The following is a 57671-nucleotide window of genomic DNA, read 5'->3' as shown; positions in this document are numbered from 1 at the left end:
GAAATAATTGGCCATGAACTTGAGGTGATGATCGCCCAGCTCATTCTGGCTGTGAATGGCCCCGATGAAGTCGGCCGGGATCAGTTGGGTACCCTGATGGATGAGCTGGTAGAAGGCGTGCTGGCCATCGGTGCCGGCCTCACCCCAGACCACCGGGCCGGTGGTATAGTCGACCGCCACACCCTCGCGGGTAACCCGCTTACCGTTGCTCTCCATATCGCCCTGTTGCAGATAGGCCGGCAGATAGCGCAGGTATTGGTCATAGGGCAGGACGGCATGGGTGCGGGCGCCGGCAAAGTTGGCATACCAGATCCCCAACAGACCCAGCAGCGCGGGGATGTTCTCGCGGATGTCGGCGGTGCTGAAGTGCTCATCCATGGCATGGGCACCTTCCAACAATTCCTTAAAGCGATCGAAACCGACCGCGAGCGCAATGGGCAGGCCGATGGCCGACCAGAGCGAATAGCGCCCGCCCACCCAATCCCAGAAGCCGAACATATTGGCGGTGTCGATGCCGAATTCGGCCACCTTCTGCCCATTGGTGGACACTGCGACAAAGTGACGGGCCACCGCGGCCGAATCCCCGAGCGAGGCCAGCGCCCAGGCACGGGCGCTCTCGGCGTTGGTCATGGTCTCCTGGGTAGTGAAGGTCTTGGAGGCAACGACGAACAGGGTGGTGGCGGGATCGAGCCCGCGGACGGTCTCCACCAGGTGGGTGCCATCCACGTTGGAGACGAAGTGTACCCGCAGCCGGTCGCTAAGGTAGGGGCCGAGCGCGGTGCAGACCATCTTGGGCCCCAGGTTGGAGCCGCCGATGCCGATGTTGACCACATCGGTGATGGGCCGTCCGGTATAGCCCTTCCAGTCGCCGGCCCGGACCTGCTCGACAAAGGTCTCCATGCGGTCCAAAACCGCATTGACTGCGGGCATCACGTCCGTGCCGTCCACCAAGATCGGCCGGTTGGAGCGGTTGCGCAGGGCCACATGCAGCACGGAGCGCTGCTCGGTGTTGTTGATCGGCTCGCCGGCGAACATGCGCCGCGTCCAGCCCGGCAGGTCGACCGCGCCGGCCAGGTCGCACAACAGGTCGAGGGTCTCCTGGGTGATCCGGTTCTTGGAATAATCCACCCGCAGCCCCGCCGCCGATAGGGTCATGCGCTCGGCGCGCTGGGGATCGGCGGCGAACAGGTCACCCATCCGGGTGTCCTTGAGTTGCTGCCAATGCCGCTCCAGGGCCTGCCATTGGGGGGTCTGAGTGACGAGCGACATCGGGTCTTCTCCTGCGGATGAGTGGGTAAGCGGGCTTGAACGAGGCCAATTCGGCTGGAGCGCCAGCACCTGCCGCGGGGCGGGCCGCCCGACCAAGGGTGCGGCACAGTCTTGCATCACGGACGCCCATCCGACCAGGGCAAAATGTGCTAACGTGGCGGCCATAAACAAAACTGTCACATCTGTGGCGATGTTAATCTAAATCAAGGGCGCCGGGGCGTCCGATCGACCTCTTTAGGACCCGCTATGGATCAATCAGTGCATCGCTACCCGAGCCCGGACGGACTGCGCGTCCTGTTGGCCAGCAGCGAGGCGCACCCGCTGATCAAGACCGGCGGGCTCGCCGATGTGGCCGGCAGCCTGCCGCTGGCGCTGCGCGAACTGGGCCAGGACGCGCGCCTGATCCTACCCGCCTATCCGCGCGCCGCCAGACAGTTGCGTGAACCCCGCACCCTGTGCGAGATCAAGGTGCCGGGCGCCCGCACCGGTGTGCGCATCCTGGGCGGCAGTCTCCCCGATCACGACCTGCCGGTCTATCTGGTCGACGCCCCGGAGCACTTCGCTCGCGAGGGTAACCCCTACACGGATCTCTCCGGGCGCGACTGGGGCGACAACGCCGAGCGCTTCCTGCTCTTCTCCCGGGTCGTGGCCCAACTCGCCCAGGGTCTGCCGGCCCTGGGTTGGCGGCCGGAGGTGTTGCACACCAACGACTGGCAGACCGGGCTCGCCCCGGCCTTGTTGCAGGGCGTGCCGGGGCGCCCGGCCACCGTCTTCACCATCCACAACCTGGCCTACCAGGGGCTCTTCGACCGCGCCACCTTCGACCGGATCGGCCTGCCGGGGTCCCTGTGGGGCATGGTCGGGCTCGAGTTCCATCAGCGCCTGTCCTTTATCAAGGGCGGCATCGTGTTCTCCGATCGGGTGAACACCGTCAGCCCAACCTATGCCGAGGAGGTGCGCACCCCGGCGCACGGTTGCGGGCTGGACGGCCTGCTGCGCCAGATCGGCACCCGCTTCAGCGGCATCTTAAACGGCATCGATTACCGCGACTGGGACCCGGCCATCGACCCCCTGATCCTCCAGCCCTACGACCAGGGCAACTTCGGGCTGAAGGCCGAGAACAAGCTGGACCTCCAGCGCGAGTTCGGGCTCACGCGCAACGAGGGCGCCTTCCTGCTCGGCTATGTCGGGCGCCTGGTGGAGCAGAAGGGGATGGACCTGATCCTCGGCATCCTGCCCGGACTGCTCCGGGACCCGGATGTGCAGTGCGTCATCCAGGCCTCGGGCGAGCGCTCGTTGGAGCTGGCGATCCAGACCCTGGCGGCCGCACACCCACGGCAGGTGGGGGTGTCCTTCGGCTATGACGAGACCCGCGCCCACCGCATCGAGGCCGGCTGCGACGCCTTCCTGATGCCCTCGCGCTTCGAGCCCTGCGGGCTCAATCAGCTCTACAGCCTGCGCTACGGTACCCCGCCGATCGTCCACCGCACCGGCGGACTGGCGGACACCGTGGTCCATGCCTCGCCCGCGGCCCTGGCCGAGGGCCGGGCGACCGGGTTCCTGTTCGATGCGCCCACCGCGGACTCGCTCTGGCATGGCGTCCAGCAGGCGCTGGGCCTGTATCGCGGGGACCCCGAGGGGTGGCGGCGGCTGGCGGTGACCGGCATGGCGCGCGACTTCAGTTGGGAGGCCAGCGCGCGCTCCTACCTGCAACTCTATGCCGACGCCATCGCCGAGCGGCGGCTGGCCGGCGCTCAGGCCACGCAGCCGGCAGCGGCGTGAGACGCCGCCCGTGGGAGCGGCTTCAGCCGCGACGCGACATCGCAAGCTGCCGTGGGCTCGTCGCGGCGCAAGCCGCTCCCACCGGGCTCCGCAGCTCGGTGGCTGCGATTCAAATGCATCGAGGTGTTGCACAACGCCTCCGGAGTGCCTAGAATCGCTCCCTCTCGCGGGTGTAGTTCAATGGTAGAACTTCAGCTTCCCAAGCTGATAGCGTGGGTTCGATTCCCATCACCCGCTCCAACTTCCCCTCGCCTCACCTCCCCCGGCCATGCAGCGTTTTTACCAGGCCGGGAATCGGATCGAGCTTGCCTACCGCCGCCTTCTCGCAAGCACTGCTCGACTGGTTCGACCGCCACGGGCGCAAAGACCTGCCCTGGCAGCGCGACCCCACGCCCTATCGGGTCTGGGTCTCCGAGATCATGCTCCAGCAGACCCAGGTGGCCGTCGTCGTCCCCTATTTCGAGCGCTTCATGGCGCGCTTCCCGACCCTCGCTGACCTCGCGGCAGCACCGGCCGATGCGGTCCTGGCACTCTGGTCGGGGCTCGGCTATTACGCCCGTGCCCGCCACCTGCACCAGGCGGCGGTGCTGATTGGGGCGCGCCACGGCGGGGACTTCCCGACGGCACTGGCGAGCGTCGAGGCCCTGCCCGGGATCGGTCGCTCCACCGCCGGGGCCGTGCTCTCACTCGCGCTGGGCCAGCGTCACCCCATCCTGGACGGCAACGTCAAGCGGGTACTGGCCCGCTGCTTCGCAGTCAGCGGCTGGCCCGGACAGACGGCGGTGCAGGCCGAGTTGTGGCGGCTCGCGGAGCGGCTCACGCCCCACGACCGGGTGGACGCCTACAACCAGGCGATGATGGACTTAGGCGCCACCCTCTGCACCCGTACCCGACCGGCCTGCGACCGCTGCCCGGTGGCGTCGTCCTGTGTTGCCGCTCGCCAGGGACGCCAGGCGCAGTTCCCGCAGCCGCGGCCGGCCAAACGCCTGCCGGAGCGTGAGACCCTGATGATCCTCGCCCGCGACCCGACCGGCGCGGTCCTGCTGGAGCGCCGTCCACCCAGCGGTATCTGGGGTGGGCTGTGGAGCCTGCCGGAGATCGCGCCCGCGCGCGACCCAGCCGATTGGTGCCTGGAGTACACGGGCGCCGCCCCCCTGCGGCTTGAAATGCACCCGGCGCGCCGCCACGCATTCAGCCACTTCGCGCTCGCCATGCGGATCGCGCAGGTCTGGGTCCCGCGCGTCGCCACCCAACGGATCGCCGAGGCGGATCGGGAACTGTGGTTCAGTCCCGGGGCCGTGGCCGACCTGGGTCTGCCGGCGCCGGTGCGCTCCATCCTCGCCGATCTGGCCCCGCCAGACCCGGACCCATCACCCTAAACCCAGAAATGACTCACGCCAAGGCGCCAAGCTCGCCAAGAAATACAATAGGCTAGGCAAAGAAACCCGATCGCCCACCGAGTCAACGACCCGCCGCCGATAACGCACCGAAAAACTTGGCGAGCTTGGCGCCTTGGCGTGAAACAAACGCTTCTTCTAGTATCCTGCTGAGGTTGAGAACCGAAATGAGCCACACCGTTCACTGCATCAAGCTCGGCCAGGAGGCCGAGGGACTGGACCGCCAGCCCTACCCGGGCGAATTGGGCAAGCGCATCTTCGAGCAGGTCTCCAAGCCGGCGTGGGCGCAGTGGCTACGCCATCAGACCATGCTGATCAACGAAAACCGCTTGAGCCCGATGGACCCAAAGGCCCGCAAGTTCCTGGAAGAGCAGATGGAGCGCTACTTTTTCGGCGACGGGGCCGACCTGCCGGAGGGCTATGTCCCGCCAGTCGGTTGAGCGCCCCCGCGCGAACACAAGGCCCCCGGTGGGCCCGCCCCTGGCCGCTCCGGCGGCCTTCGGATATGATTTAGGCCCATGTCAAAAACAGAACTCAATCCCCGTGTCCTCACCATTTCAGGCCGCATACTCGGCGGGCTTGAGGTGGTCTTTCTGGCGGTGATCGCCATCGCGACCCTGATCGCCAGCGTTCAGGAGATGTTTGCGATGGCCGGGCGGGGCGAGGTCGCCCTGGCCGATCTGCTGCTGCTCTTCATCTATCTCGAAGTACTCTCCATGGTGGCGGTCTATCTGGATTCCGGCGCCCTGCCCGTGCGCATCCCGCTCTACATTGCCATGGTGGCACTCGCCCGGCACATCATCCTGGATATGAAGGAGATGACCGAATGGGGCATCGCCTCCTCCGCCTTCGCCGTACTCATCCTCGCGGTGGCGGTGTTGGTGGTCCGCTTCGGCCATGTGCGCTTCCCCTACCCCTCACTCAACCGCAGCGGTCGCCAGGGGGAAGGCAACGACTGAGGCACACCGGCGACCGACATCCTGGCAGAGCATGGACGGTCGCAGATGGATGACTAGCCCGGCGGCGACTCCAACCCCCGCAGCAGTCGCCGCACCCACCCCGCCCCCCCATAGATGAGCCCGGTATAGACCTGCACCAGGTCGGCCCCGGCGGCAAGCTTGGCCCGCGCCCCCGCGGCGTCCATGACCCCGCCCACCCCGATCAGCACCGGCCCAGCGCCCAGCGCCTCGCGCACAGTCTTCAGCAATTGGGTACTGCGCGCGAACAACGGCCGACCCGAGAGCCCGCCGCTCAGACCCTCGGTGGGGCTTTTGAGTCCAGCAAAGCGGATCGTGGTATTGGTGAGGATGAGCCCAGCACAGCCCGCCTCCAGCGCCGCCCGGGCACAGTCGATGGCATCGCTGTCGGCGAGGTCCGGCGCCAGCTTCAACAACAGCGGCCGGGGCTGCGCCAGGCGCTGATTGGGTACCTGGATGGCGTCGACGATACGCTGCACCTCATCCACCGTCTGGAGGTCACGTAGACCCGGGGTATTCGGGCTGGAGATATTGACCACCACATAGTCCGCCAGTGCGCCCAGGCGCTCAAAGCTCGCCCGATAGTCGGCCGCCGCCGCCGCCGCCGGGGTCACCTTCGACTTACCCAGGTTCACGCCAAGCGGCACCTGCAACACCTCACGCTCACGCAGCCGTGTGAGGCGCACCTGCATGGCCGCCGCGCCACCGTTGTTGAAGCCCATACGATTGACGATGGCGCCATCGACCGGCAGGCGAAAGAGCCGCGGGCGCGGGTTCCCGGGCTGGGGCAGCGCGGTGACTGTACCCACCTCAATGAAGCCGAAGCCCAGCCGCTGCCAGACCGGGACCGCCGCCGCCTCCTTGTCGAGTCCGGCGGCCAGCCCGATGGGATTGGGAAAGGTGAGCCCCATCAACCGGCGCCCCAGGTCCGCGCGACGCGCCGGGTCCGTGGCCGGCAACCGCCCAGCGAACACGGCCGACCAACGCGCCAGCAGTGCCAGGGTGAGCCGGTGGGTCAGTTCGGCATCGAGCCGAAAGGCCAGGGGGCGGATCAGGCGCCACGCGCCTGAGGTGTCTTGCTCGTTCAATGCACAGCCTCTTCATTGTAGGGACGCCGATGACCCGGCACCATGGCGAAGGTGCAGCTTACCGTGAAAGTCGCGCCGGGAGCGCGCTCCAACTCTCCCTCCCCCCCTCGTGGGGGCGGGCGGGGTGGGGGAACGGCCAGCCGCCGCCGACACCATCAAATCAGTATCAAGACCACCCCGGCCACCATCAGCCCCCCGGCCGGCAGACGCCGCAGGAGCCCCCGTTCTTTGAACCACAGGACGCCATAGAGGATACCGAAGAGCAGACTGGTGCGCTTGACCGCGATCATGTAGGCCACCTCGACCTGCTGGATGGCGAGAAAATGGGTATAGGCCATCATGCCGCTGAGCGCCGCGACTGCCAGCACCGGCAGGGGCCGCGAGGCGAGTTTGAGCAGGAGTCGTGGGCGCGGCACGGCGAAGACCAGGATGACCGCAAGACCCAGCGCCCCGAAATAGAAGGGCCCGAACCGCTCAGGCCCCAGATAGCGCATGGCCCCTTTGCCCAGGGTGGCGGTCAGGGCATAGATGAGCGCCACCGCGAGCATCATCCGCGAGCCCCGCTCATAGAGGATGGCCCGCAATGGCCGCCCCCAAGTGCGCCAGTCAAGCGCCCGCGCCTGGTCGCCATTGAGCAGCCAGGCCCCGGCCACCACCAATAGCACCCCGACCGCGCCCCTGGCACTGACCCGCTCTCCCAGCAGCACCCAGGCAATACCGATCACGAAGACCGGGGTGAATGCGAGATAAGGCAGGGTGAGCGAGAGCGGATGGTCGCGGATCGCCGCCATATAGAGCAGTATGGCCAGGACCTCCAACGGCACCAGCACGGCCAGGGTCCACCAGAATTGCACCGGCAGGGCGGTCAGGGATGGCAAACCCGCGAGCAGCGGGGTCATGAGCAGCCCGGTCAGGCCGAACCGCACGACCGCCAATTCACGCGCGGAGAATCCTTGCAGCCATGCCTTGGTGGCAGCGTCCGCACTCGCGAGGCTCAGCGCGCAGATCAGCGACAGTGGTAGCCAGTGCATTGCCCCACCCATTGCTCAAGAGCGGTTATGATGGATAGCACAAGCCCGCGTCCGCGACACCGCTCGCCCTCGCGACACCGCTCCAGCGGTGTCACGCCGGTGTCAGGCGCTCCGCGCCGGGAGTGCCGGGGACCACAATGATGACCAAGGCCAAGGGCTTTTGGCCTGTTCATGCAGATGATGATCCTTGGCTCGCGCCAGGCAGCCTCCCCCATACGGTGCTTGGCGTGGTGACTGTAGCAATATACAAACCCTCCACTTGCGCCCTGGCCCAGGGGGTTTTTCGCAGAAATTTCAAACTGGATTTCACCGAAGGATCATTCTTGAAACAATTGATGTCGATCTTGTCCGCGAGACCCTCCCAGCCGTAATGATCGACCAGCGTCGCTAAGACAGCTTCCAGAGTCACTCCGTGCAATGGATTTTTCGGTTGTTCAGCCGTCATGAAATACCTCCCTATTGGTCGAATAGTCGTTAATATGCAAGCGGCGGCGCCGTCGCCCCAGCCATGTTAGAGATAGCGCGACGTTTCCTCAAGCCCTGCCTGGGCATGACATCCGGCCCCAAGAATGAGGTTCATTATGCAGCTTGCCCGCGGCCAACGCCTGTCCCTCGCGGAGTTGATCGGCTCGACCACCTTGCGGATCGAGATCGATCTGCGGGGCGTGGCGGTCGATGTCTCGTGTTTCGGTCTCGACGCCAACAGCCAACTCTCGGACGACCGCTACCTGGTCTTCTTCAACCAGCCAGCGACCCCCTGCGGCGGCGTGCGGATCGCCAATGCCGCGGGTGCCGCGGCTGGATTCGACCTCGCGCTCGACCGGCTACCCGACATGATCGAGCGGCTGGTGTTCGTCGCCGCCATCGACGGGCCAGGCACCATGAGTACCTTGGTGAGCGGTCAGGTGGCGCTCGCGGCCGGCGAACGGCGTGCGGTCTTTGCGTTCACCGGGGATGACTTCGCGCAGGAGCGGGCACTGATGCTGATCGAACTCTACCGCAAGGGCGGGGCCTGGCGAGTCGCGGCCACCGGCGCCGGTTTCAACGGCGGCATGGACGCACTGGTGCGGCACTTCGGCGGCGAGGTGGCCGCGGCCCCGCCCTTGCCGCCGCCCCGACTGTCTTTGGAAAAGCGCCTCGAAAAAGACGCACCGCAGCTGATCGACCTCGCTAAACAAGCGACCATCAGTCTGAAAAAGCAGGGCTTGCAGGAGACCCTGGCCCGAGTCGGTGTGGTCCTGGATGCCAGCCGCTCGATGAACCGGCAATACAAGACCGGGCGGGTCCAAGAACTGCTGGACCGCGCCCTGCCCCTGGCCCTGCACTTCGACGATGACGGCGCACTGGATGTCTGGGCCTTCGACGATACCCCCAAGACCCTGCCGCCGGCGACCGTCCACAACATTGCCGGCTATACCGAAACGGCCGGGGGCGGCTGGCGGGCCTGGTACGGTGGCGCCAACGACGAACCCAAGGTCATGCGTCTGGCGATCGACCACTACCGCGCCACGCCGGATGCACCGCCGGCCTATGTGCTGTTCGTGACCGACGGCGGGATTCATCGGAACAAAGAAATCGTCGAGCTGACGATCGAGGCCGCCCGCTACCCGATCTTCTGGCAATTCATGGGGCTTGGCGGGCGCAACTATGGCGCGCTGGAACGGCTGGACACCATGCCCGGTCGGTTGGTCGACAACTGCGGATTTTTTGCCATCGACGATCTCCACGACCTGACCGATGAGCAACTCTATGACCGTTTGCTTGCGGAGTTTCCGCAATGGCTGCGCGCCGCGCGCACCCAAGGGGTTATCCGATAAGTCGGCCCGGTTTGTCCTTGGTCGTCGCTGCGGCCCCGCGCCCTCGTGCAACCGGTCGCGGCCTGGGGGCCGCTCCTACGGCAGCGAACGATGAAAGTCCCCCCGTGGGAGCGGCTTCAGCCGCGACGAGGCCACGGCAGCTTGTGAGATCGCGTCGCGGCTGAAGCCGCTCCCACCGGGTGCCGGGCTGACTTGCAAGGTAAGACGCGCCAGTCACTCCTCGGGCAGCCAGTCTTGATCCAGCACCTCGTGCTTGTCCCAGGGACAGGTATCCGGGAAATCGGAGAGCCCGGTCTCTTCCGCTGCCTGGGCGGTGGCGTCATCCCAACATCGGATCGGCCTCATTGCAAAAGTCTCGGCCAGCGGGCCGCCCGCGACGCCGCGGGTGCCGCGGGTTATGGTAGCGCGCTTATCCGTCAGGTGCAGCAGGCCCGGGAGGGTCGAACCATGTCCAACTCAGGCCCCCGGAACAGCGCACTAACCCGCGCGCGCTGGCGCGGATGCCTCGCCTTGGTCCTGACCTTGGTCGGCGCTCAGGGGGCGTCGACACCCTGGGCCAAGGAATCGCCGGCAGACACGCCACCCCTGAGTTGCACCCTGGTGCGCGTCTTCGACGGGGACTCGCTGGAACTGCGGTGTAACGGCCGGACCCTCGAGGTCCGGCTGTATTGCATCGATGCCCCGGAGTGGGAACAGGACCCCTGGGGCAAGCGGTCGCTGCGACACCTGGAGGCGATCGCCCCGCACCGGGTCGAACTTGAGCCGCTCGACACCGACCGCTTTGGGCGAATCGTCGGGAAGGTCTACGGCACTGGCCCGGGACGCCCGCTGCTCAATCTGCAACAGGTGGCGAGCGGCCAGGCGGCAGTCTATCGTCACTATTGCAAAGACCCAGGTTTCGACCGTGCCGAGCAGGCGGCACGGCAGGCGCGATTGGGGATCTGGTCGCGGCCGGGGGAGCAGCAAACGCCTTGGGCATTCAGACACCGCAATGAACGCTGAACGAACATGGACTGGCACTGGTCGGGCAGTGCCGAACGGCACGCTGCCACGCGCAACCCGAACGATGGCGAATAAGCCGTGTTGACCCGGTCACTGAATTGACCGAATTAGGCGCCGCCTTGCACAGGGCGGGCCTATACTTGCAACTCTCAGTTTGGTCGGCGGCCTTTAGGGTGCGGCCGTCGAACTCGGGCCACAGGGCGCAACGGGCCAGGAAGGTGCCATCGGACTCGGCTGCGCACGTCGGGTAGCGATTCACCCCGGTGTCTTAGATCAACGCAAAGGAGTCTCAACATGCCCTTGATCGACCTGCCTTTCATCGCTGAACTCACGGCCCTGCGCCGCGACCTGCATGCCCATCCCGAACTGGCCTTTGCGGAAGAGCGCACCGCCGAGGTGGTGGCGCGCGAGCTGACCGCCTATGGGCTTGAAGTACACGGCGGCCTGGCGAAAACCGGTGTCGTCGCCGTGTTGCGCGCCGGCGAATCGCCGCGCGCCATCGGTCTGCGCGCCGATATGGACGCCCTGCCGATGGCAGAACTCAACACCGTGGCGCACCGCTCGCGCTACCCCGGGCGGATGCACGCCTGCGGTCATGACGGCCACACCGCCATGCTGCTCGGCGCGGCCCGCTATCTGGCGGACCATCGCGAGTTCGACGGCACGGTCGTCTTCATCTTCCAGCCGGCCGAAGAGGCCGACGGCGGCGCGCCCTTGATGATTGCGGACGGCCTGTTCGAGCGCTTTCCGGTCGACGCGGTCTATGGGCTGCACAACTGGCCCGGGGTCCCGGTGGGCTGTATGGCGGCGCTGCCGGGGCCGGTGATGGCCGGCACCTGCGCCTTCGAGATCCGGGTGCAGGGCGACGGCTGCCACGCCGCCATGCCGCAACAGGGCGTGGACGCGATCGTGACCGCCGCACAATTGGTGCAGGCGTTACAGACGGTCGTCAGCCGGCGCCTCGATCCCTGCGACCCGGCGGTGTTGAGCGTCACCCAGATCCATGCCGGCGAGGCCTGGAACATCATCCCCGAGGAGGTCATCCTGCGCGGCACCATCCGCACCTTCAAGGCCGAGGTGCAGGCCGCGGTCGAGGCGAGCATTGAGCGACTGTGCAGCGGCATCGCTGCCGCCCAGGGCGCACACATCGCCGTCACCTACGACCAGCGATTTCCGCCGACGATCAACGATCGGGCGGCCAGCGCCTTCTGCCGCGGGGTGGCCGCAGCGGTCTGTGGCGAGGAGCGACTGATGACCGACGTCGAACCCTCAATGGGCGGAGAGGATTTTGCCTACATGCTGGCGGTGAAACCTGGCTGCTATGTGTGGCTGGGCAACGGCCCGGACGGCGGCGGCCTGCACAACCCACACTACGACTTCAACGACGCGGTGTTACCGATCGGTGTCAGCTACTGGGTGACGCTGGCGCGCACCGCCTTGGCGCGGTGAGCGATGCGGGCTAGTTCAGCGGCGGCCAATCGCCCTTGATGGCCGTGGCCGCCACTGGTGAAGAGCCGGCGGCGGCCGTTGCCGGCGGCACCTGCTCGGGCGTCTCCGCTGGAAATTCGATCGGCGGTCGGCCGCAGCCCTGGCAATAGCCGGACACCGGGTCGTCCTCACACACGCCGACACAGGGATATTTTTCAAAATCGCTCATTTAGTCCTCGCAATCGCATCGAAAATCGCCCTGCCAGGGATCGTGTTCCTCGCGGCGACGGGCCACCGTGGCCAGTATCCCTAGCAGCCTGTCGGACTTGATGGCGTAACCGATTGATTAAACAGGAAAACGACTTTTTGGCGCAAAAGATGAAACTCTTTGCATTCAATCGGTTGCATCACTAAGTCCGACAGCCTGCTAGCCTAACGCCATCGCTCGCCCGCTGCCAAACGGCGATTTCGTCGCGCGTGCGAAAACAGCCGAGGCATAGGCCGAGCGCGGGGTCCAGCCGGCAGACCTTGATGCAGGGGGATTTAACCATCAGTTCGGCGACGCCCCGGCGAGCCACTGCGCAAAGACCGCCCGGACCTGCGCCGGGGCGAGCAGGGTGCCGCCGTGCGGTGCGTCCACGATGGTATAGCCATGCAGCGGGGAGCGGCCGTCATACCAGGGGTCCGGGCCGGCATAGCCAGGGCGCGGCTCACCCCGGCGCGGGCGGCCGAGGCGCCGCCGCTGCGCGGTCTCCGCCGCCTCCAGGGCCTCGCCCAGCCCGTTGAGCCAGAGCCCCAGTCCGGGCGCAACACTCAGGATGACCCGGGTCGGCGACAACTCGACCGCAGTGAAGACGAAGCCCCGGGGGTCCTCGGCACCCGCACGGTCGCCCCGCGCCCAGGCCTTGAACAACAGCGACTCGGGGGCCGCAATCCAGAGCCCCGGCACCCGCTCGCCCCCTTCGCCCGTCGCACGCGGCAAGGCGACCGTCAGGCGCTCGGCACGCGCCAGGTCACGCCGGTAGCGCCCCTGATCCGCGCGGACCAGGTCGAGCGGCGCCGCCCAGGCGGGCTCGGCCGCCAGCCGCGCGCCCAACTGGTCCAGCCCGACCCCCGCCGCCAACTGCCCGACCACCCAGGCGACGAACCGCTGGCCGGCCCGCACCGCGGCCAGGCTGGTCCCATCGGGTTGGGCCGGGTCCGGATCCGCGTCCTGCCGCGCCAGTTCCAGGCAGGCGAGAAAGACGGCATAGGGGGTAATCGGCCGGTCCGGCTCCAGGCGGGTATGCCCGCGGTCGACGGCGCAGACCGCCGCCGCCCACCGATCCGCCGCCGGGCGGGACAGGGTCCCGTGGAGCAGCGACTCCACAAAATAGGTCGCGGTGATGGCGTCCAGATCCGGCTGGCGGTGGGTGACGATCTCCAGCGGTTCACCCGCCGGCAGCGCCTGCGCCTGGGCCAGAATGGTCGCCTCCTGTTCCAGCACCAGGGCCGCCGTGCAGCGGTCTGGGCCGTCGGGCTGATGGTGATCGATCAGACCAGGGCCGAAGCGGTTGCCCACGTCGAGCCACAGCCGGCGCGGGTCCGGCGCGGCGGTCGCACCCATGGGGACGAAGCGATAGAGAAGATCGGTCATGATAGGACCATAGGCTTGCGACACCGCTTTGAGACTGGCGAGGTATTCGCAGGCACCCCACCGCCGTCAGGCGGCGCCTGGGAGCGCCGACATTCTGTCGGCCACGGCGCGCAGCGCCGTTGGGTCATCGCGCAAACAACGCCCTATGGGATTAACCTCGAAACTGCGAACCGCCTGCGGCGGTTGGCCGACAGAATGTCGGCGCTCCCAGACGCAAGCGTCTTTGCCCCCGCACCGATACCTGCCCAGCGTCTTCACGGTGTCACCGGTGCTGGGCGCACCGCACCGAGCCCGCCGATGGCCTACCATCCCCGCCGCCTCACCCAATCCGCCAATCGCCCCAGCCACCGGCTGACGCGCGGCCCGAGCACCAAATAGAGCGCGATGACCAGGACCACCAGTGCGCCAGTCCCGGCCGCCAGCCACCAGGTATCCCAGGCCCCCAGATACTTGAGGATCGGGTCTTTCTTGAGGTCCCACAGAAACCCCGCCGGATAGATCAAGGCCACCAGCAGCATGGCCTGCTGACGCCCGGCGTTGGAGCGCTGGTCCACAGAGATAGAGCGGGTAGTAACGTGACTCCGCCTGCCCCAGGATCGGCATCCGCGGATGCCAGGCGAGAAAGGCGCAGGTATCGCGCAGCGCCAGCCCCCGCCAGTGCTCCCAGATCGCCACCCCGGACTGCCCCCGCAGATACTCCAGATTCGCCTGCCAGGACGGGTCCCCGTTGAGCCCGAGCGCACTACCCTCACGCGAGATACTCGCTAGCTCGTAGAGCAACGCCTCGCCCAGGCCCGGATAGCCCAGTGACTGCGCCTGAAGGCAGGCCGACTGCTCCGGGGACCAGATGCCGGCGGCCTGCTCCCGGGCCATACGCGCGGGCGCAAGCGGCGGTTCCACCCGCGGGCAGGAGAAGCCCCCGTCGGCGGGCGGCGGGGCGATGCGCGCGACGGTCAATACCTTCACATAGTGGCTGCGGTGATCGGCCCAGACCTCATCCCCGGACTCCAGGCGCAGCACGTTTTCCGGCCCGGCGGCGACCCGAGGCCCGTCCATGGTGAGCCCGAGCCAGTGCCGCAGCACCCCGCCCCAGAAGTGCTCCTGCGGCCCACCGCCGGCGGCGTTCAACCAGGCCCCGCCCCGCTCGCTGTGGTCCAGGTCACGCAGCAGGCGATTCAACAGCGCCAGGTCGCCCACCCCATAGGACCGGGTCGCGCCGCTCAGGTCCGTGACCCGCGTCGGCACCAGCTTGCAGGCCAGGACGGCATTGCACAGCGGGTGCAGCGCGTGGCTGTCAGGGAACAGCCACAGATCCGCCCACTCCACCCGAAACCCCAGGGTCTCGGGTGGACCGTCGCCGTCCGGCACGGCCACCTGTAACTCGCTCCCCAGCCAATGCGCCCCGGTGCCCAGCGATAGCAGCAGCGGCTCCTCGTGTCGGCACCCCTGGTCCCGCGCATCCAGCCGCCGATAGACCAGGTCCGCATCAGTCGTCGGCGCGCCCGCGCGCGGAAAGCTCTTGCCGAATAGCGCCTCATGCGCGCTCGGGCAGAGCGCATGCGCGGGCGCAAAGCAGCGCCCCGGCAACGCATCGCCTGGTGGGGTGTTCAGATAAGGATGCAGGTTCCATCCGTGGTCCGTGAAGTCCCGGCACCAGTCCAGCCGCAACTTACGCAACTGCCGCCGGTAGAGCCCAGGCAGCGGGGTCGCCTGGCGCAGGTGAACGCGGTGGCGCAGCCCCGCCAGCAGGATGCTGTAACCGCCCGCATCGCCCGCGTCCGGGTCCGCCGCGAGCAGTGTGGAAAAGGGATAGATGCCGGTGTCCGACTCTGACTGCTGATCCAATTGAACCGCTCCGGTCACGCTTTGCGGGTTTACAGATGGCGTTTAACATCCATGCGCCGATGCAGCACCCGCAGGATTTCGATGCATGCACCTGACGCGCGGAAAAAGATCATGTGGCTTTGCTCAGGGTAGGCGTACATCCCGGAACGGATATCCGGGCGGTCCTGCCAGAGCGCTTGGTTACGGGTCAGCCAGGACACGCGCGCCATCAAGGCATCGATATACCGGTCTGCCTGGTCAGCATTCCAGCGATCCGCCGTAAAATCCCAGATGGACTCCAAGTCACTCGCGGCCTGCGACGAGATCCGATAATTCATTCCGGTCGGCGCCGGCGCCCCGCCGTCTTGATGCGGTCCGCGAAACCGGCCAGCTCGCCCTCATCGAGTTCGGTGTAATCGCCACGCTCGATGGCCGCGATTCCCTGGTCGACCGCGGCGCGCAGCCGCTCCAGCTTCAGTGCCTCGAACTCATCGAAGACCCCCTTGGACATAAGCACCGCCACGGGGTGCCCGTTGCGTTCGATGGCCACGGGCTCGCGGCAGGCGGCATCGAGCACCTGCCCGAAACTCGCCGCCGCATCCTGGGTGGAGAAGTGTTGCATCGTCGGTTTTCAATCTTGCAGAACGGATCAGCCGAACATAGACCGACGCGGCGGCAGGCGCAAGGGTGGCGCCATGACCGGGGCTGCCGCGATCAGCGTTCCCACCACCGGATGCCGATGCTTTTCCGAGAAAGTCAGGCTGGCGCCCGGTGGGAGCGGCTTCAGCCGCGACGCGACCTCGCAAGCCGCAGAGCGGCCTCGTCGCGGCTGAAGCCGCTCCCACGGGGGACCTTCATCGTCCTGGGTGACTGGTCTTGTGGCCACGGCTGTTAGGCGGTCCGGCGTGCAAGCGCCGCTGATTTCCCTTCGCTACCTCTGGGGCCGCCACCGGCTGAAGCCTCGACCTCCGGTTGTAGACGGACCGCCGCTGACGGGGGCGATGATCAACGCCACGGCATGCAGCGGTGCCTGGGATTGCGGGTCTATCGCGGGGCCTGAGCGATTCCCCGTCGCCGGGGGCGCGGGTAGAATCTGCCGCAATTGCAATGGGGCGATGGGGGCGGTTTGAGTGAGCGGATCATGGACATCAGCTATAACCTCGGGCAGGTGTCGAGCGCGAGTAGTTGGGGCAATCCGCTGGACCCCACTCAACGTGGCTCGGACCTTGTCGAGAAGGGCAATGCCCTCCTGGCCCAGCGGACCCCGGCCGCCCTGGCGGCTGCGGTGGCTGCCTATGACGAGGCGATCCGGCTATGGCAGGGGCTGGACATCGGCGTGGCCGAGTACCGCAAAGACCTGGGCAGTGCTCACTTCAACAAGGGCAATGCCCTTCAGTCCCAGGGCACCCCGGCCGCTCTGACGGCGGCGGTGGCGGCCTATGACGAGGCGATACGCCTGTACCAGGGGCTCGACCTCGGCGTGGTCGAGTACCGCAAACACCTGGCCAACGCCCACATGAACAAGGGCGTTGTCCTCGCGGCCCAGGGAACCCCGGCCACCTTGGCGGCGGCGGTGGCGGCCTGTGACGAGGCGATCCGGCTGCGGCAAGAGCTCGACCTCGGCGTGGCCGAGTACCGCAACGGCCTAGCAGGCTGTCGGACTTAGTGATGCAACCGATTGAATGCAAAGAGTTTCCTCTTTTGCGCCAAAAAGTCGTTTTCCTTTTTAATCAATCGGTTACGCCATCAAGTCCGACAGGCTGCTAGCCATGGCCCACTACAACAAGGGCCTTACCCTCCAGACCCAGGGCACCCCGGCCGCCCTGGCGGCGGCGGTGGGGGCCTACGACGAGGCGATCCGGCTGGGGCAGGGACTCGACCTCAGCGTGGCCCAGTACCGCAACGACCTGGCCATGGCCCACATGAACAAGGGCAATGCCCTCCAGGCCCAGGGCACCCCGGCCACCCTGGCGGCGGCGGTGGCGGCCTATGACGAGGCGATCCGGCTGCGGCAAGAGCTCGACCTCGGCGTGGCCGAGTACCGCAACGGCCTGGCCATGGCCCACATGAACAAGGGCAATGCCCTCTCGGACCAAGGCACCGCGGCCACTCTGGCGGCGGCAGTGGAGGCCTGTGACGAGGCGATCGGGCTGGCCACGGCACGACCCGGGGAGGAACTCTGGCTCGAACGCGCCGATACCGAGGCCAAGGCCTACGGCAACAAGGCCATCACACTGTCGCAGCAGGGCGACCCCATGAGCGCCGCGGATACGGCCCACGAGGGCCTGGGCCGCCTGCGCGACCTGGAGCGCGCCGGGGTCCATCTCCTGCGCGGTCTGCGCGAGCGGCTGTTCGATCTGACCCTCAAATATTACCTGGCCGCCCGCCAGCCGCAGTTCATCGCCGAGATCATCCGCGAGCACCTGGACCCGGCCGAGCCGGGGAGCGCCCCGGCCTCGACGGCAATGCATTGGGCGGCGCAGGAGGCGCTACGCGAGGCGATGGCGCTGCTTGTTGAAACCGGGCTGGCGGCCGAGGGGATCGCGGGGCTGGTGCTTATGATGCAGCGCCTGACCGACTGGCGCCTACTCTATTTCGGCGGCACCGCCGAGTCCGCCCGCCTCCAGGCCGCCGACCTGGAGACCCGCGGCGATCCGGCCCAGGCGGAAGCGATGCTGCGCGACTATGTGGCGGCCTGTCCCTCAGACCCCGCTGGCTATCTCGTCCTGGCCGAGTTCCAGGTGCGGCGCGAGGCGGCATCGGCGGCGGTGGAGAGCTATCAGCGCGCCGCGGCGGTGCTGGTCCAGCAGGCGCCGGTCGCTGCCGATCGCGCCGATATCGCCCAACGAGTCGCAAAGGTGGCGGGCCTGATGCTGAAACTGGAGCTGATCGACCTGGGCTTCGCGCCGTCCTCGGACATGGACATCGAGGCCCTCTTGCGGCGCAGCGACACGCTGCAGAGGTTGCTCGACGTCACATTTGTGAACGGGCTCTTCGAGGATGCCGCTGGCAACCCGGCCCGGGGACTTGACCTCGCGGCGACCAACGACTGGCGCAAATGGCTCGAGCCTGAACTCAAAGCCGTTTGGGAACCCTTCGCGGCGCAGCGGCTGGCGACCCTGAAGCAGTGGAACGCCGCGGCTACTGACCAGGCCCGCACGGAGGAGCGGACCAAGGCCTGGGAAGACCTCAAATCGTTGAGCCGAACCATGGCATCGCACCTGGTGCAGGGGCTCCCGATCCGCTGGCAGGGTTTTGGCGAGGCGCTGATCCACGCCTGGGTCGAGGTCCAGAGGCAATATGCCGCGGACTGGGCCAGCGCCGACGCGGGCAGGCGCGAGGACATCGAAGCGAAGATCGCCGCCGCACTCAACCGGGCGGTGGCGGATGCGAGCCAGGCGGTGTGCGACGGCGAACTGGCGGCGGCCCGGCTCCAGCTCCAGGCGCTGCTCGATCCGGTCTGGACCCAGGTGCTGGGCGCGCAGGAGCAGCGTTTCCTGGCTTGCGGGCTGCACTGTCTGGAGCATGAATGGCTGTCCCGGTATGCCGGGCTCAACCTCGGGTTGGCGCTCGAGCGGACCCTGGTGGAGCAGGTCTTCCAGCCGCTGCGCCAGGACTGGCGCACGGGAACGGACGTGGGTAAAGACCGGATGGGCGCCCAGGTAGCGGCGTTCCTCGACGGCAAGCGGGACCACCTGATGTTGGGACCCATGGCGATCACCTTGAAGCGGGCCTTACACCATGGCGCCGGGACCGTGGACCCGATCGAGCGCCTGCTGTTGAATCGCTTCGGTGCGCATCTATTGCGGAGCGCGTCCGAGGTGCGTCAACGGCGTGGCAAGGCACTGAACGCTATGCTGGACCTGCGTAACCACTGCGCCCACCGGCCGGAGGCGCCGTCCCAAGCGCAGGTCCGCGGTATGTGGGAGAACCTGGTGGAAGACCCCGCTGACGCCTTCTATCAATATTTCGGCCGCGCCTTGCTGCCTGCTGCGTGATGCGGCGTCGGCGGACCTGGGAGGCGCCACCGGCTGAAGCCTCGACCTCCAGTTTTGGCGGGCTGGCGGCGGCTGGGGCGATGAGCGAGGGCAGCGAGGTCGGTGGTCCGCGACCGGCTCTGGCCGCGAGGTTCACGGGCGACCCGTCGCGGCCTGGGGGCCGCTCCTACGAGGCAGGAGTGGCCCGCCCTTGCGCCTATCCCCGCCGCTCGAACAGGTAGTGGCTGACCCACCACTCCTGACCGTCGCGATAGCCGAAGAGCTCGGCGCAGGCCATGAAGAAGAGGCGCCAGCGCGTCCACCAGGTGGCGGCCTGGTCGGCGCCGTAGGTGGCATCCAAGATGGGCCAGACCTCGGCGCGGGCGGCGTCCATCTGCTCCAGCCAGGTGTTGAGTGTGCGCTCGTAGTGGCGGCCGTCCCAGCGCCAGCGATCCAGAATTTTCAGATGGTCCTGGAACCAGAGCGGCAGCTCGTCGCTCGGCATGATGCCGCCGGAGAAGAAATGGTGGCTCATCCAGTCGCTCGGGCCCTGATCCTCGAAGGCATAGGGGTGGGCGCGGTGACAGAAGATGTGCATCAGGAACCGGCCCTGGGGCTTGAGCCAGTCGTGGACCCGGGCGAACAGTCTGCGGTGGTTGCGCATGTGCTCGAACATCTCGATCGACACGATGCGGTCGAAGCGCCCGGGGGCGGCAAAGGCGTTCATGTCCGCGGTGATGACGCTGAGGTTGCCGATACCGCGCCGCTGCGCCTCGGCCTCGATGAAACCGCGCTGGCCGTGTGAGTTGGAGACGGCGGTGACGCGACAGGCGGGGTAGCGCTCGGCCACATAGAGGCTGAAGGCGCCCCAGCCGCAGCCCAGCTCCAGTACCTCCATGCCGTCGGCGATGCCGGCACGGTGCGCCGTCACCTGCAATGACTCGTCCTCCGCCTCGGCCAGGGTCTCCACCCCCGGGGACCACAGACAGGAACTGTACTTGCGCCGCGGCCCCAGGACCGCGACGAAGAACTCCGGGGGCAACTCATAGTGCTGGGCATTGGCCAGCTCCGGCACCTCGGCGATGGGGGCTGCGTCCATCATGGCGACGAAGTCGCTGGTGTGTGCGGCGGCGGCGGCCACGTCGTCCGTGGGCAGCGTGGCCAGGCGTTGGCGCAGCAAGGTGCGGATGCCACCGCGGATCACGGCGTCTGGCACCACCCCCTGCTCCACCCAGCGGATGGCGGTCTCGGTCAAATCGAACATGGATCATTCCCCTTGCGGCGTCGGCTTCTCTTCTCCATCTAAGATGTTGGTCCAGGCCCACGATGCCAAGTCCCGGCTTCCCCGCTTCTTACGCATTGCTTGCACCCCGGCTGCATCCGCCCGGCGTAGTCTTCGTTGCCACGGGGGTACACCGGCACGTCGGCCCCCATCGGCAGACCCATCAGCAATGAGAGACTTAACACCATGAGACTCACCACCCCCAGGACCCTGCTCGCACTCGCCATCGGCATCGCCGCCGCCACCGGCGCCACCGCGGCCTTCTGCGACCAGGGCGGGCCGCACGGCGATAACGGCGGGCGCCCCGATAAGCACCTCGCCCAGCTCACCGAGCGGCTCAACCTCACCCCGGAGCAGCAGGCCCAGATCAAGACCATCATCGAGGAGGAGCACGCCGCCGCCCAGCGTCTGCGGGCGGATAGCCGCAAGCGGATCGACGCGGTCCTCACCGATGCCCAGCGTGCAGAGCAAGCCGCGCGGATGGACAAGCGGATGGCTCGGCATCTGGAGCGCCTGACCAAGCGCCTGAACCTGACCCCCGAGCAGACCGCGCAGGTGCGCGCGATCCTGGTTGAGCGCCAGACCAACCCGGACCTGGACCGCGCCGCGGTCAAGCAGCGCATCGCCGCCGTCCTGACCCCGGAGCAACGCGAGCAGCTCCAGTCCATGCGCTCGCGCGACCAGCAGCATGGCCGCCCGGGTGGCGACCCCAAGCGTGACGGCCCGCGTGGCCAGCGTGGCGGACCCGACGGCGACCCCACCGATGGACCGGATGACGGCGGCCCGCACGACGGACCCGATCGGCGCTAGCGCAACCCGCTCGCCATGCGCCGGTGTCCCCAAGCACCGGCGCACGGCGATTGCCGCTATGTTTCCACACTTCTCAAGCGCCAGCACCGCATAATATCGGCTTAAACCTTGTCCACCCGCTCGCGCGCCGCCCCCGTCGGCACCATCAGGCAGTGATCGACCAATGAGTTCGGACCCCAAGGCCGCCCCGCGGCGCCGGTATCTGCCACTGTTGGCACTCAGCCTGGCCGGCGTCGCGGCGGTGCTCGCCTGGCTGTATTGGCCCGGCGGCGCCGAGGTGGCGAGCGGCCAGGGCGGGCCGGGCGGCGGTGGCAAGGAGCGGCCGGTGCCGGTGGTCGCCCAGCCGGTGCGCAGCGGTGACTTGCAGGTGTACTTGAGCGGCACCGGCACGGTCACGCCGCGCAATACGGTGACGATCCGCACCCGGGTGGACGGCCAACTGATGCGGATCGCCTTTGAGGAGGGTCAATACGTCCAGGCGGGCGACCTGCTGGCCGAGATCGACCCCCGACCCTCGCAAATGCAACTGCTCCTGGCGCAGGGCGCGCTGGCGCGCGATCAGGCACTGCTGGAGAATGCGCGGGTGGACCTGGAGCGCTACCGCACACTCTACCAGCAGGACTCGGGCTCCAAGCAGCAATGGGATACCCAAAAGTCTCTGGTCGGTCAGTACGAAGGGGCGATCAAGTCGGACCAGTCGCAGATCGACAGCGCCAAGCTCCAACTCACCTATTGCCGGATCACCGCGCCATTCAGCGGGCGGCTGGGCCTGCGCCAGGTCGACGCGGGCAATGTCGTGCATGCCACCGACCCGGCCGGGCTGGTGGTCATCAACCAGATGCAGCCCATCCTGGCGGTCTTCACCCTGCCCGAGGACAACCTCTCGGCCATCCTGCGCCAGGTCCGCGCGGGCGAGCGGCCCCCAGTGGATGTCTACGACCGCAACCAGACGACCAAGCTCGCCAGCGGCGAACTGGTCACCCTGGACAACCAGATCGACCCCACCACCGGCACCATCCGGCTCAAGGCGGAGTTTGCCAACGAGGACGGGGCGCTGTTTCCCAATCAGTTTGTCAATGTCCGGCTGCTGATCGACTCACTGCACGACGCCACCTTGGTCCCGACCGCGGCGGTCCAGCGCGGGGTGCAGGGCACCTTTGTCTATGTGGTCGGGGCGGACCAAAGGGTCAGCGTCCGGCCGGTCAAGCTCGGCCCGACCGAGGGCGAGTTGGCCGCGGTGGCGGACGGGCTCAAGCCCGGCGAGCTGGTGGTGGTAGACGGCACCGATAAGCTGCGCGAGGGGGCCAAGGTGGAACTGGGCAGCCGCGACGGCCCCGCCGCGGGCCAGGCCAAAGGTCCCGCCTCCGGCCCGGCGGCCGACGCGCCCCCGGGACAGGCCGCGGCCCCGGAGCGCCGTCACCGCCGATCCGCGCCTTGAGCCCGGTGCGCGGACGCGACCGATGAACCTGGAAAAAAGAGTTATCACGCCAAGGCGCCAAGCTCGCCAAGGTTTTTCAGTGTGTTCTCAATGCTGGGCCATTCACCCGCCAGGCGATCTGGATGCGTGGCCTATCTTGCTGTTTTCTTGGCGAGCTTGGCGCCTTGGCGTGAGCAATTCCCGGACTTAGGATGAACCCCTCCCGCCCATTCATCGAGCGGCCGGTGGCGACCTCGCTGCTGATGGTCGCCATCTTTCTCACCGGTCTGCTGGCCTATCACCTGCTGCCGCTCTCGGCCCTGCCCGAGGTCGATTATCCGACCATTCAGGTGGTCACGCTCTATCCAGGCGCGAGCCCGGACGTGATGACCTCGTCCGTCACCGCCCCCCTGGAGCGTCAGTTCGGGCAGATGCCGGGCCTCAATCAGATGTCGTCCACCAGCTCCGGCGGGGCCTCGGTGATCACCCTCCAGTTCGTCCTCGATCTCAGCCTCGACGTGGCCGAGCAGGAGGTGCAGGCGGGGATCAATGCGGCCGGCACCCTGCTGCCCACCGACCTGCCGAGCCCGCCGATCTACAGCAAGGTCAATCCGGCGGACACCCCGATCCTGACCCTGGCACTGACCTCGGACACGATGCCCCTGTATCAGGTCGAGGACCTGGCCGAGACCCGGCTGGCGCAGAAGATCTCCCAGCTTCCCGGGGTCGGCCAGGTCAGCCTGAGCGGCGGTCAGCGCCCGGCGGTGCGGGTGCGGGTGAACCCGGGGGTGCTCGCATCCTATGGGCTGGGGCTGGAGGACCTGCGCACGGCACTGGGCAATGCCAATGTGAATCAGCCCAAGGGCGGCTTCGACGGACCCACCCGTGCCTCCACCATCGACGCCAATGACCAGATCGGCTCGGCCGCCGACTATCGCCCGCTCATCGTCGCCTATAAGAACGGTGCGCCGATCCGTCTCTCGGCCCTGGCCACGGTGGAAGAGGGCGCGGAGAACCAGCGATTGGCGGCCTGGGCGGATGAGTCGGCCGCGGTGATCGTCAATATCCGCCGCCAGCCCGGTGCCAACGTGATCGAGGTGGTCGACCGCATCAAGGACCTGCTCCCGGAGCTGCAAGCGACCCTGCCGGCCACGGTGACGGTGCGGGCACTGACCGACCGCACGCTCACCATCCGCGCCTCGGTGCGCGATGTGCAGTTCGAGCTGATGCTCGCGGTGGCCCTGGTGGTGCTGGTGATCTTTCTGTTCCTGCGCAGCATCCCGGCGACCCTCATCCCCAGCATCGCGGTGCCGCTGTCGCTGGTGGGCACCTTCGGCGTCATCTATCTGGCCGGGTTCAGCATCAACAATCTGACCCTGATGGCGCTGACCATCGCCACCGGTTTTGTGGTGGACGACGCCATCGTAATGATCGAAAACATCTCGCGCTATATCGAGCGGGGCGACCCGCCGCTCACGGCCGCGCTCAAGGGCGCCGAGCAGATCGGCTTCACCATCATCTCGCTCACCTTGTCGCTGATCGCGGTGCTGATCCCGCTGCTCTTCATGGGCGAGGTGGTGGGGCGGCTGTTCCGCGAGTTTGCGATTACGCTGGCGGTCGCGATCCTGATCTCGGCCGTCGTCTCGCTCACCCTGACCCCGATGCTGTGCGCCAAGTGGTTACGCCAGCGGCCGACGGCCGCTCCCGGGGCCGGTAATTGCTCACGCCAAGACGCCAAGGCGCCAAGAAAGCAAACGCAATCCCTGGATTCCTCCAAGCAGCCGCCAGATACATCACCCGCCGTTGATGACACAGCAAATGCCCTTGGCGTCTTGGCGCCTTGGCGTGAAAACTCCTCCTCCCAGGACCATCCGTCCGGCGGCCGGTTCTTCGCTGCCATACTGCGCGGCTACGCCCGGATGCTCGGGTGGGTGCTGGAGCATCAGGGCGCGACCCTGGTGGTGGCAGTCGCGACCCTGGTGCTGACGGTGGTGCTCTATATCGTCATCCCGAAGGGATTCTTTCCAGTCCAGGACACCGGCCTGATCCAGGGCATCTCGGAGGCGTCGCAGTCGATCTCGTTCCAGGCGATGGCGGAGCGCCAGCAGGCGCTGGCGCGGGCGGTACTCCAAGACCCGGCGGTCGCGGGCGTATCCTCCTTCATCGGCGTGGACGGCACCAACACCACGCTCAACAGCGGCCGGCTGCTCATCGATCTGAAGCCCCGCGCACAGCGCCCGAGCGCATCCGCGGTCATCCGCCGGCTCCAGCCCAGGCTGGCCGAGGTCCCCGGCATGACGCTGTATATGCAGCCGGTGCAGGACCTGACCATCGAGAGCCGCGTGAGCCGCACCCAGTATCAGCTCTCGGTCCAGGACGCGGATGCGGCCGAACTGCGGCTGTGGGTTGGCCGGCTGGTGGAGCGGCTGAGTCGGCTACCCGACCTCACCGAGGTGACGAGCGACCTGCAAAGCGAGGGGCTGCGGGCCTCGATCGACATCGACCGCGAGGCGGCCGGGCGGCTGGGCGTCACGGTGGCAGCCATCGACAATGCGCTTTATGACGCCTTCGGTCAGCGGCTGGTATCCACCATCTTCACCCAGTCCAATCAGTATCGGGTGGTCCTGGGGGTCGAGCCGCGGTTCCAGATCGGGCCGGAGGCGCTCAAGCAGATTTATGTGCCGACCAGCGGCGGGGTCCAGGTACCGCTGGCGGTCGTCGCCCGTTTCAGCGAGCGGGCCGGGCCCTTGGTGGTCAACCACCTGAGCCAGTTCCCGGCGGCCACCATCTCATTCAACCTGGCGCCCGGTGCCTCGCTCGGCAATGCGGTCGCGGCGATCGAGGCGGCCCAGCAGGAGCTTGGGATGCCGGCCAGTGTGCAGACCGGCTTTCAGGGCGCGGCCCTGGCCTTTCGCGCCTCGCTGGGCAATCAGGTGTTCCTGCTGCTGGCGGCGGTCGCGACCATGTATATCGTGCTGGGCGTGCTCTATGAGAGCTACATCCACCCGATCACCATCCTCTCGACCCTGCCCTCGGCCGGGGTCGGCGCCTTGTTGGCGCTCATGCTCGCCGGCCAGGACCTGGGGGTGGTGGCCATCATCGGTATCGTGCTGCTGATCGGCATCGTCAAGAAGAATGCGATCATGATGATCGACTTCGCGCTGGACGCCGAACGGCGCGAGGGCAAGACGCCGCGCGAGGCGATCTACCAGGCCTGCCTGCTGCGTCTGCGACCGATCCTGATGACCACCTTTGCCGCCCTGCTGAGCGCGCTACCCCTGATGTTTGCCACCGGGATGGGGGCCGAACTGCGCCGGCCCCTGGGGCTGGCGATGGTCGGGGGCCTGCTGTTGAGCCAGGTGCTGACGCTCTTCACCACCCCGGTGATCTATCTTGCCTTCGACCGGCTGGCCCGGCGTGCCACGCGGGGCCTGAATGCGGCAGCCGAGACCTGAGCCCACCTTGGTCTTTTACCGTGGAAGTCGCGCCGGGAGCGCGCTCCAATGCGCTCTCCCCCCTCGTGGGGGAGGGCGGGGTGGGGGGCCGGCCGGCGCCCGCAACTTTCATCTTGCGGGGTGGTGCGGGCGCCATGGCCGTTAGCCGGATGGCGGTTCCGCGGACCCTCTCCCCCAGCCTCCGGCGGTGCCGACTCCAGCCGTTCAGTCGTGAGGTCCAGCGCGGCGGGGCGCTGGAGGTTTTGACGTTTGTGGACCGCTACAGCAACCGACCGCTTGAAAAGGCGGTTCTCGCCAATACCCTCAGCCACTGCCATTCGAGGCGCTGAAGACGAGACGGCCTGGACACTGGAGTAAACGCTGCCATGAGCACCTCGACCTATGCACTGTTTGAGCGCAAGGGCCATTGGCTCACCGGCGTTCTGGGCGCCTTTCGCGATAATCGCCTTGCCTTCCTCGCTGAGAGCGCGCAGCTCGCGCCCATCGTCAAGTTCCGGCTCGGCCACCGGCGCGTCTATCTGGTGTCGCATCCGGACCTGATCCGCGACCTACTGGTAACCCAGCAGCGGCATCTGGCGCGGGATCCACTCGTGCGCAAAATCCTTGAGAAGACCCTGGGGGTGGGTCTGCTGACCAGCGAGGGCGAGGAGTGGAAGCGCCATCGCCGCATGATCGCGCCCGCCCTGCACCTCCAGCAGGTGCGCGGCTATACCGACATCATGGTGCGCCAGGCGCGCGCCCTGACCGAGTGCTGGCAAGACGGACAGGAGGCCGATGTGGAACAGGAGATGGACGGGCTCACGCTGTCCATCGTCACCGCGGCGCTCTTCAGGGTCGACAGCGCCGCCCACGCGGAGACGATTGCCGCCACGGTTCCGGCCTTGCAGGCTATCGCCACGCGCCAGTTCGACCGCCTCATCCAGGTCCCGGATTGGCTCCCGACCCCGGAACATCGCCGCCAGCGGGCGCTCTGCGACGACCTCAACCGCATCGTCTTGGGCGCAATCCGCCAGCGTCGCGCGAGCGGCGCGGAGGGCGACGACCTCCTGACCATGATGGTGCATCGAACCGACCCCGAAACCGGCGCGCGCATGTCCGACGAGGAGATCCGCGCCGAGGTGCTCACACTCTATCTCGCCGGCTACGACACCACGGCCCTGACGCTCACCTATGTTTGGTATCAGCTGGCGCGCCAGCCGGAGATCGCGGCGCGTTTCCATGAGGAGATCGATACCGTCTTGGGCGGGCGCGCGCCCGGATTCGATGACCTGGAGCGCCTGCCCTATACGCGGATGGTCTTCAAGGAGGCATTACGTCTCTACCCGCCCGCCTATTTCATCGTGCGCGCCGTGGCCGAGCCGCTCGAACTCGGCGGGCACCCGATTCCGGTCAACAGCGTCCTCATGATGAGCGCCTATGCCATGCATCGTCACCCCGACCTCTGGGAGGACCCGGAGCGCTTCGATCCGGAGCGCTTTGCCAAGGATGCCGAGAGTGGCTGGCACAAGTTCAAATATTTTCCCTTCGGGGGTGGCCCGCACATCTGTATCGGGAACCAGTTCGCGCTGGTCGAAGGCCCGCTGATCCTGGCGACCATCGGGCAGCGCTACCGATTCGAGCTCCGGCATCCGAGTCAACAACTTGAACTGGAGCCTCAGATCACGCTTGGGCCCAAAGGGGGCATGCCGCTGCGATTGCACCGGCGCACGCCGCCTGGCTACCAATGCCGTTAAGTTAAGCCGTTCGTGGTGAGCTTGTCGAACGGCTCCATTCTCACCATGGCGGGGAAAGCGCCTGTCTACGTCGAGGCGCTCGCGGTAAAGGACGGGGAGATCGCGCTTGCGGGCAGTATGGATGCCGCGCTCAAGATGAAGGGTGACGCGACCAAGGTCGTGGACCTCGGCGGCAAGGCGCTGCTGCCCGGCTTTCTCGACGCGCACAGCCATTACATCAATTCGCTCCTCGTCGCCAACCAGTGCAAGCTCTATGCGCCGCCGTCCGGCGTCGGCAAGGACGTACCCAGCATCATCGCCGAGCTGAAAAAATGCGCCACCGAGCGCAACATCCAAAAGGGCGGCATGCTCTGGCGAAGGCACTCGCGTCCGTTGACGGCTTTCAGGTCACCGGCGACGAACTGACGCTGTCCAGCAAGGGAGACGTGGTCGCCAAGTTCTGACATGAATAATACTTTTTGAGAAGCATTACTAACATGAAACGAACCAGACATCTGCTCGCGCTGGCCCTCGGGCTGGCGCTCATCGGGGCGACCTCCTCACAGGCGGCGGACGCCAAGAAACCTAACATACGTCACCGCACAATTTGGCAAGAACCACCTCGGCGACCGCGACGAGATGATGCCCACGCAACACGGATTCGATGAGTTTTTCGGCAATCTCTATCACCTGAATGCCGAGGAGGAGCCTGAAAACGAGGACTATCCGAAAGACCCGGAGTTCAGAAAGAAGTTTGGTCCGCGTGGCGTGATCCACTCATGGTTGAATGCCGACGGCACGCAACAGATCGAGGATACCGGTCCGCTCACCAAGAAGCGCATGGAAACAGTGGACGAGGAAACCACGGCGGCGGCGCTGGCTTGGATGGAAAAAGCGCAGAAGAGCGGCAAGCCGTTCTTCCTGTGGTGGAACTCCACCCGCATGCATATCAACACCCATTTGAAACCCGCCTCGGCCGGTAAGACTGGCCACGGCATCTATGCCGACGGGATGGTCGAACACGATGGGATGGTCGGGCAGTTACTCGCCAAGCTCAAAGAGCTCGGCATCGAGGACAACACCATCGTCATTTACACCACCGACAACGGGGCCGAGTCCTACTCCTGGCCTGACGGCGGCACCACGATGTTTCGCGGCGAAAAGAATACCAACTGGGAGGGCGGCTATCGCGTTCCTTTTGCGATCCGCTGGCCCGGCACCATCAAACCCGGCACCATCAACAACGACATCGCCAACCTCGAAGACATGCTGCCGACGTTGCTCGCGGCTGCCGGAGAGCCGGAGGTGACGGCCAAATTGCTCGAGGGAGAGACGGTGGGCGCCAAGACCTACAAATTTGATCGCCCCTGCGGCTGCGTATATCGGGCAGTGGCTGCAAAGCTTCCGTGAGTTTCCCCCGCGCCAGAAACCCGGCAGTTTCAACCTCGACCGCGCGATGGAAGAGGTTTCCAAGCCGCAAGGCAGCGGCAATTGACGCTCTTTTGGCAACCGCGAAGGTGATGCGAACACGGTCGTCGCGCCGCGCTTCGCGCGGATGCGGCGACGCGTCGATGGGCCGTCGCCGGCCCGGCGTCGATCATAATCCCGGCCAGCGGTGTGCGTAGTCAGGGCTTCCAGCCCTGACGGGGTCAGGCCAAGATGGCCTGACTACGCACCTGGCGAGACCAAGTGGCCGGAAGAATGATCAAGGCCGCCGGCCCCGGTCGGCCCGGCCCGGCACGGCGTGACATCCTGGCCCGACCTGACGTGAACGACGCACGGACTCCATGTTCAGTCGACGATGCGAATATCAGGTTGCTTCCAAACGCCGTTCAGCACTTCAGGCTTCGGTCCGTACAGGCGGGTGATGATCGAGAATGGTCCCGGCGGCGTCGGCAGCCAGTTCGATTCTCGTTCCGGTCCCGGTGAAACGCGCTGCACGTAGATGGTCAGCGAACCGTCCGCGGCGTACTTGATGTGTGTGCTGTTGCTGCCGACCGAGTAGCGATCGATCGGATTGTCGACGACTACTCCCAGGCCGCCACGGCATCGATATCCGGCAGCACCCACGTCTTGTCGTAGTAGCCCTGCGGGGGGCCGTAGAGGCGCAGATACGTGAACCAGGCCTTGCCAGGGACGGTCGGAATCCAGTTCTTGAGCTTCGCGGTAGGTCGATCCCGCGCCGGGGTGCCGGCCCGTCGTGTCGTCCGAGGCGGTCACGGCTTCGTAGAACCACGCGGCGCGCTCGTCCAACTGGTCATAATTCTCGACGTGCTGCGATGGATCGAGGTGCATCGCGAGCTTCCAGTGGCGGCCCGGCCAGAAAGGCTCGGCGATGCGTTTGTCGAAGGTGTTGGCCTTGGCCATCGCCTCGCCTGCGACGACCGCTTCTTCAAGAACCTTCTTCTGCTCGGGCTTGGGGTCGAACGGCTTGCCCTTCTCGATGCCGATCGACTTCAACATGCCCATGAACAAGCGGTCGCGCTCGGCCACGGGTTCGCTGTCGATCGCCTCCTGGACACGCTGCCAATACTCGAGCCCACGCGGCTGCGTGCCCGACCACTTTCGCCCTGCCGGCGAAATGACTCGGGCGGCTGTCGGCGCGCCGCGCTGCGCGTACGGGAACCTCGACGACCAATGGCCCCTCCTCACCGAGATCGGCGAACGCGATGATCGCGGCGGCAATGTCGTTGAGTGCCATGAAGCTGCTCTCAAGACGTTTTCCCAGCGACCGCCCTCTGTACGATGCCGCACGGAGTGCGCCCGCCCTTGTGTTTAGTCTGTCGTGGCGGTGCTTGAAGACTGCCTCTTAGCCGCGCCGCCGCCGGCCACGCTGGCGGGGCACGGTCGCATGACTGACCATAGCAAGATCCCGGAGTTAGACGATGACACACCACATCCGTACCCTTTCACTCAGCGCGACCCTGGTCATGGCGTGTGCCGCCTGGTCCGGGGGGGTGGCGGCGCAGGCCGCACCGCCGGGCCCCATGAGCTTCTCCGATATGGACAAGAACGGCGACGGTTCCGTGACCGCGCAGGAGTTCGCCACCGCCCACAGCGAGCGGATGGCGGCCCGCGCGGCCCAGGGCGCCCCCATGCGCGGCGCGGCCAACGCCCCGAGCTTCGCCGACTTCGATCAGAATGGTGACGGCAAGATGACCCCGGCCGAGTTCGACGCCGGGCGTCAGGCACGGATGCAGGGCCGCCCGGGGATGGGTATGGGACCCGGCATGGGTATGGGACCTGGCATGGGCGGTGGTCCTGGCGCCGGTAACTAGGCTATTGTTTTGCCGCTGATGAAGATCGAGCAAGGCCCTGGCTGAGGGCCTCGGGCTCGCGGCCTGTCACACCCCGTTCGCGAACACGAAGGGCAGGCTGGTGCTTTCCCGGTAGGCCGCGCCGCCCACCACCCGCTCCGGCGCGATGCCCCGGCGGGCCTCGAGCAGGGCGTCCGCGATGCGCCGGTCGTGCAGACGGTAGCGCTCGGGCAGGGCGATGCCGCGCGCGTCCGGGCAATCGTCGCGGAAGATGTGGCGGTAGAGCTCGCTCATCATGCCATAGCGGGCCGCCATCAGGGTGTTGGTGGCCTGTTTGATCTGGCGCAAGCCGTCGCGGTCGTGGTTGAAGAAGCTGGTGACCAGCATCACGGAGATGGCATGCAGCACGTCGTACTGGACGTGGGCGATGAACACGAACAGGTGGCGCTGGGTGAGCGGCACATCATTCTTCCACGCCCAACGGATCGTGCCGCCCAACAGCAGGCTGAAGAACTCGGGCACGCCCCATTCCATGCCCAGACCCACGGACGCCAGGGATTCCACCAGCGTGAAGTCAGGATGGCCGGAGAGCAGGCGCTGGGTGAGCACGTTGTCGGCCACGCCGGGCAGCATGGGCACGTCCTGTTCCTCGAAGGGCACGGCCAGGCCCTCGAACAGTTGGCGGTACATGCCGATGTGGGTGGTGGACAGTAGCAGGTCGTGCAGGGCCGGGTAGTCGGCGATGGCATGGGTGCCGACGCCGTATTCGTCCGCCAAGAGCTGGGCCAGGACGATCTGGGCCAGTTCGGAAATGCGCTCGTTCAGGCAGCCGTAGGGCAGGGGCATCAGGCCGGAGAAGCGACCCAGGGCGAGCGACACGCACTGGCGGGTGTTCTTGATCTGGTTGAAGTAGTGCAGGGCGAAGGCGGTGAGCTGTGCCTGGTCGAAGTCGCCCTCGAACACCCGCACGAAGAAGGGATGGCGCCACACCGGGTGGTCCATGACGTGGTCGTGCAGGTCCTCGAACAGCGTCTGCAATCCCTGGGGCTGGAACAGGTCCAGCGTGGGGAAGCGGTTGCCCGGGTCCTTCGCCGCGATGGTGCGCAACTCGGTCAGCAGGGCGTTGAGTGGGTTGTCCGCGTGCTCCAACTGGCCGACGATTGCCGAGAAGTCCCGCTGCTGGCTGGTCTTGAAGCCCGCCAGCACGGCCTCGGCATCGAGGTTAAGCAGGTCCGGCATGGGATGGACGCCCGCGTTCAGCAGGGGCGTGCCACCAGGTGAGACGGTGAGCAGGTCGGTTAAGGCGGCGGCTGGGGTCATGTCGGGGTCCGTGCTTGAGTGTATGAAGAGCAGTTGTCACGCCAAGGCGCCAAGCTCGCCAAGGATCAGCGCGCCGGGGCCGCCTTGCGCTCGACCTTGGCCCGCGACTCCATGTCGTTGAGCACCGCGTCATAGGAGTGGCGGCCGAGCATTTGACCGAGCATGTACACCGCCGGGTCCGGGGTGCCGGGCTTGGCGGCAGGCTTCACCTCACCGTCCTCAATCTTGGTGACACGCACGACGGCGGCGTCACCGTCCTCCAGGGTGGCAGTACCGACGCTGGCCGAGCCGGTCGCCGGGACCGGCAGGGTGAAGGCCACGCTCAACACGGCGGCGGGGACCTTGGGGTCATTGCGGCCCACCAGCCCGGCCTCCTCCACCTTCGCGTCACCGGCGACCGCCGCCCAGTCGGCGCCGCCGCGCAGCTTGTCCGCGTCGGCGCTCGCCGCCGCCGCCGCGGCCCGCTGCGCCTGCTCCTTGCGCAACGCGGTGACGATCTCGGGGCGCACCTCATCCAGTGGCCGGGTGGACGCCTCGCGGTGGTCAACCACGCGCAGCACCACGGACTGCAAGACCTCCTTCTCGGGCTCGATCAGGTCGCTGTTGCGGTGCTCGTTCAGCACCTCGTCGCTGAAGGCGGCCGCAGTCACCTTGGGTTGTCGCAACACGCCCTCGCCGCCCGCGCGACTGATCCAGTCGCTGTGCTGGATCTCCATGCCAAGCTCCTGAGCCGCCGGCACCAGGCTGTCGGAGGACTCATAGACCAGATTGGCCAGGCGCTCACCCTGATCGTAGAAGAGTGACTCGGCCTTTTGCTTGGCCAATTCGCCGCGCAATTGCTCGCGCACCTCACCCAGTGGTTTGACCGCCGCGGGGGTGATGGACTGCACCTGGATCAGGTGATAACCGAACTTGCTGCGCACCGGCTCGCTGATTTGGCCCACCGGCAAGCTGAAGGCGGACTGCTCGAACGCGGGGTCCCAGATGCCCTTTTCGATCTCACCCAGAGACCCACCCTGGCTCGCGCTCCCGGGGTCCTTCGAGACGGCCTTGGCGACCGCGTCGAAGGCCTCGCCGCCTTCGATGCGCTTGCGGACCCCTTCAATCTCGGCCAGCGCCGCCTGGTTGGCCGCCGCATCGGCCTCCGGGGGCACGGTGATCAGTATGTGCCTGACTGAGCGCCGCTCGGGCCGACCAAAACGGGCCTGATCGGACTCATAGGCGCGGCGAATATCCTCGTCGGAGACGCTCGTCTTGGCCGCAAGACCGGCCACGTCGAGGACCAGATAGTCGAGCTTGACCTGTTCCGGGACCTGAAAGCGCTTGGGATTGGCCTCGTAATAGGCGGCGATCGCCTGATCATCGATAGGCGCGTCGCCCAAGAACCCGGCGATCGGCACCCGCAACCAACTCAATTCGCGCCGTTGGCCGGTCAGCCGCTGGTATTGTTCGCGCTCGGTCTTGGTCACCAATTCGCTGCCGGCGACCGCCCGCACCAGTTGGCTGCCGACCAGGCGCTGGCGCAGTTGCGCCTCGAACTGCGAGGGCGAGAGCCCTTGATACTTAAGGGCCTGCTCGTATGCCGCGTTGTCGAAATGCCCATCCTGCTGGAAGGCTGGCTCGGCCAGGATCTGGCCACGTAACACCGGGTCGGCGACCCGCAGACCCATACGATTGGCGGCATCGACCACCAAGGCCTCTCGGATCATCGCATCCAACGCCTCCTGGCGCAGGCGCTTGTCATCGAACTGCGCCGGATCATAGGCCGCCCCCATTTGCTCGCGCAATTGGATACGCTCGGTCTGTACCCGGTGATCGAGTTCACGCTCACTGATCTCATGTCCATTGACCAGGCCCGCCACCGGCTCACTCCCCCCGCCGATATAGGACTGAATGCCCCAGAGCGCGAACGGTATACTGATCATGATGATAATCAGCCAGGCGAACCACCCCTTAGCGCGATCGTGAATTTGCTGCAGCATGACTCGATACTCGAACGGGATTCAGTAAAAGAGGATTCTAACGCACAAACAAAAACGGGGTACCCTTAACGGATACCCCGCTTCTGCGGATTGGCGGAGCGGACGGGGCTCGAACCCGCGACCCCCGGCGTGACAGGCCGGTATTCTAACCAACTGAACTACCGCTCCAGAATGCGCACTGAATTGCGCTTCCCTGTTAATTGCCACAGGTCGCAATGACGTGGGGCAGACGCTTGGTGGGTGCTGCAGGGATCGAACCTGCGACCCTCGCCTTGTAAGGGCGATGCTCTCCCAGCTGAGCTAAGCACCCTGATTGGGCACCTGTTGCGGTCATTGACTCTAGGACCACTCGTTGTTGGGTGCCCTTTAGGGGGCGCCCTAACAACGAACCGCTATTGTATCGCGTCTTTGAGCGCTTTGCCAGCCTTGAAACCCGGAGTTTTCGATGCCCCGATCTCAATCGCCGCGCCCGTCTGGGGATTGCGCCCAGTGCGGGCCGCCCGCTCCTTGACTGAGAAGGTCCCGAAGCCGATCACGGAGACCGTGTCGCCGTTCTTCAGGGCCAGCGCGATGGCGTCGGTGAAGGCATCCAACGCCCGCCCGGCAGCCGCCTTTGGGATATCACCCGCGTCCGCCATCACCTCGATCAGATCCGATTTGTTCATTTTTCCCCCAACTATCCTGGCCACTGTTCCGCGAGTACACAATTACCGGCAGCGCCGTCGGTTACCCCGGCCGCCCTCAGGCGAGCCGGCGACCCCACCGGGCGCGATTGCCGCGACCCCGAATGCTAAAGCGGAGTGCGCGGCGGGGCAACCGGGTTTTTCCCCGTCGGGCGCACAAATCGTCAAAAAACCTCAGTGCCGGGTCCGCACCGGCTGGTCGCGCACCGGATCTGCGACCTTTTCCGGGGCATCTTCCTTGGGGCTGGCCGCGTCACCACCCTCGGCGGCGGTGTTGATCAGCTCCGGCCGGCGGGTCAGGGCAATATCCAAGACCTCGTCGATCCAACGCACCGGGCGAATATCCAGGTTCTGCTGAATGTTTTTTGGGATCTCGGTCAGGTCCCGCTCGTTGTCACGCGGGATGATGACGGTGTCGATACCGCCACGGTGGGCCGCCAGCAACTTCTCCTTGAGCCCCCCGATCGGCAAGACCTCACCACGCAGGGTAATCTCGCCGGTCATGGCAACATTCGAGCGCACCGGGATCTTGGTCAGGGCCGAGACCAGCGCGGTACACATCGCCACGCCGGCACTGGGGCCGTCTTTGGGTGTTGCGCCCTCGGGGACGTGGATGTGCATGTCAAAGATGTTGTGAAAGTCCGGCGCGATCCCCAGGGCATCGGCGCGCGAGCGCACTACCGTCATGGCGGCCTGGATCGACTCCTGCATCACGTCACCCAGTTGCCCGGTGTAGGTAAATTTCCCCTTACCGGGGACCAGGGCGGACTCGATGCGCAGCAACTCCCCGCCCACCTCGGTCCAGGCGAGCCCGGTCACCTGGCCGATCTGGTCGCGCTCATCGGCCCGACCGAAGCGGAAACGCTGGACGCCGAGATATTTTTCCAGTGATTTGGCGTTGACGGTGGTCGCGGTGTCGCGCTTCTTCAGCAGCACCTCCTTCACCACCTTGCGACAGATCTTGGAGATCTCGCGCTCCAGGTTGCGGACCCCAGCCTCGCGCGTGTAATAACGCACGATGTCGCGCAAGGCCGATTCGCGAATGACCAGTTCCCCGGACTTGAGCCCGTTGTTCTTGGTCTGCTTAGGAATCAGATAACGCTCGGCGATCGCGACCTTTTCATCTTCGGTGTAACCGGAGAGCCGGATCACCTCCATGCGGTCCAGCAACGCCGGGGGGATGTTCAGCGTATTGGCGGTGGCCACGAACATCACCTCGGACAGATCGAAGTCCACCTCCAGATAGTGATCGTTGAAGGTGTGATTCTGCTCCGGGTCCAGGACCTCCAGCAGGGCGGACGCCGGATCGCCCCGGAAATCCATCGCCATCTTGTCGATCTCATCGAGCAAAAAGAAGGCGTTGCGCGACGCCGCCTTGGACAGGTTCTGGATGATCTTGCCCGGCAGCGCGCCGATATAGGTCCGGCGATGGCCGCGGATCTCGGCCTCGTCGCGCACCCCACCCAATGACATGCGCACAAACTTGCGGTTGGTGGCACGCGCAATGGACTGGCCGAGCGAGGTCTTGCCGACGCCGGGCGGACCCACCAGACACAGGATCGGACCCTTGAGCTTGCGCACGCGCTGTTGTACCGCCAGGTATTCCAGGATGCGCTCCTTGACCCGCTCCAATCCATAGTGGTCCTTATCCAGCACCTGTTCGGCGACCCGGATATCGTTGCGGATGCGGGTGCGCGCCTTCCACGGCACATTGACCAGGGTGTCGACATAATTGCGCACCACGCTCGCCTCGGCGGACATGGGCGACATGAGCTTTAACTTGTTGAGCTCCGTCTGGGCCTTGGTCTTCACCTCCTTCGGCATCCCGGCATCTTCGATCCGCTTGGCCAGTTCCTCAAGCTCGTTGGGCACCTCATCGAGCTCGCCCAGTTCCTTCTGGATGGCCTTCATCTGTTCGTTGAGATAATACTCGCGCTGATTCTTCTCCATCTGGCGCTTGACCCGACCACGGATGCGCTTCTCCATCTGAAGCAGGTCGTTCTCGGACTCCATGAGGCCCATCAGATGCTCGATCCGCCCCTGGATATCGGTCATCTCCAGGACGCGCTGCTTCTCGTCGAGCTTGAGCGACATATGCGCCGCCATGGTATCGGCCAAGCGGCCGGCCTCGTCGATACCGGCCAGCGAGGTCAGCACCTCGGGCGGCACCTTCTTATTGAGCTTGACATACTGATCGAACAGGGTGATCGCGGAGCGGATCAACACCTCCTGCTCGCGCTCGTCGGCGTCCAGGGTCTCGGGCAGGGGCGCAATCAGGGCCGAAAAGGAGTCATCGGTGGTGACAAAGCGGGTGATGCGCGCCCGCTGATTGCCCTCCACCAGGACCTTGACCGTCCCGTCCGGGAGCTTTAAGAGCTGGAGGATGCTGGCCAGCGTGCCGATCTGGTTCAGGTCCTTGACGCCTGGGTCGTCCACGTCCGCACTCTTCTGGGCCACGAGCAGGATCTGCTTGTCGTGGGCCATGGCCCCGTCGAGCGCGCGGATCGATTTGTCGCGGCCGACGAACAAGGGGATGACCATGTGCGGATAGACCACCACGTCGCGCAGCGGCAGGACCGGGACCTCGGGGGAGCCGGTAAGTGATCGCGAAGATTCTTGCTGTGCCATTGACACTCTCTGTGCTGGAACGCTCGTGGGGGGTAGGCGACCAGACCGCGGAGTGCGCGTCAAGTCCCTGGGCAAGTTGCCGGCAGAGCGATCCGCGGCTGATTGGATCGCTAAAGAATCGGGGCTGAGCGAGCCGGATTCAATGGCTTGGCCTCAACCAGCTCACCACTGGTGCAACCGCCATGGGCTGGCCAGCCCATGGCGGTCGCCTCGGCCAGGGATAGATCAGGAATCAATCTCCGGAGGCAACTTGCTTTTCGAGGCCTTCGTAGATGAGGAAGGGCCGGTTCTCACCCATGATGACCGAGCCGTCCAAGACCACCTTGCAGACGCTCTTCATTGACGGCAGGTCATACATGGTGTCCAACAGCACCTGCTCCATGATAGTGCGCAGGCCGCGCGCCCCGGTCTTACGCTCCATGGCCTTTTTGGCGATACAGCGCATGGCGTCATCGCGCAACTCCAGTTCCACACCCTCCATCTCGAACAGGCGTGCGTACTGCTTAACCAAGGCGTTCTTGGGCTCGGTGAGGATGCGCATGAGGGCCGCCTCGTCGAGCTCCTCCAGCGTCGCCATCACCGGCAGACGGCCGACGAACTCCGGGATGAGGCCATAACGGATCAGGTCCTCGGGCTCTACCGCGGCCAGCAACTCACCAATCTGGCGCTTGTCGTCCTTGCTGTGGACATCGGCGTTGAAGCCGATCCCGCCCTTGCGGGAGCGTTGCTGGATGACCTTATCGAGCCCGGCAAAGGCGCCACCGACAATAAACAGGATGTTCGAGGTATCGACCTGCAGGAACTCCTGTTGCGGATGCTTGCGCCCACCCTGAGGCGGCACCGAGGCGACGGTCCCCTCGATCAGCTTGAGCAGGGCCTGCTGTACACCCTCACCTGAGACGTCGCGCGTGATCGACGGGTTGTCCGATTTGCGCGAGATCTTGTCGATCTCGTCGATATAGACAATCCCGCTCTGCGCCTTCTCCACATCGTAGTCGCACTTCTGGAGCAACTTCTGGATGATGTTCTCGACGTCCTCCCCGACATAACCGGCCTCGGTGAGGGTGGTGGCGTCGGCGATGGTGAAGGGGACATTCAGCAGGCGGGCCAGGGTTTCGGCCAACAGGGTCTTGCCGGAGCCGGTGGGACCGATGAGCAGGATGTTGCTCTTGGCGATCTCGATCTCTTCCTTGGCCTCCGAGACCTCCAAACGCTTGTAATGGTTATAGACTGCGACCGCAAGTACACGCTTGGCGTATTCCTGACCGATGACGAACTCGTCTAAGCTCTCCTTGATCTCGCGCGGCTTGGGCAACTTGCTGGTGGCATCGCCCACCCCTTCCTGCATCTCCTCGCGGATGATGTCGTTGCAGAGCTCGACACACTCGTCGCAGATAAACACGGAGGGGCCGGCGATGAGTTTGCGGACTTCATGCTGGCTCTTGCCGCAGAACGAGCAATAGAGGAGTTTGCCCTCGTCGCTCTTACCGTGGTTACTTCCACTCATCGGGAATGACACTCCGGGGGTCAGTTGGCGACAGGAACCAGGGGGGGCCTGTCGAAGCTGTATCAATCATAACGGTTTGCGCCGGGATGGCAAGGCGGGGAGCAGCGGCGATCGGATATCGGACCGCGCCGGGAACACGGCGCGACGCCGCCCCCCCCCGCAATCCCTCAAGCCGGGCCGGGCTGGACGCTAGGTCGAATCAGGCCTTGCCCAGCGCGGGACCCCGCTCGGTCAACACCTTGTCGATCAGACCATAGGCCTGGGCCTCGTCACCGCCCAGGAAGCGGTCACGTTCGGTGTCGTCGGCGATCTTCTCGATCGGCTGACCGGTGTGATGGGCCAGGATGCCGTTGAGTCGATCGCGCAGCAGGAGGATCTCGCGGGCATGGATATCGATATCGGTCGCCTGGCCCTGAAAACCGCCCAACGGCTGATGGATCATCATGCGCGAGTTGGGCAGGCAGTGGCGCTTGCCCGCCGTCCCGCCGGCCAACAGGAGCGCGCCCATGCTCGCCGCCTGACCGATACACAAGGTGCTGACGTCCGGACGAACGAAGCACATGGTGTCGTAGATCGCCAACCCGGCCGTGACCGAACCGCCGGGCGAGTTGATATAGAGGTGGATGTCCTTGTCCGGGTTTTCGGACTCCAGAAAAAGCATCTGGGCCACCACCAGATTGGCCATGTAGTCCTCGACCGGCCCTACCAGGAAGATGACCCGCTCTTTCAGGAGACGCGAGTAAATGTCGAAAGAGCGCTCGCCGCGCGCCGTCTGCTCAATGACGATCGGCACCAGTCCCAGCCCCTCGGGCCTCCACTGCGTGCCACTCACGGGCTTGATCATGCTATCTGCTTCTCTCATCTGCGCTGTCGATCCAACCGTGCGGGCGTCCGGGACGCCGCCACCATCGGGCTAACTCCCCGCGCCAGCCACCGACGCCGGGTCGGTCAACTGCGCGAAGCTCATCTGTTCGTCCTCGACGCTCACCTGCTCCAGGACCCACTCGACCACCCGCTCTTCCATGACCATGGACTCGAACGGGGCCAACCGCTGACGATCGGCGTAGTAGTAGTCGATGACCTCCTGGGGGTCCTCGTAGGTGGCGGCCATGGCGTCGATCGCGGCGCGGACCCGCGCCGGCTCCGCCTTGATGCTGTGGCGCTTCATGATCTCGCCGATGATCAGGCCCAGGGCGACCCGCCGCCGGGCCTGCTCCTCGAACAGGACGTCGGGCAGGTCCACGGCGCCGGCCGCACCGATGCGCTCCCGCATCTGGCCCTTGAGGCCCTGGACCTCCTCCGCCACCAGGACCGCGGGGACCGCGAGGCCGTGAACGGCGACCAGCAGGTCCATCACAGCCTCCTTTGTGCGGGCATCGATGCGCTGTTTCAATTCACGATCCATGTTCGCCCGGACCTCGGTGCGGAAGCGCTCCAGATCGCCGTCGGGTACCCCGAAGCCGCTGACGAACTCCGCGTCCACCGTCGGCAGGACCGGTTCGGCCACGACCTCGACCGTGACGTCGAAGCGCACCGGCTGCCCCGCCAGGTCGGCGCGGTGGTAACCCTCAGGGAAACTCAGGTCCAGCGCGCGCGCCTCCCCGGCGCTGGCCCCGACGAGCCCGTCCTCGAATCCCGGGAGCATGCGACCGGTGCCGAGCTCCACCGGGATCGCGGTGGCCGAGCCGCCCTCGAAGGGCACGCCATCCAAGGTGCCGACGAAGGACACCGTCAGGCGGTCGCCAGTCTGCGCCGGACGCTCGACCGGGCCCCAGGTCTTGTGTTGCTCGCGCAACCGCTCGATCACCATCTCCAGATCGGCGTCGGTGACCTCCGCCACCGGGCGCTTGACGACCTGACCGCTCAAGGAGGCGATTGCGACCTCGGGCATCACCTCGAAGGTCGCGGTAAAGCCATAGCGTTGCGCGGCCGGGTCGACGTCGGGCTCGATCTGCGGCGCACCGGCCAGATGCAGTGAACGCTCAGAGACCGCCGTGGCGAAGCTCGACTGGATCAGTTCGCCCAGGACCTCCTGCTCCACATGTCCGCCGAAGCGCTGGCGCAACAGCGCGAGCGGCACCTTGCCCGGCCGGAACCCCGGGAGCCTCACGGTGCGCACGAGCTTCTGCAGCCGCTTTTCGACCTCGCCCCGCACCTGCTCGAATGGCAGCTCGATGCGCATCCGACGCTCCAGACCTTCGCCCGTCTCCACCGATACTTGCATGCTTCTCGTCTCCCGCGTCAGCAGGGCCGGGCGCGACCCCGACGCCGTCCAAAATGGTTGTTCGATGACCGGGCAGGCACGCGCCGCCCAGCCGCCAAAAGTCGGGTAGTATAGCGCGCTGGGCACCCCAGGGCCAAGTGGGCTGCGACGTCGGCGCCGTCACACCCCGCCACCGGCCAGCGCCGGGGCAATCCGCTCGGCCAACAGTCGCTCCAGGTCGCCCAGCTCCGGGTAGCGCGTGGCGACCTCCCGGACATAGCCCAGGGTGCGCGGAATGTCGTTGAGATAATTGGGCTTGCCATCGCGATGGTGCAGGCGGGCGAAGATGCCGCACGCCTTCAGGTGCCGCTGGACCCCCATGAGGTCGAACCAGCGCAGGAAGCGCGCGGCGTCCACGGCCGGCAGCACGCCGGAGTCGATCGCCAACTGCCGGTAGCCTAGCGCCCAACCGGTGACCCGCGCGGCCGGCCATTGGATATAGCAGTCCCTGAGCAGTGAGACCAGGTCGTAGGTGACCGGGCCGACCACCGCGTCCTGGAAGTCCAGGATACCCGGGCCCGCCGGTTCGGTGATCATCAGGTTACGCGAGTGATAGTCGCGGTGGACGCAGACCTGGGGCTGCTCCAGTGCGCTGGCGATCAGGGCCTCGCCGGCGCGATCCCAACCGGCAGCCTCGGCCGCGTTGAGCGTAAGGCCCAGATGGCGGCCGAGGAACCAGTCGCGGAAAATCTCCAATTCGCGCCCCAGGAAGGGGGCGTCGTAGCGCGGCAGACCCTCCTGGGGTCCGCGCGCCTGGATGATGGCCAAGGCGGCCAGCGCATCGGCGTAGAGCCGGTCGGCGCGCGCGGCGTCGAGCTCCGCCAGATAGAGCCGGTCGCCCAGGTCGGAGAGTGCGAGGAAACCGTTGGCCAGGTCCTGCGCGTGGACCTCGGGGGTATGCAGACCGATGGCACGCAGGCGCCGCGCCAGGTCGACAAAGCGGCCGCAGTCCTCCTGCGCGGGCGGCGCATCCATGATAATCAAGGTATTGTCGCCTTGGCGCACACGCCAGTAGCGGCGAAAACTGGCATCGGATGACGCCGGTTCGAGGGTGAAAGCGTCCTTGCCAAGTACCGAAGCGACCCATTGCCTCAACAAATCGTGCCGTGTCGTCACGCGAATCCCCTGGTGGTGGTGGCCGGCGGCAATGCCCCGCATTGCCGGACCCGGCAGAATGTGACATGGTTACGCCAAAATCCCAACCCTTGAGGAGCCGGCCCATGCCGACCGCCCCCCGGAACCAGGTTCCATGGCCCACCCACCGGCACTACTGCGGGTCACGCGTTTAAGCATCGTGAGTCCAGTCGCCCTCGCCCTCATTCTGTCACTCGCAGCGCCGACTGCGGCACTCGCCGAAGGGGGCAGCGCCGACGCCGCCGCGCCCTCGCGCCCCGGCGATGCGGTGTCCGCGCTGGCGCCTGCCGTTCCTGCGGCCCCAGAGACCGCCGCGGTGTCGGCGCTCCCGGCAGTCCCCGTGCCCCCCATGGCCCCGGCGATCCCTGAGGCCCCCGCTGCCCCGGCGCCCCCCGCGGGCGCGAGCGAAGCCCCCGCCCCGGCGGGACCGCCGGCCCCGGAACGCAAGACCGAACCCGACACCGTGCCCACGGTGACGGCGGGCGACACCCCGTTGCCGCCCGCCGTGGCGCCCCCACCCGCCCCGGGAGACACCGCAACGCCCGCCCCAGGAAGCGTCCGGGCACCCGTGGCCGACCCCATCCCGCCACGCGAGCCGACACTTGCGACCCCTGCGGATCTGCCTCTCCCGCCGCCATTGCCCGCGGGTTCGCCACCCGATCGGCGGTCCCGCGCCGGCGGCCCTGCGGTCCCGGACCCGGCGCACCTCGACGCCGCTGCCGACTGGTCCTGCATGGTGCCGCCGCCGTGGGAGACGCGCCCGGCGGACGCGCGCGCCCCGCGTATCTTCGACGAATCCCGCCTCTATGTCGGGCTGCCGTGGGATCACTGCGGACCCCAAGCCCGCCGTCCTGGCCACGCCCAGCCGACCGCTGGCCTCGGGCAGATCGCCACGCCCATACTTGACCCCAAGACCCCGGTCGCGGCCGCGGCCGACTGTGCCGACTACAACCAAGGGAGCCAGATCGTGCAACTGCGCGGCGGCGTCAAGATGACCCAGGGCGACCAGCATCTGGAGGCCGACCGTTCCAGCTACGATCAAAAGACGGGCGCAACCAAGGCCAGAGGCAACGTGTATTACGCGTACCCGGGGGGACGGATGCTGGCCAAGACGGCCGATGTCAACCTGCTGACGAAACAGGGCACCCTGGACGATGTCCACTATCGCCTGGCGGGTGCCACGAACCTTCGCGGCACCGCCACCACGGCGGAACTCCTGGCCGGAGATATCTCCCGCTACCGGGACGCCATCTATACCACCTGCCCACCGGGGCGCTCCGATTGGTCACTACGTGCCAGCGAGCTGGAACTCGACCAGCAACAGGGGCTGGGCACCGCCCATCACGCCCGGCTGAATTTCGGGCCGATACCGGTGTTCTATACGCCTTACCTGCAATTTCCAATCGACAGTCGGCGTCGCAGCGGTGTGCTGACGCCACTCGTCGGCTATACCAGCAACACCGGTCTGGACGTCACCATACCCTATTATTGGAACATCGCCCCCAACCTGGACGCGACCTTCTTTCCGCGCTACATGAGCACACGGGGGGCAATGCTCGGCGCCCAGGTCCGTGGCCTCACGAGCCATCAGACGCTCGAGTTCGATGGTGCGATACTGCCACATGATGACAAGGCGCCGGAGTTGGGGACCCGCTGGGACACACATTTTACACAGAGCGGCTACTGGGGGCATTGGGCCACCAACATCAACTACAATGCGGTATCCGATAAGACCTTTCTCGTCGATTTCGGCAACAACCTGGCAGTCACCAGCCTGGTCAATCTGACCCGGAGCGCGGGCCTCGTGTATTATGGCACGAAGTATTATGCGCTCGCCTCGGTTCAGCAGTTCCAGACCGTGGACCCGACGATCCCGGCCGCCAGCCGACCCTACGGCCAAAGCCCTCACCTCCAGTTGGTCGTGCCGACGCAGCACTGGGGCCCCCTGACCTATAGCGTTGACACGCGTTACGACTATTTCGATAATTCGGCCAGGGTCAACGGCAGCCGGGAGGTGTTCGTCTCCACGGTGCAGTTGCCCGTGCGCCGTAGCTTCGGCCACTTCATCCCGCGGATGGATCTCTATGCGACCGGCTACCAACTGACGAACACCGCGGTAGGCCAGCCGTCGCACCCATCTTTTTTCATTCCCAGCGTAATCCTGGACGCCGGCTTGATCTTTGATCGCAACACCAACTGGTTCGGTAACAACGTACTACAGACCCTGGAACCCCGTCTCTACTATGTCCGCACACCATACCAAGATCAGTCCAACAACCCGCTGTTCGACACCACGGCGCTGACCTTCAGCTATAGCAGCCTGTTTCGCCCCAATCGCTTCACCGGTTACGACCGCATCAGCGATGAAAACCGGCTCAGCGTCGGGCTGACCTCCCGTACCCTGGGCGGCCGAGACGGTCGCGAATGGCTGCGGGCCAGCCTGGGTGAGGTCTTTTACTTCGACTCACGTCGGGTCCAACTCACGGGCTCGATACCGGATAATGCCTCATATTCGGCGCTGGCCGGCGAGTTGGCGACGAATCCGTTGGCGGGGCTGACCGCCCGCGCCAGCTTTCAATGGGGGCCAAACTACGGAACCGGAAACCGGTGGCAACAGCAGGTGTTACAGTTGAGCTATGCCCCGGGGGATGATCGTCTGATCAACCTGGCCTATCGCTACAGCCTGGGTACGACCGTGGCCGACAACTACAAGAATACCGACCTGTCCTTTCGCATGCCGATTACCTCCAACATCAGCGTGGTCGGGCGCTGGCTCTATTCGCTCCTGCAGAACAGTACCACCGAGGCCTTTGGCGGTATCGAGTACGGCGGGCGCTGTTGCTGGCGGCTGCGTCTCCTCGGGCGCCATCTCAACACCAGCGCCACCGGCCCTGGCACGACCAGCATCATGCTGGAACTGGAGCTGGCGGGCTTAGGCTCCATTGGCGACAAGATCGACAAACTTCTGGAACAGCAAATCTATGGCTATGGTGATGACTCAAACTGAAGGCCGCGGGCACTGGACCGGCCCCGCGCAGACGCTGCCGCGGCGCCTCGCCGCATTGCTGTGGCTGTGCTTATGCATGTACGCGCTGCGACCGGCCGCGGCCACCGAAGCACTGGACTCGATCGTCGCGGTCGTCAACGAAGACGTGATCGTACAGAGCGACTTGAACAACGAGATCAACCTGACAGTGCCCCAACTCAAACAGCAGGGCACGGCGGTGCCGCCGCCGGAGCAGTTGCGCAAGCAAGTGCTCGACCGACTCATCATGAAGCGGCTCCAGCAACAACGCGCCAAGCAGCTCGGCATCACGGTCGATGACGCCGCCCTAAACGCGGCCATCCAGACCATCGCGGGGCGCAATGGCCTGTCAGTGGAGGAACTGAAGGCCTCGCTGGAGAACGGGAATGTCCGCTTCCAGGACTTTCGCGAAGACACGCGGATGCAGATCCTCCTGGGCCGGCTGCAGAGCCAAGAGGTCATGGCCAACATCCAGGTCTCGGATCAGGAGGTGGAGCGCTTTTTGCAGCGCGAGAAAGGCAAACTGATACCCCGCGAACAGGTGCGCCTGGAGCACATCCTGATCGCCCTGCCGGATCAACCCACCCCGACCCAGGTCGCCCAGGCCGAGGCCAAGGCCAAACAACTGGTCGCCCGGCTACGCGGCGGGGAGGACTTCGCCGCGGTGGCAGCGGCCAACTCCGATGGGCGCACCGCCTTGCAGGGCGGGAGCCTGGGATGGTTTGAGATGGCCGCGGTCCCCAGCCTGGTCGCGGACCAGGCGCAAACCATGGCCAAGGGCGAAATTACCGACCCAATCCGCAACGCCAGCGGTTTCAACATCATTCGCCTGGCAGAAATCCAGGGCGGGCTACCGAGCAATGTGACCCAATACAAGGCGCGCCACATCCTGATTCGCACCAACGAGATGGTGTCCGATGGCGACGCCAAGATGCGGCTCAATCAGTTGCGGATGCGCATCCTCGGCGGCGATGACTTCGCCACCCTCGCCCGCGCCCACTCGGACGACACCGGCTCGGCGCTCAAGGGCGGCGATCTGGGCTGGGTCAGCCCGGGCGATACGGTGCCGGAATTCGAGTCAGTCATGGTCAAGCTCAATCCGAACGACGTGAGCGAGCCCTTCCACACCTCCTTCGGCTGGCATATTCTGCAGGTCCAGGAGCGCCGCACCCAGGACACCGCGGACGAACTGCTGCGCCTGCGGGCACGGGAGGCGATCCAGCGACGCAAGGGCGAGGAGGCCGCCCAGCTCTGGTCGAAGCGGCTGCGCGACGAGGCCTATATCCAGATACGCTCCAATGACGCCGACACCAAGCGCTGAGTGGCCAACGGCCGGACCCGGCCAGGCCACGCCGCGGCTCGCGGTCACCCCGGGAGAGCCGGCCGGGATCGGCCCCGACCTGCTGGTGCGACTGGTCCAAGAGCCGCTCGCAGCCCAGTTGGTCGCGGTAGCCGATCCGGGCTTACTCACCGAACGCGCGCGCGCCCTCGGGTTGCCCCTGCGGTGCCTAGAGTATGCCCCCGACCGTCCGCCAAGCCCAAACCCGCCGGGGTCTCTGATGGTGCTCCCGGTGACTTTGGGCGCACCGGTGCAGCCCGGCCGACTCGACCGTGCCAATGCGGCCTATGTACTGGAGACGCTGCGGATTGCCTGCGACGGCACCCGCGCCGGGGTCTTCGACGCACTGGTCACGGGGCCGGTGCATAAGGGCATCGTCAACGACGCCGGTCTGCCGTTCACCGGCCACACCGAATATCTGGCCGAGCGCTGCACGGCACACCCGGTGATGCTGCTCGCTACGCCGGGCCTGCGGGTGGCCCTGGTCACCACCCACCTGCCATTGAAGGAGGTCGCCGCGACGATTACTGCGCCGCTGCTTGAGCAGGTGATCGCGATCCTGCATGAGGACCTGGTGCGGCGCTTCGGTATCGCGGCCCCGCGCATCCTGGTCTGCGGACTCAACCCCCACGCCGGGGAAGGCGGACACCTGGGGCGCGAGGAGATCGAGATCATCGAACCGGTATTGGAGCGGCTGCGCGGACGCGGCTGGGACCTGCGGGGCCCATTGCCGGCGGATACCGTCTTTGTACACGAGCGTCTGGCCGCTGCGGATGCAGTGCTCGCCATGTATCACGATCAAGGTCTGCCGGTACTCAAACACCTGGGGTTCGGCCAGGCCGTCAACATCACCCTCGGGCTGCCGATCATCCGGACCTCAGTGGATCACGGCACCGCGCTCGACCTGGCCGGCACCGATCGGGCCGACCTGGGGAGCTTACGGGCTGCCATCGCGATGGCGATGGCGATGGCGATGGCGATGCAACTGCATTGAACCTAGATCAGCCAATTGCTCACGCCAAGGCGCCAAGCTCGCCAAGAAATGCAATAGGGCAGGCGAAGGCACCAGACCATCCGCCGGGGGAATGGGCTAACACCGGTAATCCACTGAAAAATCTTGGCGGCTTGGCGTCTTGGCGTGACAACTGCCCTTGTCAGGCTCAAGACCGCGGGGCCGCCGACCACCAACAAGAGACTGATTATGAAGATCCGAGTTGGCTACGAATTGGTCTATGACTGTCCCCAGCCGACGCCGATGATCCTGACGTTGCACGTGCATTTCACGCGCGTGTCCGATCTGGTCGTCCCCGACCACCTGGTCACCCAGCCATCGGTCCCCATCACCGCCTATCGCGACGGTTTCGGCAATTGGTGTAGCCGGATCGTGGCGCCCAAGGGTCAGTTCCGGCTGTCGACCGACGCGGTGGTGAATGATTCGGGGATGCCGGATGTCATCGTGCCCATGGCGATCCAGCACGCGGTGCAGGACCTGCCGGAGGAGACCCTGGTCTTCTTGCTGGGCAGCCGCTATTGCGAGACCGATCGGCTGTCACAGGTCGCCTGGGACCTGTTCGGCAAGGGGCCGACCGGCTGGGGGCGGGTACAGGCAATCTGCGACTTCGTGCATCGCCATATCACCTTCGGCTATGAGCACGCCCGCGCCACCCGCACCGCCTGGGAGGTATTCAATGAACGGCGCGGGGTGTGCCGCGATTTCGCACACCTTGCCGTCACCTTCTGCCGCTGTATGAATATCCCCGCCCGTTACTGCACCGGCTATCTGGGCGATATCGGCGTCCCGCCGGCCGACAGCCCGATGGATTTCTCGGCCTGGTTCGATGTCTATCTGGGCGGTCAATGGTATACCTTCGACGCCCGCAACAATGTGCCCCGCATCGGTCGGGTGTTGATCGCCCGCGGCCGGGATGCCGCCGATGTGGCACTCAGCAGCACCTTCGGCCCCAATACGCTGACCGGGTTCAGGGTTTGGACGGATGAAGTGAGTTGACGCGCCCTGACGTCGATCATCCTAGAAAAAGCAGTTGTCACGCCAAGGCGCCAAGCTCGCCAAGTAATTTCAGTGTGTTATCGACGCTTGGCGATTCACCCGGCGAATGATCTGGTAACTTCGCATAGCCTATTGTCTTTCTTGGCGAGCTTGGCGCCTTGGCGTGAGTAATTCCCTGGCTCAGGCTTAGGTCATTCAGCAATCCACCCCGCCGCGGTCGATCCCGGCCTCGGCCAGGGCCACGGCGCGGAAGATGGCGCGGCCCTTATTCATGGTCTCGTCCCATTCCAGACGCGGCACCGAGTCGGCCACGATCCCGGCACCGGCCTGGATGTGCAGGGTGCCGTCCTGGATGACGGCGGTACGGATGGCAATGGCCGTGTCCATATTGCCGTTCCACGAGAGATAACCCACGGCCCCGGAATAGACCCCACGCTTGACCGGCTCCAGTTCGTCGATGATCTCCATGGCGCGGATCTTGGGGGCGCCGGAGACGGTACCGGCGGGGAAGGTGGCGCGCAGTACATCGATGGCGCTCAACCCCTCCTTCAGTTCACCGACGACGTTGGAGACGATGTGCATGACGTGTGAATAGCGCTCCACGATCATGCGATCGGTGAGCCGCACGCTGCCGGTGCGGGCGATGCGCCCGGCGTCATTGCGCCCCAGATCGATCAGCATCAGGTGCTCGGCCAACTCCTTAGGGTCGGCCAACAGCTCGACCTCCAGCGCCTGGTCCTCGGCCTCGGTGGCGCCGCGGCGCCGCGTGCCAGCGATCGGACGCACCGTGACCAGGCCATCCTCCAGGCGAACCAGGATCTCGGGCGATGAGCCGACGATCTGAAAGTCGCCCAGGTCCAAAAAGTACATATAGGGCGATGGGTTGAGCCCGCGCAGCGCCCGATACAGGTCGAGCGGCGGGGCCAGGAAGGGGATGGAGAGTCGCTGCGACAGCACCACCTGCATACAGTCGCCGGCGAGGATATAGTCCTTGATCCGCTCGACCGCCGATTCAAATCCCTGCTGGGTGAAGCCGGAGACAAAGTCGTCCTCGTGGACGCGGCGCTCACCCTCCGCGGGCCGCCGCGGGGCACCCCGTTGCATGCGCCCGATCAGCTCGCGCATGCGCGTGCGGCCGGACTCCAGGGTATCGCCGGCATGGGGGTCCAGGTGCAGGATGATATACATCCGCCCACTGAGATTGTCGAATACCACCACCTCGTCCGAGACCAGGAGCAGGATGTCCGGGGTACACTGCTGATCGGGATTGGGGCAGTGGGCGAGCCGCGGCTCGATATAGCGGATGGTGTCATAGCCGAAATAGCCCACCAACCCGCCGGTGAAGCGCGGCAGGCCGGGGTGGGTGGCGACCCGGAAGCGCGCCTGGAAGGCATCGATCCAGGCGAGCGGATCGGCGCTCTCGGCGGTCTCGATCAGCGCGCCATCGCGCTCCACCTGGATGGCATGGCCGGTGACCTTCAACACGGTGCGGCAGGGCAGCCCGATAATGGAATAACGGCCCCATTTCTCGCCGCCCTGTACCGATTCAAACAGATAGGAATAGGGGCCCGCGGCGAGCTTGAGGTAAACGCTCAAGGGGGTGTCGAGGTCCGCCAGGACCTCGCAGACGAGTGGGATACGGTTGTGCCCTGCGGCGGTCAGGTCAGCAAAGACTTCAGGGGTCATGGGAGGCTCCGGCAAGAGGATTCAAACGGACGACGGTTGATTCAAGGCCAGCGTCGCCATCGCCGACCCACCATCGCCACCCTCAATTCAAAATCGAACACCACGAACCACCGCTCCATTCTGTTATCCCGCGAAAAATAGTTGTCCGCAAATGAACGCAAATGAACGCAAACAAAACGATTGATCAGGTGCATGCCAGGTGGACTGGACTGCAGTTCTGTCGATTGTTGGCCGGAATGATGATCGGCGCAGCACAATGTCGATCGCATGATAGCTGGGAAACCGCTAGCGGTCTGACCATTTGCGTTCATTTGCGTTTATTTGCGGACAAATAATCACTGAGCCGCCGGGGCGAGCAGCGCGCGCAGGTCCATGAAACTGTCGATCACCGCGTCGGGACCGGACTCGCGTATATCCTGGCCGTGGTTATAGCCGTAGCTCGTGCAGATGATGTGAAAGCCCGCCGCCCGCGCCGCGCTCACGTCGCTCACCGAATCGCCGATCATCAGCGCGTCCGCAGGCGCGACCCCAAAATACGCCGCCGCGTGCAACAGCGGCGCCGGGTGTGGCTTCTTCTCGGGCAAGGTGTCGCCGCTCACCACGAGGCCGAAATAATCCGCGAGCCCCTGGTCGCGCAGCAGCGGCAGGGTGAACTGGGCCGCCTTGTTGGTGACACAACCGAGCGGATAGCCAGCCGTGCGCAGATAGTCCAGACCCTCGCGCACCCCGGGATAGACCACCGAGCGCCCCGAGGTGTTCTGCGCATAGACCTCCATGAAAATCGGCAAGGCCAGCGCCAGGTCGGCTGCCGGCGGCGCGCCGTCGAGCGCCCCGATCAGGGCGCGCTCCACCAGCCGCTCCACCCCATTGCCGACCCAGTTGCGCACCGCCGCCTCTCCCTGCGGCGGTCGCCCGAGCCGCGCCAGCATGGCATTCAGGCTGTAGGTCAGGTCCGGGACACTGTCGATCAGGGTCCCATCCAGGTCGATCAGGATCATCTTGGGGTGCAGCATGCGGCGGCGCCTCCTGGGTAGCGGTGAGTGGGCGGAAGACTAGCGGCTGACCGCCGCCATCGCCTCACGCAGCTTGCGGATGATGCTGTCGTAGCGATGGGGGTCGGTGTCGCATGCCTGGCTGAAGATGCCGGAACCTGAGACGAAGGTGTCCGCCCCCGCGGCCTTGATCGCGGCGATGTTGTCGGCCTTCACGCCGCCGTCGATCTCGAGCCGGATGTCGCGCCCGGAGTCGTCGATGATCTCGCGCACCTCCCGCAGCTTGTCCAGCGCCGAGGGGATGAAGCCCTGGCCGCCGAAGCCCGGATTGACCGACATCAGCAGGATCATGTCCACCTTGTCCAGCACATAGTCCAGATAACTCAATGGAGTAGCCGGATTGAAGACCAGTCCGGCCTTACACCCCTCGTTGTGGATGAGTTGCAGTGTGCGGTCGATGTGCTCGCTCGCCTCCGGGTGGAAGGTGATATAGGTGGCGCCGGCGGCGGCGAAGTCAGGGATGATGCGATCCACCGGCTTGACCATCAGATGGACATCGATGGGGGCGGTAACGCCGTGCTTGCGCAGGGCCTCGCAGACCAGCGGGCCGATGGTCAGGTTGGGGACATAGTGATTGTCCATCACGTCGAAGTGGACGATGTCCGCCCCGGCGGCCAACACGTTGTCGACCTCCTCCCCGAGCCGGGCGAAGTTGGCGGAAAGGATGGAAGGTGCGATCAGGTCAAGCGCCATGGCAGTCGGTCCCCCGGGATGTCCCCGGACGGTGTCGGCCGGGTGTGTTGTTGGAAGGCCCGGAACTCTAACCGAAGCGCCGGAGATTTTCACTCACGCCTCACGTCCCGCGCGCCGCAGTCACGGTTTCGTAGGCACGGCGAATCTCGTGGGTCTTCTTGGAGGCCAGCTTGACCAGCTCCTCGGACATGCCGCGCGACATCAGCTTGTCCGGGTGGTGGCGGTTCATCAACTTGCGATAGGCGCGCTTGACCTCCTCGTCGCTCGCCTGGGGCGTGATGCCGAGCATCGCATAAGCCCCGCCCAGCGAGGGTTGAGCCGCGCGGCTACCCGGGCCGTTGCTGCGCCCGCCCCCCGCACGCGCACCAGCGGCGGCGCCCAGAATCCGGTACTGGAACACAATCAACTGCTCCAGACGGCGGAAGCTCGACAGGGAGACCTGGAGTCCGTGGCGGCACTGTTCCAAAATCAGTCGCTTGACGGGTGTCGGCGGACCATCCATGTAGGCCGCTGCCAGTTGAATCTCCAAGAACAGGTGGTGCAACTGGGTCTCGCCGGCACTCGCCTGCCGGAAGGCCACCAAGGCGGCGCCGAGATTGAAGCTGTCCGCCTTCCCCTGGTTGAAGGCCGCAATGGCCTTGCGCCGCACCGTGCGGTTGAGCGCCATGCGCGACATGACCGATTCGGCATGGGCGATCTCGCGCTCGCTCACCCGCCCGTCGGACTTGGCCAGGTAGCCCATGACCGCGAAGGTGGTCTCCAGAAAGGCCTCCTGGTTCCGCGCCCGTTCGGCGACCCGCTCCGGCGTGAAGAGGCCCGCGAAGCGCTCCGCCCCGCGATCCGCCCCGTGACCCATGGTGGCGCCAACCATCGCCCCCAGCGGGCCGCCCACCAAGAAACCTAGGGTCCCGCCGACCGCCTTGCCCCACCAACTCATGACCTCAACCCCCGTGTGGCACAGCGACGCCGGCGACCCCGGGGCTGTGCGGACTGAACGATGGCGCACATCGTAACCGTTTCGGCCCCTCTCCCGCTTGCGGCGTAGGGGCAAGCGCCGAATCGCTGCTCTCGGACCAAGTAGCGCGGAGGTCCGGGCGATCCAGCGGTAGCAGCCGAATCGGGCGCCGCCATAGGAAAATCCAGATATCGGTCTTGCCCGATGACAAGATAATCGTTCAGGTCCCGCTCCCGCTCCCGCTCGCGGGGTAGGGGCGAGAGGTTGCAATCCGGCAGTCAGCGCCACATACTTTTTCACAAAACCCATCTGTCGCACGCGGTTTCGCGTCTGGCTCCGGGTGAGAAAGCCGCCTCCGGGCGGCTTTTTTCTTTTTTGAACAATGCATTACAGATGTGAACTATCGTTCATTGCCGAGGACTGCAACCTTGCTGGCCAAGCAAGACATTCGCCCCGCTTGGTTTCCTACGCGGTTTTTTGTTCCGAGCATGACCAAGCTCACTGATTGCTGAAGAGGCACCCACTCGCTGGCCAAGAAAAAGTCCCTCGCGGCGGACCCCAGTACGCCATTTCCGGCGTCACCCAATGAGTTGCATCGCGACGGCGACCGCCTGTGGATACCGCTGCGCAACGCATGGCGGGACGTCACCAACAAACCGGAGGAGGTCGTTCGGCAGCGCTTCATTCGCATCCTAGTGGAGGAATACGGTTACTCACTGGAGCAAATGGATCAGGAGCGGCGGACCCTGCATGGGCATCGCAGTCCGCGGGCCGATATCGCAGTATGGGAATCGGTCGACGATAAGGCGGGGAATCGCACCCCAGTATTGGTTATCGAATGCAAAGCCGACGGCATCGAGATCCAGGTGGGCGATTATTACCAAGGCGAATCCTACACCCGCGCCGTGGGGTGCGAGTTCTTTATCGCGACCAATAGCCGGCATACCGCGACCTTCCGGCTGGTGCCTGGTCTACCCGGCGAATTCGTCGCCATCAACGAGATCCCGAAGGCGGCGGACTGGGGCAATGCCAAGCGGCTGCAAGAAATCCGCGACTCACTGCGCGCCTTCAACCGCAAAGAATTTCAGGACCTCCTGTTCAAGTGCCACAGTATCCTGCGGGATGTGCATAAGATGGACCCGCGACGGGCATTCGACACCATCTCCAAGGTCCTGTTCATCAAGATGTATGTCGAGCGTACCGGTCTGCATGGGACCTTCACCACCGACTATCTGGATCAGCGCGATGCCTCGCGCATGCCCAACGACGCGCTGGTGCATGACGGCCTGTTTGAGCTAACCAAGCAGCATTATCGGGCAGACGACCTGTTTTCAGAGACTGACCTGCTCGACATTTCCAAGGAAACCTTTCGCCGTATCGTCAAGGAACTGGAGCGCTTCGACCTCTCAAAGACCGGCGACGATATCAAAGGCCTGGCCTTCGAGCGTTTCCTAGGCACCACCTTTCGCGGCGAACTGGGCCAGTTTTTTACGCCACGCCCCATCGTCGACTTCATGGTTCAACTCATCGACCCGCGGGAGCGGGAGCTGATTTGTGACCCCGCCGCCGGATCGGGCGGTTTTCTCATCCGCGCATTCGAGTATGTCCGCGACTGTATCGTCGCCGATATCCAGGCGCAAAAGGACGAGGCGCGCGCGCTGATCGAGGCGGAAGCCCTGCCTGAAGAGGAAGAAGAGCGGCAGATCGAGGCCGCCTTTGCGCACCTCAATGAACAACTGCTCCCGAGCGGCGACAAAAATCAACCGATCGATAGCCGAGTCGGGCGTCTGGCCTGGCAATGCATCTATGGTACCGACGCCGAACCACGCGCTGCCCGCACCGCCAAGATGAATATGATCATGCATGGTGACGGGCATGGCGGCATCCATCACCATGACGGACTGCTCGACATCAACGGCATCTTCGGCGGGCGCTGTCTGAACCTGCTCAAGCCCGGCGGCCGGATGGGTATCGTCCTGCCCGACGGCAATCTCAATAACCCATCGCTCGCCTGGCTGCGCCGCTGGGCGGAGGGCCACGCACGGCTCATGGCCGTGGTCAGCCTGCCGCCCGAAACCTTTCGCTCCAGCGATGCGACGGTCAAGGCGTCCCTGGTCTTCCTGCGACGCTTCACCGAGGCAGACAGTGCGGCCTGGGAGGCTGCCTGGGCACAAGCTCAGGCTGAGTTGGATAACGGCTTCGACGCACAACGCAATGCCCTGCACGCCGCCAGCGCACCGGCGATCCTGACCGGCGGCGACACCGTAGCCACGCGCCTGCTGTCAGAGCTTGCGACCTTACGAGTGCGGCGGGAATTGCCGCCTTGGCAACTCGGGGAACCACCCCCCTATCCGCGCGGGATTGGCCGGACGGCCCAGGCCGCACCATACTGGACCGCCAAACCACAGCATGGAGAAAGTAAAAAGGCAGCGGAACTCAAACGCCAAGCGCAAGCGGCCCTAACTCAAGCGCAGGGGGCAACCGCAGCGGCCCTGGCTGCACTCAAGGCCGCTTACCGTCCTATTGATGATGCCCATAATACGGCACTCTGGGCGCGGGTCCGCGAGTTATTCGATTATCCCGTCTTCGTTGCCGCCCCTAAGGCGGTGGGGATCACGTCCACCGGCGAGACGGGGGAAGGGGTAACCAATGACTTCGCGACCACCCTGACCGCCTGGCGCGACTTTGTGTCTTGGATGGAGAAAGGGGCTGAACCGGAGGACATGCCAAATTTTCGGCTGCCCTCCACTGCCTGATCCGCAGATGGAGGGACATTGAGCGGTGGATCGAGACCGAGGCTCAGGCAACGCGGTTAAGCCCTTGGCCGCTGGTACCATTAAGCGGTCTGCTCCGAGAGCGTCATGAGACCATTGCGCTATCCGGCGCGCTTGAAGACTGGCAGACCATCACCATTCGTTTTTCTGGCGAGGTCATACCACGGGGGCGCGCCGAACCGTTCAAGGGTGCCATGTTCGCCGCGTACCCTGGCGACCTGGTTTTCTCTAAGATCGATGCGCGTAACGGGGCCGTGGGCATGCTGCCCGCCAGCATCCCCAAGGCGATTGTCACCAGCGAATATCCGGTGCTGATCCCAGATCCGATCCAGCTAAGTCCGGCTTATCTGGGCATTCTGCTCCGTGCCGAGCACTTCCATGCGGAATTGCAGCGCCAAGCATCCGGCACCAGCGGCCGCAAGCGGGTCACCGCGGATGGTCTACTCACGCTTGAGATTCCACTTCCAAGTCTGGCCGAGCAAGATACATTGGTCGCTGCCTATACGGATGCCATTGAGCGTGCTGCTGCGCTCGAAACAGAGGCCGGAGAGATCGAAAGCAGCGGTTTGCGTGCCTTTCAAGCGGCGTTGGGGGTGACACCTGCGCAGCCTTTGTCGGATCGGCCATTGTTCATTGCCCGCTTCAAGGATCTCGACCGCTGGAGCCATGAGGGAGTCCTACGTGCGATGCTGCCGCCGATGGCCGCTGGTGGCATTCAATCACCCATGGCCAGGCTGGGCGATCTGATAGCGGATTTGGAGAATGGCTGGAGTCCGAAATGTCACGATCAGCCCGCCCGGACGGATCGCTGGGGAGTGCTCAAGGTCGGTGCGGTTTCGTTCGGAACCTTTGAGCAAGATCAAAATAAGGAGCTGCCAGAGCAGCTTAAGCCTAGACCCGATTATGAGGTAAAGGTGGGTGACGTTCTCATCAGTCGAGCCAATGTAACCCGCTATGTTGGTGCGTGCGCCTGTGTCCGAACCACGCGCCCGAAACTTTTGCTTTGCGACAAGATTTTTCGGGTTCGTTTTCGAAAAGATAGTCTATTGCTACCGGAATTCCTCGCCGAGGCGATGCGTTTGCCGACGATACGCGAACAGATCGAGGGTTGTCTCACCGGGACATCCCCCACGATGAAAAACATCTCCAAGCCATCATTGCTCGGGCTACGCCTTCCAGTACCCTCGATTGAGTACCAGAAGCAGTTGGTCGACGACCTATAGCAGAATAATATGGCATCTGGACAAATTGAATTATAATAAATTTTTTTTATTTTTTTTCCGTTGACTGTCTATAATTTATGCAAGAGTTAAGCAAATTATCCGAGGTGGATCATGAAGCCGAGTTGGATGTCGGATGCTCGCCAGATACCGGATGAGGTGATGACCTTTTTGCGTCAAATTGCCGTGTGCGCTATCAAAGAAAAAAACTTTCATGTAGACGATGTGAGCGAGATGCTAG

The 57671-nt window shown here is 65.5% G+C and carries 48 protein-coding genes and 3 tRNA genes (1 of these 51 running past the window's edge); 23 read left to right on the top strand and 28 right to left on the bottom strand.

The genetic code is table 11. The annotated features are described in order from the left end of the window. Positions 1–1269, bottom strand: the 5' portion of a protein-coding gene (gene pgi, locus QZX93_RS01360; RefSeq protein ID WP_295388832.1) for a glucose-6-phosphate isomerase. The gene continues 375 nt to the left of window position 1, outside the view; only the first 1269 of its 1644 coding nucleotides appear in the window; the start codon lies at positions 1267–1269; its stop codon lies beyond the left edge, outside the window. Positions 1270–1515: 246 nt separating this feature from the next. Between pgi and glgA the strand changes: the two genes are divergently transcribed. From glgA to QZX93_RS01335, 5 genes are all read left to right on the top strand, one after another. Beyond that, positions 1516–3051 carry a glycogen synthase GlgA gene (gene glgA / locus QZX93_RS01355; protein WP_295388831.1) on the top strand — a complete coding sequence of 512 codons (1536 nt, stop codon included), beginning with the start codon at positions 1516–1518 and terminating at the stop codon, positions 3049–3051. A 166-nt stretch (positions 3052–3217) separates the two neighbouring features. Beyond that, positions 3218–3291, top strand: a tRNA-Gly gene (locus tag QZX93_RS01350). 65 nt (positions 3292–3356) lie between these two features. Beyond that, complete coding sequence (gene mutY, locus QZX93_RS01345) at positions 3357–4430, top strand: A/G-specific adenine glycosylase (protein ID WP_295388830.1); 1074 nt, start codon at positions 3357–3359, stop codon at positions 4428–4430. Between the two features lie 185 nt (positions 4431–4615). After that, a complete protein-coding gene (locus QZX93_RS01340) occupies positions 4616–4888 on the top strand; it encodes an oxidative damage protection protein (protein WP_295388829.1) in 273 nt (90 codons plus the stop codon). Positions 4889–4966: 78 nt separating this feature from the next. Next, positions 4967–5407, top strand: a complete 441-nt coding sequence (locus QZX93_RS01335) for a phosphate-starvation-inducible PsiE family protein (protein ID WP_295388828.1) — start codon at positions 4967–4969, stop codon at positions 5405–5407. 53 nt (positions 5408–5460) lie between these two features. Here QZX93_RS01335 and QZX93_RS01330 read toward each other — a convergent pair whose 3' ends face one another. From QZX93_RS01330 to QZX93_RS01320, 3 genes are all read right to left on the bottom strand, one after another. Then, complete coding sequence (locus tag QZX93_RS01330; RefSeq protein ID WP_295388827.1) at positions 5461–6513, bottom strand: quinone-dependent dihydroorotate dehydrogenase; 1053 nt, start codon at positions 6511–6513, stop codon at positions 5461–5463. Positions 6514–6668: 155 nt separating this feature from the next. After that, a complete protein-coding gene (locus QZX93_RS01325; RefSeq protein ID WP_295388826.1) occupies positions 6669–7544 on the bottom strand; it encodes a DMT family transporter in 876 nt (291 codons plus the stop codon). 169 nt (positions 7545–7713) lie between these two features. Next, on the bottom strand, positions 7714–7989 hold the full coding sequence (locus QZX93_RS01320) for a VF530 family protein (RefSeq protein WP_295388825.1): 276 nt from the start codon (positions 7987–7989) through the stop codon (positions 7714–7716). A gap of 136 nt (positions 7990–8125) precedes the next feature. Here QZX93_RS01320 and QZX93_RS01315 point away from each other — a divergent pair, with 136 nt between their 5' ends. After that, positions 8126–9361: a VWA domain-containing protein gene (locus QZX93_RS01315; protein WP_295388824.1), complete on the top strand. Its 1236-nt coding sequence runs from the start codon at positions 8126–8128 to the stop codon at positions 9359–9361. Positions 9362–9574: 213 nt separating this feature from the next. Here the strand turns inward: QZX93_RS01315 and QZX93_RS01310 are convergent, their stop codons facing one another. Beyond that, positions 9575–9706: a DUF29 family protein gene (locus tag QZX93_RS01310; protein ID WP_295388823.1), complete on the bottom strand. Its 132-nt coding sequence runs from the start codon at positions 9704–9706 to the stop codon at positions 9575–9577. Between the two features lie 165 nt (positions 9707–9871). Between QZX93_RS01310 and QZX93_RS01305 the strand changes: the two genes are divergently transcribed. Beyond that, positions 9872–10363 carry a thermonuclease family protein gene (locus QZX93_RS01305; RefSeq protein WP_295388822.1) on the top strand — a complete coding sequence of 164 codons (492 nt, stop codon included), beginning with the start codon at positions 9872–9874 and terminating at the stop codon, positions 10361–10363. Positions 10364–10657: 294 nt separating this feature from the next. Beyond that, the gene (locus QZX93_RS01300; RefSeq protein WP_295388821.1) at positions 10658–11812 is read left to right on the top strand and encodes a M20 aminoacylase family protein; all 1155 of its coding nucleotides are present in this window, start codon (positions 10658–10660) and stop codon (positions 11810–11812) included. A gap of 10 nt (positions 11813–11822) precedes the next feature. On the opposite strand, the gene QZX93_RS01295 is transcribed toward QZX93_RS01300, so the two are convergent. From QZX93_RS01295 to QZX93_RS01270, 6 genes are all read right to left on the bottom strand, one after another. After that, on the bottom strand, positions 11823–12020 hold the full coding sequence (locus tag QZX93_RS01295) for a DUF1289 domain-containing protein (RefSeq protein ID WP_295388820.1): 198 nt from the start codon (positions 12018–12020) through the stop codon (positions 11823–11825). Between the two features lie 181 nt (positions 12021–12201). After that, positions 12202–12342, bottom strand: coding sequence for a DUF1289 domain-containing protein (locus tag QZX93_RS01290; protein WP_295388819.1), 141 nt, complete (start codon positions 12340–12342; stop codon positions 12202–12204). Next, positions 12342–13427 (bottom strand): hypothetical protein, encoded by a 1086-nt coding sequence (locus QZX93_RS01285; protein WP_295388818.1) that lies wholly within the window; start codon positions 13425–13427, stop codon positions 12342–12344. The genes QZX93_RS01290 and QZX93_RS01285 overlap by 1 nt, the downstream gene beginning before the upstream one ends. A gap of 66 nt (positions 13428–13493) precedes the next feature. Continuing rightward, a complete protein-coding gene (locus QZX93_RS01280; RefSeq protein WP_295388817.1) occupies positions 13494–15272 on the bottom strand; it encodes a hypothetical protein in 1779 nt (592 codons plus the stop codon). Positions 15273–15301: 29 nt separating this feature from the next. Then, a complete protein-coding gene (locus QZX93_RS01275; RefSeq protein WP_295388816.1) occupies positions 15302–15589 on the bottom strand; it encodes a type II toxin-antitoxin system RelE/ParE family toxin in 288 nt (95 codons plus the stop codon). Beyond that, the gene (locus QZX93_RS01270) at positions 15586–15873 is read right to left on the bottom strand and encodes a type II toxin-antitoxin system Phd/YefM family antitoxin (protein WP_295388815.1); all 288 of its coding nucleotides are present in this window, start codon (positions 15871–15873) and stop codon (positions 15586–15588) included. Before QZX93_RS01270 ends, QZX93_RS01275 begins: the two co-directional genes overlap by 4 nt. 519 nt (positions 15874–16392) lie before the next feature. On the opposite strand from QZX93_RS01270, the gene QZX93_RS01265 reads away from it, so the two are divergent. Both QZX93_RS01265 and QZX93_RS01260 read left to right on the top strand, forming a co-directional pair. Further along, entirely contained in the window at positions 16393–16917 is a 525-nt protein-coding gene (locus QZX93_RS01265) for a hypothetical protein (RefSeq protein WP_295388814.1), read from the top strand. A gap of 103 nt (positions 16918–17020) precedes the next feature. Continuing rightward, complete coding sequence (locus QZX93_RS01260; RefSeq protein WP_295388813.1) at positions 17021–19249, top strand: tetratricopeptide repeat protein; 2229 nt, start codon at positions 17021–17023, stop codon at positions 19247–19249. A gap of 196 nt (positions 19250–19445) precedes the next feature. On the opposite strand, the gene QZX93_RS01255 is transcribed toward QZX93_RS01260, so the two are convergent. Beyond that, positions 19446–20492, bottom strand: a complete 1047-nt coding sequence (locus QZX93_RS01255) for a cyclopropane-fatty-acyl-phospholipid synthase family protein (protein WP_295388812.1) — start codon at positions 20490–20492, stop codon at positions 19446–19448. Between the two features lie 204 nt (positions 20493–20696). Here QZX93_RS01255 and QZX93_RS01250 point away from each other — a divergent pair, with 204 nt between their 5' ends. The 6 genes from QZX93_RS01250 to QZX93_RS01225 all read left to right on the top strand — a co-directional run bounded on the left by QZX93_RS01250 (position 20697) and on the right by QZX93_RS01225 (position 29314). Then, positions 20697–21320 carry a Spy/CpxP family protein refolding chaperone gene (locus tag QZX93_RS01250; RefSeq protein ID WP_295388811.1) on the top strand — a complete coding sequence of 208 codons (624 nt, stop codon included), beginning with the start codon at positions 20697–20699 and terminating at the stop codon, positions 21318–21320. A gap of 163 nt (positions 21321–21483) precedes the next feature. Continuing rightward, a complete protein-coding gene (locus tag QZX93_RS01245; protein ID WP_295388810.1) occupies positions 21484–22758 on the top strand; it encodes an MdtA/MuxA family multidrug efflux RND transporter periplasmic adaptor subunit in 1275 nt (424 codons plus the stop codon). 191 nt (positions 22759–22949) lie between these two features. After that, complete coding sequence (locus QZX93_RS01240; RefSeq protein ID WP_295388809.1) at positions 22950–26192, top strand: efflux RND transporter permease subunit; 3243 nt, start codon at positions 22950–22952, stop codon at positions 26190–26192. Positions 26193–26557: 365 nt separating this feature from the next. Beyond that, entirely contained in the window at positions 26558–27925 is a 1368-nt protein-coding gene (locus QZX93_RS01235; RefSeq protein ID WP_295388808.1) for a cytochrome P450, read from the top strand. A gap of 21 nt (positions 27926–27946) precedes the next feature. Continuing rightward, the gene (locus QZX93_RS01230) at positions 27947–28330 is read left to right on the top strand and encodes an amidohydrolase family protein (protein ID WP_295388807.1); all 384 of its coding nucleotides are present in this window, start codon (positions 27947–27949) and stop codon (positions 28328–28330) included. A 213-nt stretch (positions 28331–28543) separates the two neighbouring features. Further along, the gene (locus QZX93_RS01225; RefSeq protein WP_295388806.1) at positions 28544–29314 is read left to right on the top strand and encodes a sulfatase-like hydrolase/transferase; all 771 of its coding nucleotides are present in this window, start codon (positions 28544–28546) and stop codon (positions 29312–29314) included. Positions 29315–29695: 381 nt separating this feature from the next. Here the strand turns inward: QZX93_RS01225 and QZX93_RS27235 are convergent, their stop codons facing one another. Together QZX93_RS27235 and QZX93_RS27230 are read right to left on the bottom strand one after the other, a co-directional pair. Beyond that, on the bottom strand, positions 29696–29974 hold the full coding sequence (locus QZX93_RS27235) for a DUF1214 domain-containing protein (protein ID WP_366759457.1): 279 nt from the start codon (positions 29972–29974) through the stop codon (positions 29696–29698). After that, positions 29932–30051 carry a hypothetical protein gene (locus QZX93_RS27230; RefSeq protein WP_366759455.1) on the bottom strand — a complete coding sequence of 40 codons (120 nt, stop codon included), beginning with the start codon at positions 30049–30051 and terminating at the stop codon, positions 29932–29934. Before QZX93_RS27230 ends, QZX93_RS27235 begins: the two co-directional genes overlap by 43 nt. 738 nt (positions 30052–30789) lie before the next feature. Between QZX93_RS27230 and QZX93_RS01215 the strand changes: the two genes are divergently transcribed. Further along, complete coding sequence (locus QZX93_RS01215; RefSeq protein WP_295388804.1) at positions 30790–31182, top strand: EF-hand domain-containing protein; 393 nt, start codon at positions 30790–30792, stop codon at positions 31180–31182. A gap of 66 nt (positions 31183–31248) precedes the next feature. On the opposite strand, the gene QZX93_RS01210 is transcribed toward QZX93_RS01215, so the two are convergent. From QZX93_RS01210 to QZX93_RS01165, 10 genes are all read right to left on the bottom strand, one after another. Continuing rightward, positions 31249–32481, bottom strand: a complete 1233-nt coding sequence (locus QZX93_RS01210) for a hypothetical protein (RefSeq protein ID WP_295388803.1) — start codon at positions 32479–32481, stop codon at positions 31249–31251. Between the two features lie 65 nt (positions 32482–32546). After that, positions 32547–34463 carry a SurA N-terminal domain-containing protein gene (locus QZX93_RS01205; RefSeq protein ID WP_295388802.1) on the bottom strand — a complete coding sequence of 639 codons (1917 nt, stop codon included), beginning with the start codon at positions 34461–34463 and terminating at the stop codon, positions 32547–32549. A 91-nt stretch (positions 34464–34554) separates the two neighbouring features. After that, a tRNA-Asp gene (locus QZX93_RS01200) sits at positions 34555–34631 on the bottom strand. A 66-nt stretch (positions 34632–34697) separates the two neighbouring features. After that, positions 34698–34773 (bottom strand) — tRNA-Val (locus QZX93_RS01195). 82 nt (positions 34774–34855) lie between these two features. After that, the gene (locus tag QZX93_RS01190) at positions 34856–35128 is read right to left on the bottom strand and encodes an HU family DNA-binding protein (protein WP_295388801.1); all 273 of its coding nucleotides are present in this window, start codon (positions 35126–35128) and stop codon (positions 34856–34858) included. A 192-nt stretch (positions 35129–35320) separates the two neighbouring features. After that, positions 35321–37774: an endopeptidase La gene (gene lon, locus QZX93_RS01185; RefSeq protein WP_295388800.1), complete on the bottom strand. Its 2454-nt coding sequence runs from the start codon at positions 37772–37774 to the stop codon at positions 35321–35323. A 232-nt stretch (positions 37775–38006) separates the two neighbouring features. After that, a complete protein-coding gene (gene clpX / locus QZX93_RS01180) occupies positions 38007–39281 on the bottom strand; it encodes an ATP-dependent Clp protease ATP-binding subunit ClpX (RefSeq protein ID WP_295388799.1) in 1275 nt (424 codons plus the stop codon). 199 nt (positions 39282–39480) lie between these two features. After that, the gene (gene clpP / locus QZX93_RS01175) at positions 39481–40125 is read right to left on the bottom strand and encodes an ATP-dependent Clp endopeptidase proteolytic subunit ClpP (RefSeq protein WP_295388798.1); all 645 of its coding nucleotides are present in this window, start codon (positions 40123–40125) and stop codon (positions 39481–39483) included. A gap of 69 nt (positions 40126–40194) precedes the next feature. Continuing rightward, positions 40195–41505 carry a trigger factor gene (gene tig, locus QZX93_RS01170; RefSeq protein ID WP_295388797.1) on the bottom strand — a complete coding sequence of 437 codons (1311 nt, stop codon included), beginning with the start codon at positions 41503–41505 and terminating at the stop codon, positions 40195–40197. Positions 41506–41664: 159 nt separating this feature from the next. Continuing rightward, positions 41665–42660 carry a phosphotransferase gene (locus tag QZX93_RS01165; RefSeq protein WP_295388796.1) on the bottom strand — a complete coding sequence of 332 codons (996 nt, stop codon included), beginning with the start codon at positions 42658–42660 and terminating at the stop codon, positions 41665–41667. A gap of 133 nt (positions 42661–42793) precedes the next feature. On the opposite strand from QZX93_RS01165, the gene QZX93_RS01160 reads away from it, so the two are divergent. The 4 genes from QZX93_RS01160 to QZX93_RS01145 all read left to right on the top strand — a co-directional run bounded on the left by QZX93_RS01160 (position 42794) and on the right by QZX93_RS01145 (position 49050). Beyond that, positions 42794–45685, top strand: a complete 2892-nt coding sequence (locus QZX93_RS01160; protein WP_295388795.1) for an LPS-assembly protein LptD — start codon at positions 42794–42796, stop codon at positions 45683–45685. Beyond that, on the top strand, positions 45666–47024 hold the full coding sequence (locus QZX93_RS01155) for a peptidylprolyl isomerase (RefSeq protein WP_295388794.1): 1359 nt from the start codon (positions 45666–45668) through the stop codon (positions 47022–47024). The genes QZX93_RS01160 and QZX93_RS01155 overlap by 20 nt, the downstream gene beginning before the upstream one ends. Beyond that, a complete protein-coding gene (gene pdxA / locus QZX93_RS01150; protein ID WP_295388793.1) occupies positions 47002–48036 on the top strand; it encodes a 4-hydroxythreonine-4-phosphate dehydrogenase PdxA in 1035 nt (344 codons plus the stop codon). Before QZX93_RS01155 ends, pdxA begins: the two co-directional genes overlap by 23 nt. A gap of 207 nt (positions 48037–48243) precedes the next feature. Beyond that, a complete protein-coding gene (locus QZX93_RS01145) occupies positions 48244–49050 on the top strand; it encodes a transglutaminase family protein (protein WP_295388792.1) in 807 nt (268 codons plus the stop codon). A 195-nt stretch (positions 49051–49245) separates the two neighbouring features. Here the strand turns inward: QZX93_RS01145 and trpE are convergent, their stop codons facing one another. The 4 genes from trpE to djlA all read right to left on the bottom strand — a co-directional run bounded on the left by trpE (position 49246) and on the right by djlA (position 53418). Next, positions 49246–50736, bottom strand: a complete 1491-nt coding sequence (gene trpE / locus QZX93_RS01140; protein WP_295388791.1) for an anthranilate synthase component I — start codon at positions 50734–50736, stop codon at positions 49246–49248. A 335-nt stretch (positions 50737–51071) separates the two neighbouring features. Next, on the bottom strand, positions 51072–51749 hold the full coding sequence (locus QZX93_RS01135; RefSeq protein WP_295388790.1) for a phosphoglycolate phosphatase: 678 nt from the start codon (positions 51747–51749) through the stop codon (positions 51072–51074). 39 nt (positions 51750–51788) lie between these two features. Then, positions 51789–52481 carry a ribulose-phosphate 3-epimerase gene (gene rpe / locus QZX93_RS01130; RefSeq protein WP_295388789.1) on the bottom strand — a complete coding sequence of 231 codons (693 nt, stop codon included), beginning with the start codon at positions 52479–52481 and terminating at the stop codon, positions 51789–51791. Positions 52482–52581: 100 nt separating this feature from the next. Beyond that, positions 52582–53418: a co-chaperone DjlA gene (gene djlA / locus QZX93_RS01125; RefSeq protein WP_295388788.1), complete on the bottom strand. Its 837-nt coding sequence runs from the start codon at positions 53416–53418 to the stop codon at positions 52582–52584. Positions 53419–54026: 608 nt separating this feature from the next. Between djlA and QZX93_RS01120 the strand changes: the two genes are divergently transcribed. Both QZX93_RS01120 and QZX93_RS01115 read left to right on the top strand, forming a co-directional pair. Continuing rightward, positions 54027–56192, top strand: a complete 2166-nt coding sequence (locus QZX93_RS01120) for a type I restriction enzyme HsdR N-terminal domain-containing protein (RefSeq protein ID WP_295388787.1) — start codon at positions 54027–54029, stop codon at positions 56190–56192. Between the two features lie 212 nt (positions 56193–56404). Beyond that, positions 56405–57433, top strand: a complete 1029-nt coding sequence (locus QZX93_RS01115) for a hypothetical protein (protein WP_295388786.1) — start codon at positions 56405–56407, stop codon at positions 57431–57433. Positions 57434–57671: the final 238 nt, after the last annotated feature.

The organism is uncultured Thiodictyon sp., from assembly GCF_903946935.1.
In the GTDB taxonomy this organism is placed as follows: domain Bacteria; phylum Pseudomonadota; class Gammaproteobacteria; order Chromatiales; family Chromatiaceae; genus Thiodictyon.
The sequence above is the reverse complement of the archived record's forward strand: the minus strand, read 5'-3'. Positions and strand labels throughout refer to the sequence as shown.

What these genes read in the sequence shown, in the direction of transcription:
- glgA (WP_295388831.1), top strand. Translation starts at nt 1,516, where the DNA reads ATGGATCAATCAGTGCATCGCTACCCGAGCCCGGACGGACTGCGCGTC.
- QZX93_RS01340 (WP_295388829.1), top strand. Translation starts at nt 4,616, where the DNA reads ATGAGCCACACCGTTCACTGCATCAAGCTCGGCCAGGAGGCCGAGGGA.
- QZX93_RS01335 (WP_295388828.1), top strand. Translation starts at nt 4,967, where the DNA reads ATGTCAAAAACAGAACTCAATCCCCGTGTCCTCACCATTTCAGGCCGC.
- QZX93_RS01325 (WP_295388826.1), bottom strand. Translation starts at nt 7,544, where the DNA reads ATGCACTGGCTACCACTGTCGCTGATCTGCGCGCTGAGCCTCGCGAGT.
- QZX93_RS01320 (WP_295388825.1), bottom strand. Translation starts at nt 7,989, where the DNA reads ATGACGGCTGAACAACCGAAAAATCCATTGCACGGAGTGACTCTGGAA.
- QZX93_RS01315 (WP_295388824.1), top strand. Translation starts at nt 8,126, where the DNA reads ATGCAGCTTGCCCGCGGCCAACGCCTGTCCCTCGCGGAGTTGATCGGC.
- QZX93_RS01310 (WP_295388823.1), bottom strand. Translation starts at nt 9,706, where the DNA reads ATGAGGCCGATCCGATGTTGGGATGACGCCACCGCCCAGGCAGCGGAA.
- QZX93_RS01300 (WP_295388821.1), top strand. Translation starts at nt 10,658, where the DNA reads ATGCCCTTGATCGACCTGCCTTTCATCGCTGAACTCACGGCCCTGCGC.
- QZX93_RS01295 (WP_295388820.1), bottom strand. Translation starts at nt 12,020, where the DNA reads ATGAGCGATTTTGAAAAATATCCCTGTGTCGGCGTGTGTGAGGACGAC.
- QZX93_RS01290 (WP_295388819.1), bottom strand. Translation starts at nt 12,342, where the DNA reads ATGGTTAAATCCCCCTGCATCAAGGTCTGCCGGCTGGACCCCGCGCTC.
- QZX93_RS01285 (WP_295388818.1), bottom strand. Translation starts at nt 13,427, where the DNA reads ATGACCGATCTTCTCTATCGCTTCGTCCCCATGGGTGCGACCGCCGCG.
- QZX93_RS01275 (WP_295388816.1), bottom strand. Translation starts at nt 15,589, where the DNA reads ATGAATTATCGGATCTCGTCGCAGGCCGCGAGTGACTTGGAGTCCATC.
- QZX93_RS01270 (WP_295388815.1), bottom strand. Translation starts at nt 15,873, where the DNA reads ATGCAACACTTCTCCACCCAGGATGCGGCGGCGAGTTTCGGGCAGGTG.
- QZX93_RS01265 (WP_295388814.1), top strand. Translation starts at nt 16,393, where the DNA reads ATGGACATCAGCTATAACCTCGGGCAGGTGTCGAGCGCGAGTAGTTGG.
- QZX93_RS01260 (WP_295388813.1), top strand. Translation starts at nt 17,021, where the DNA reads ATGGCCCACTACAACAAGGGCCTTACCCTCCAGACCCAGGGCACCCCG.
- QZX93_RS01255 (WP_295388812.1), bottom strand. Translation starts at nt 20,492, where the DNA reads ATGTTCGATTTGACCGAGACCGCCATCCGCTGGGTGGAGCAGGGGGTG.
- QZX93_RS01250 (WP_295388811.1), top strand. Translation starts at nt 20,697, where the DNA reads ATGAGACTCACCACCCCCAGGACCCTGCTCGCACTCGCCATCGGCATC.
- QZX93_RS01245 (WP_295388810.1), top strand. Translation starts at nt 21,484, where the DNA reads ATGAGTTCGGACCCCAAGGCCGCCCCGCGGCGCCGGTATCTGCCACTG.
- QZX93_RS01240 (WP_295388809.1), top strand. Translation starts at nt 22,950, where the DNA reads ATGAACCCCTCCCGCCCATTCATCGAGCGGCCGGTGGCGACCTCGCTG.
- QZX93_RS01235 (WP_295388808.1), top strand. Translation starts at nt 26,558, where the DNA reads ATGAGCACCTCGACCTATGCACTGTTTGAGCGCAAGGGCCATTGGCTC.
- QZX93_RS01225 (WP_295388806.1), top strand. Translation starts at nt 28,544, where the DNA reads ATGATGCCCACGCAACACGGATTCGATGAGTTTTTCGGCAATCTCTAT.
- QZX93_RS01215 (WP_295388804.1), top strand. Translation starts at nt 30,790, where the DNA reads ATGACACACCACATCCGTACCCTTTCACTCAGCGCGACCCTGGTCATG.
- QZX93_RS01210 (WP_295388803.1), bottom strand. Translation starts at nt 32,481, where the DNA reads ATGACCCCAGCCGCCGCCTTAACCGACCTGCTCACCGTCTCACCTGGT.
- QZX93_RS01205 (WP_295388802.1), bottom strand. Translation starts at nt 34,463, where the DNA reads ATGCTGCAGCAAATTCACGATCGCGCTAAGGGGTGGTTCGCCTGGCTG.
- QZX93_RS01190 (WP_295388801.1), bottom strand. Translation starts at nt 35,128, where the DNA reads ATGAACAAATCGGATCTGATCGAGGTGATGGCGGACGCGGGTGATATC.
- lon (WP_295388800.1), bottom strand. Translation starts at nt 37,774, where the DNA reads ATGGCACAGCAAGAATCTTCGCGATCACTTACCGGCTCCCCCGAGGTC.
- clpX (WP_295388799.1), bottom strand. Translation starts at nt 39,281, where the DNA reads ATGAGTGGAAGTAACCACGGTAAGAGCGACGAGGGCAAACTCCTCTAT.
- clpP (WP_295388798.1), bottom strand. Translation starts at nt 40,125, where the DNA reads ATGATCAAGCCCGTGAGTGGCACGCAGTGGAGGCCCGAGGGGCTGGGA.
- tig (WP_295388797.1), bottom strand. Translation starts at nt 41,505, where the DNA reads ATGCAAGTATCGGTGGAGACGGGCGAAGGTCTGGAGCGTCGGATGCGC.
- QZX93_RS01160 (WP_295388795.1), top strand. Translation starts at nt 42,794, where the DNA reads ATGGCCCACCCACCGGCACTACTGCGGGTCACGCGTTTAAGCATCGTG.
- QZX93_RS01155 (WP_295388794.1), top strand. Translation starts at nt 45,666, where the DNA reads ATGGTGATGACTCAAACTGAAGGCCGCGGGCACTGGACCGGCCCCGCG.
- pdxA (WP_295388793.1), top strand. Translation starts at nt 47,002, where the DNA reads ATGACGCCGACACCAAGCGCTGAGTGGCCAACGGCCGGACCCGGCCAG.
- QZX93_RS01145 (WP_295388792.1), top strand. Translation starts at nt 48,244, where the DNA reads ATGAAGATCCGAGTTGGCTACGAATTGGTCTATGACTGTCCCCAGCCG.
- trpE (WP_295388791.1), bottom strand. Translation starts at nt 50,736, where the DNA reads ATGACCCCTGAAGTCTTTGCTGACCTGACCGCCGCAGGGCACAACCGT.
- QZX93_RS01135 (WP_295388790.1), bottom strand. Translation starts at nt 51,749, where the DNA reads ATGCTGCACCCCAAGATGATCCTGATCGACCTGGATGGGACCCTGATC.
- rpe (WP_295388789.1), bottom strand. Translation starts at nt 52,481, where the DNA reads ATGGCGCTTGACCTGATCGCACCTTCCATCCTTTCCGCCAACTTCGCC.
- djlA (WP_295388788.1), bottom strand. Translation starts at nt 53,418, where the DNA reads ATGAGTTGGTGGGGCAAGGCGGTCGGCGGGACCCTAGGTTTCTTGGTG.
- QZX93_RS01115 (WP_295388786.1), top strand. Translation starts at nt 56,405, where the DNA reads ATGTTCGCCGCGTACCCTGGCGACCTGGTTTTCTCTAAGATCGATGCG.